The organism is Halomonas halophila (assembly GCF_030406665.1).
GTDB lineage: Bacteria > Pseudomonadota > Gammaproteobacteria > Pseudomonadales > Halomonadaceae > Halomonas > Halomonas halophila.
On sequence record NZ_CP129121.1, the window covers coordinates 900384 to 958054 of the forward strand.

Below are 57671 nucleotides of genomic sequence, written 5' to 3' on the forward strand. Positions count from 1 at the left end.
TGGCGGTTGAGCGGGTCACGCCGGCACGCTATCTGCTGCTGCTGGGCACCGCCGACGAGACCCTGGACGCCGCCGACGCCTTCGCGCTCTATCGCGGCGCCCGGACGATCCTCGAGCCCGGCGGCGATCACGGTTTCTCGACGCTGGCCGACTACCTGCCGGCGATCTTCGCCCAGGGCGGCCATGCCCTGGAAGCCGGGCGGGTGGCGCCCCGCGGCTGAGCGTGCGGATTCGAACATGCATAGGACACAGACGACGCCATGACCCAATACAGTGCCAGCTCGATCGAGGTGCTCGCCGGGCTCGAACCGGTGCGGAAGCGCCCCGGGATGTACACCGACACCGCGCGCCCCAACCATCTGGTGCAGGAGGTCATCGACAACAGCGTCGACGAGGCGCTGGCCGGCCACGCAAAGAAGATCGGCGTGCGGCTGTTCGAGGACGGCGGCGTCGAGGTCAGCGACGACGGGCGTGGCATGCCCATCGACATCCACCCGGAGCACGGCGTCTCCGGCATCGAGCTGATCATGACCAAGCTTCACGCCGGCGGAAAGTTCTCCAACTCGAGCTACCGCTTCTCGGGCGGCCTGCACGGGGTCGGCGTCTCGGTGGTCAACGCGCTCTCCAAGCGCCTCGAGGTCGAGGTGCTCAAGGGCGGGGAGCGCCACGGCATGGCCTTCGAGCACGGCGAGCTGGCCTCGCCGCTGGAGGTGATCGGCAGCGCCGCCAAGCGCGCTACCGGCACCATCCTGCGCTTCTGGCCGGAGGCCAGCTACTTCGACTCGCCGAAGCTGTCGCTGTCGCGGCTCAAGCACCTGCTGCGCGCCAAGGCGGTGCTGTGCCCGGGGCTCGAGGTCTCGCTGACCGAGGGCGACGGCACCCGGAGCGTGTGGCAGTTCGAGGACGGTCTGCGCGATTACCTGGCACAGGCCACCGACGGCTATGAGGTGCTGCCGGCCTCGCCCTTCGTCGGCCACTTCGCCGACGAGGAGCACGGCGTCGACTGGGCCGTGCAGTGGCTGCCGGAGGGCGGCGAGCCGCTGCTCGAGAGCTACGTCAACCTGATCCCCACGCCCCAGGGCGGCACCCACGTCAACGGCCTGCGGGCCGGGCTGCTCGAGGCGCTGCGCGAGTTCTGCGACTACCGAAGCCTGCTGCCGCGCGGCGTCAAGCTGACCGCCGAAGACCTCTGGGAGCGAGTCTCCTTCGTGCTCTCGGTGAAGATGCTCGACCCGCAGTTCGCCGGCCAGACCAAGGAGCGACTGTCGTCGCGCACCGTGGCGGGCTTCGTCTCCGGGGTGGTCAAGGACGCCTTCTCGCTGTGGCTCAACCACCACGTCGACCAGGCCGAGGCGCTGGCCGAGCTCGTCATCAGCGCCGCCCAGCGTCGTCAGAAGAGCGCCAAGAAGGTAGCGCGCAAGAAGGTCACCTCCGGCCCCGCGCTGCCCGGCAAGCTGGCCGACTGTTCCGGCCAGGATCCGGCGGCCAGCGAGCTGTTCCTGGTCGAGGGCGACTCGGCCGGCGGCAGCGCCAAGCAGGCCCGCGACCGCGATACCCAGGCCATCCTGCCGCTGCGCGGCAAGATCCTGAACACCTGGGAGGTGGAGTCCCACGACATCTACGGCTCCCAGGAAGTCCACGACATCGCCGTGGCGGTCGGCATGGACCCGGGCAGCGACGATCTGGGCAAGCTGCGCTATCACAAGATCTGCATCCTCGCCGACGCCGACTCCGACGGCCTGCACATCGCCACGCTGCTGTGTGCGCTGTTCGTGCGCCACTTCCCGGCGCTGGTCGATGCCGGCCACGTCTTCGTCGCCATGCCGCCGCTGTACCGCATCGACCTGGGCAAGGAGGTCTTCTACGCCCTGGACGAAAGCGAGAAGGCGGCGATCCTCAAGCGCCTCGAAGGCAAGCGCGGCACGCCCAACGTGCAGCGCTTCAAGGGCCTCGGCGAGATGAGCCCGCTGCAGCTGCGCGAGACCACCATGGCCGCCGATACCCGCCGGCTGGTGCAGCTGACCCGGGAGGAGGGCGACGGCACCCTCGAGATGATGGACATGCTGCTGGCCCGCAAACGCGCCTCCGACCGCAAGAGCTGGCTAGAAGATTACGGCAACCTCGCCGAGATCGAGGTGTGAGCTGGAAGCTTGAAGCCGGAAGCTGGAAGAAAGCCCGCAATGTTCCGGGGGCAACTTCCAGCTTCAAGCTTTCAGCTTCGAGCTTTTCCAGAACGTATCGTGCGGGCACGGCCCGCGAAGTTTCCATGATGGCAGATAGGGCCCCGAACCCATGACCATGGATATCCAGGTGGCGGAGGGCGACGTCGAGCGCCTGTCCCTCCGCGAGTACACCGAGAAGGCGTACCTCGACTACTCGATGTACGTCATCCTCGACCGGGCGTTGCCGCATATCGGCGACGGCATGAAGCCGGTCCAGCGGCGTATCGTCTACGCCATGCGCGAGCTGGCGCTGAACGCCAACGCCAAGTACAAGAAGTCGGCGCGCACCGTCGGCGACGTGCTCGGCAAGTTCCACCCCCACGGCGACAGCGCCTGCTACGAGGCCATGGTGCTGATGGCGCAGCCGTTCAGCTATCGCTATCCGCTGGTGGACGGCCAGGGCAACTGGGGCAGCCCCGACGACCCCAAGTCCTTCGCCGCCATGCGCTACACCGAGGCGCGGCTGTCCAAGTTCAGCGAGACGCTGCTCAGCGAGCTGGGGCAGGGCACCGTGGACTGGACCGCCAACTTCGACGGCACCATGCAGGAGCCGGTGGTGCTGCCCTCGCGGCTGCCCCACGTGCTGCTCAACGGCGGCACCGGTATCGCCGTGGGCATGGCCACCGATATCCCGCCGCACAACGTGGGCGAGGTGGTCGAGGCCACCTGCCACCTGCTGCGCCATCCCGAGGCCACCACCGTCGATCTGATGGAGCGCCTGCCGGGGCCGGACTTCCCCACTGCCGCCGAGGTCATCACCCCGCATCGCGAGCTGCGCAAGATCTACGAGAGCGGCCGCGGCTCGGTGAAGATGCGCGCCCGCTACGGCCTGGAGGAGGGCAGCGTGGTGATCTCCGCGCTGCCCTACCAGGTCAGCGGCGCCAAGGTGCTCGAGCAGATCGCCGCCCAGATGCAGGCCAAGAAGCTGCCCATGGTGGCCGACCTGCGCGACGAGTCGACCCACGAGGAGCCCACCCGGCTGGTCATCGAGCCGCGCTCAAACCGGGTCGACATCGAGGCGCTGATGGCGCACCTGTTCGCCACCACCGACCTCGAGAAGAACGTGCGCGTCAACATGAACGTGATCGGCCTCGACGGCCGGCCGCGGGTCATGCCGCTGCCCGACCTGCTCGGCGAGTGGCTGCGCTTCCGCCGCAGCACCGTGCGCCGGCGCCTCGAGCATCGCCTGGGCAAGGTCCAGGATCGCCTGCACATCCTCGAGGGCCTGCTCACGGCCTACCTCAACATCGACGAGGTGATCCGCATCATCCGCGAGGAGGACGAGCCCAAGGCCGCGCTGATCGAGGCCTTCGGGCTCAGCGAGCGCCAGGCCGAGGCGATCCTCGAGCTGCGCCTGCGCCACCTGGCCAAGCTCGAGGAGATGAAGATCCGCGGCGAGCAGGACGACCTCGAGGCCGAGCGCGCCCGCCTGGAGGAGCTGCTCGGCTCCGAGGCCGCGCTGACCGACCTGATCGAGGAAGAGCTGCGCCAGGCCGCCGCGGACTACGGCGACGCGCGTCGCTCGCCGCTGGTCGAGCGCGAGGAGGCCAAGGCGCTGTCCGAGGTCGAGCTGCTCGGCGCCGACCCGATCACCGTGGTGCTCTCCGAGAAGGGCTGGATCCGCGCCGCCAAGGGCCACGAGATCGATCCCGAGGGGCTCTCCTACAAGGCCGGCGACCGCTTCCACCTGGCCGCCCGCGGCAAGACCAACCAGCCGCTGGTGCTGCTCGACGACACCGGCCGCGCCTATACGTTGAGCGCCCACAACCTGCCCAGCGCGCGCAGCCAGGGCGAGCCGGTCACCGGCCGGGTCAACGTGGCCGCCGGCGCCCACATGGCCGGGGTGCTGCTGGCGCCACCGACCACCCGCTACCTGCTGGCCACCGACGGTGGTTACGGCTTCGTCGCCCACCTCGAGGCGCTGACCGCCAAGAACAAGGCCGGCAAGGCGGTGCTCAGCGTGCCCCAGGGCTGCAACGTGGTCGCGCCGCGGGCGGTGCCGGAAGGGGAAGGCGTCAGCGTGGCGGCGGTCTCCAACGAGGGGCGGCTGCTGGTGTTCCCGCTCGACCAGCTGCCGGAGATGGCCAAGGGCAAGGGCAACAAGATGCTCGACATCCCCGGCGCTCGGGCCGCGCGGCGCGAGGAGTTCCTGCGCGACCTGACGCTGCTGGCACCCGGCGATACCCTGGTGGTGCACGCCGGCAAGCGCAAGCTGACGCTCAAGGCCGACGATCTCGACTACTATCGAGGCGAGCGCGGCCGGCGCGGCAGCAAGCTGCCCCGGGGCCTGCAGAAGGTCGATCGACTCGAAAGCTTGAAGCAGGAAGCTTGAAGCGTGAAGAAAACCCGGCTCGGCGCTGGAAACCGGCACACTTCCGGCTTCCAGCTTCGAGCTTCTAGCTATCGGGGTTGCAATGACTAGACGACTACTCATCCGCGCCACCGGCGCCGCCCAGCCCGGTCAGCTGGCCGGCCTGGGCCGCGCCCTGGCCCAGAGCGGCGCGCGGCTGCTGGACATCAACCAGAGCGTGACCTTCGGCATCGTGTCGCTGGAGGCCCTGGTGGGGCTCGACCGCGACAGCGACCTGGAAGGCGCGCTGTCCGCCGCCGGCGATCGGCTGGGGCTCGACGTCCAGGCGATCCAGGTCGGCGCCGAGGACTATCACCGCTGGAGCGTGCAGGCCAGCCAGCCGCGGCTGATCCTGACTCTGCTGGCGCCTCATCTGCCGGCCGGCATCCTGGCCGAGGTCGGCGCGCTGACCGCCGAGCAGGGCCTGACCGTGGAGCTGATCCACCGGCTCTCCGGCCGTGAGCCGCTGGACGGCGGCGTGCCCGGCGAGCATGACGCCATCCAGGGCGCCTGCGTGGAGTGCTGGCTGCGCGGCGACAACGTCGATCTCGAGGCCCTGCGCGAGAAGGCGCTGGCGCTGGGCGCGGCCCACGGCGTCGACATCGCCCTGCAGGAAGATTCCATCTGGCGCCGCCATCGCCGGCTGGTGTGCTTCGACATGGATTCGACCCTGATCCAGGCCGAGGTGATCGACGAGCTGGCGCGCCGCCACGGCGTCTTTGAGGAGGTGGCCGAGGTCACCGAGCGGGCCATGCGCGGCGAGCTGGACTTCCAGCAGAGCTTCCGCGAGCGCATGAGCAAGCTCCGCGGCCTCGACGAGTCGGTACTGGCCGAGATCGCCGAGGCACTGCCGCTGATGGACGGGCTGGAGCGGCTGATGAGCCAGCTCAAGCGGCTCGGCTATCGCACCGCGATCCTCTCCGGCGGCTTCACCTACTTCGCTCACTACCTGCAGGAGCGCCTCGGCTTCGACGAAGTTCACGCCAACGAGCTGGTGATCGAGGACGGCAAGGTGACCGGCGAGGTGCGCGAGCCGATCGTCGACGCCGACCGCAAGGCCGAGCTGCTGTACCGGATCGCCGAGCGCGAGGGGCTCTCCATGGAGCAGACCATCGCCGTGGGCGACGGCGCCAACGATCTGAAGATGCTGGCCGCGGCCGGCCTCGGCATCGCCTTCCGTGCCAAGCCGCTGGTACGCCAGCAGGCCCGGCACTCGCTCTCGACCCTGGGGCTGGACGCGGTGCTCTACCTGATCGGCTACCGTCAGGGGGACCTGGAGGAGCGTTGAGGCGGTTTTCGCTGGCGTCGTCGGCTCAGTCGGGGTAGCGTCGAAGGAGGCTCACGACAATGACAAGGAATGCGCCATGCCTCAGCCCAGCTACACGCCGGAACTGCTAGACGAACTCAAGATGCTTGGTCTGTTCAATCCGAACAATCATCAGGAGGGCATCAAGGTGCACTCCAGCGCCGAGCCGGCGATGATCGAGGCCGCACGGCGTCTGCATCGCAAGGGCCTGGTGACACAGGACGATGGCGGCTATCTCACCGCCACCGGCCAGGAGGCCGCCGAGCATGCCCGCGACCTGCTGACCCTGCTCGGCACGGCAGATGCCACGACCTGAATGACGGCCCGTCGGCCGGCGAGAGTTGACAAGGCGTCCGCGGGCTGATTTTCTAGAGAGCATGAACATGACATCGTACAGCCTCGTCCTCGACCTACGACTACTAGCCCGCCGCTGAGCGCGCCGGGCGATGCCGTCTGCATCGCCCATCTGTCTAGGTCGAATTCGAGGTTGTCACATGTCCCGCACCGCTACCGTCATTCCCATGAACATTGCCCCTGTCTGTGTCGTACGCGCCGCCCGACCGGTCCGTGGGGTCGCGATGGTCATGACCGAACACTTCGACGACGCCCCGACTGCCTTACGGCAGTCGGGGCGTCGCCGTTTCTGAATCCGATAAACGCTCCGGGAGAACGCCGCCATGATGCTCGATAACCCCTCCGCCAAGTACCGTCCCTTCGTGGCCGTCGACCTGCCCGACCGCCAGTGGCCGAGCAAGCGCATCGAGACGCCGCCCCAGTGGTGCGCCGTCGACCTGCGCGACGGCAACCAGGCGCTGATCGATCCCATGGACCAGGAGCGCAAGCAGCGCTTGTTCGACCTGCTGGTGAAGATCGGCTTCAAGCAGATCGAGGTGGGCTTCCCCTCGGCCTCCCAGACCGACTTCGACTTCGTGCGTTCGCTGATCGAAGACGACAAGGTGCCGGAAGACGTCACCATCCAGGTGCTCACCCAGGCGCGCCCGCACCTGATCGATCGTACCTTCGAGGCGCTCAAGGGAGCGAGGAACGCTGTCGTCCACGTCTATAACGCCACCGATCCGGTGTTTCGCCGCGTGGTGTTCAACGTCAGCAAGCCCGAGTGCATCCAGATCGCGGTGGACGCCACCACCCGCATCCGCGAACACATGACGGCGGCCCCGGAGACCCACTGGACCTTCCAGTACTCGCCGGAGCTGTTCTCCACCACCGAGATGGACTTCGCGGTGGAGATCGTCGATGCCGTGGAGGCCACCTTCGGCGCCAGCGCCGACAAGCCGATGATCGTCAATCTGCCGGCCACCGTGGAGTGCGCCACGCCGAACAACTACGCCGACCAGGTGGAGTGGTTCTGCCGCCACGTCGCCAAGCGCGATCATCTGATCGTCAGCGTGCATCCGCACAACGACCGCGGCACCGGCGTGGCCGCCGCCGAGCTCGCGGTGATGGCCGGCGCCGACCGCGTCGAGGGCTGCCTGTTCGGCAACGGCGAGCGCACCGGCAACGTCGACCTCGTCACCCTGGCCATGAACCTCTACACCCAGGGCGTGCACCCGAACCTCGACTTCTCCAACATCACGCCGATCATGCGCGAGGTGGAGTACTGCAACCAGCTGCCCGTGCACCCGCGCCATCCCTATGTCGGCGATCTGGTGTTCACCGCCTTCTCCGGCTCCCACCAGGATGCGATCAAGAAGGGTATGGCCGAGCGTCGTGAGCACCCCGATGCCGTCTGGGCGGTGCCCTACCTGCCGATCGATCCGCTCGACGTGGGCCGCAGCTACGAGGCGGTGATCCGCGTCAACAGCCAGTCCGGCAAGGGCGGCGTCTCCTATCTGCTCGAGCAGGAGCACGGCATCGAGCTGCCGCGCCGCCTGTCGATCGAGTTCAGCCAGGTGGTGCAGGAAGTGGCCGATCGGCTGGGCAAGGAGATCACCTCCGAGATGATCTACCAGGCCTTCGTCGACGAGTACCTCGAGCAGCGCGAGCCCTTCGCCCTGATCAGCCATCGCATGTCCTCCGAGCCGGACAGCCCCACCGTGACCCTCGACGCGACCGTCGAGGAAGGCGGCGAGCGCCGCGTCATCCAGGGCCAGGGCAACGGTCCGCTGGCGGCCTTCGTCAAGGCGCTGGCCGGCGAGGGCCATGACGTCGAGATCATCGACTACCACGAGCACTCCCGCGGCCAGGGCGCCGATGCCGAGGCGATTGCCTACGTGGAGGTACGCGTCAACGGCGAGGCGGTGTTCGGCGTCGGCACCGACGAGAGCATCACCAGCGCCTCGATCAAGGGCGTACTGAGCGCGATCAACCGCAAGCACTCCACCGAGGAGCCGGCGGCCAACGTGACCGCCGAAACGCTGGCCTGATCGCCCCCGGCTCGCCGAGCCGGCATCGCGTCATCGCCCACCCCGTCGAGTTCGCTCGGCGGGGTTTTTTCGTGGCGTCCCCCGTCGGTGCGATCAGGCCGAGGCGCTCGCACCGGCCCGGCATTCGCTGGGCGTGAGGCCGAACTCGCGCTTGAAGGCGGTCGCGAAGTTGGGGGCGCGGGTATAGCCGGCCAGTGCGGCGGCCGCCTCGACGCTGGCACCCTCGCGGGTCAGGGCATCGCGGGCCAGCGTCAGGTGGTGGCGGCGCAGGAAGCGCCCGAGGGATTCGCCCTGCTGAGCGCGGAAGCGGCGCTGAAGGTTGCTCACGCTCATGCCCAGTCGCCGGGCCAGGTCGTCCTGGGTGGCACCCCGGGCCTGGCCGTCGTCGACCAGTGCCATCAGCCGTGCCAGGCGGCGGTCGACGGGGGCGCTGTGCGATGCCTCGAGCCGCTGAGGAAGCGGCGTCGGCGGGCGCGCCACGGCCAGCGCCTCGCCGGCCAGCGCCATGGCAAAGCCGCTCAGCTGCAGATGATGGGCGGCATCGTCTCGCGTCAGCCGTTCCGGCGTGAACAGCTGTGCCGCCAGGGCGAGCAGGCCCGGTGACGGTGTCCATTGGCTCAGGTGAGGCATGGCGCCTTGAAGCAGTCCCGAGTGGCCGTGACGTGCCAGCCAGTGCGGCGACAGGCCGAGGGTCAGGGTGCGCTCGAAGCCGCCGGCCTGTCCCAGGCGGGCGAAGGTCGTGGCCCGAGGCAGGGCGGCCACCAGGCCGGTCGCGTTCCCCCCGGGCCCCAGGAAGATCTCATGGGTGCCGTAGCGCACCCGGGCCGCGCCATCGATCACCAGGGCGATCTTGAGACCGGCCGGCAGTTCCGCCCGACTGGTAAGGCCGAAGCGGTCGCGGACCTCGGCCAGCCGCAGCCGCATGCCCGGCTGTAGCTCGGCGACGCGCATATGGCCGTCGAGCAGGGCGGTTCGCCGATCCCAGTTCGGGGCGTCGAGCCGCTGATGGCGCACCAGCGGCGCGGACAGGTCGCGTAGCTGCCTGGCGTCGATGCCGTGATTGAAGGCGGGTTCTCCCATGGGGTTTTCTCTCGTCGACAGGTGTCGCGGGCGTATCGCCGAGGTGTCGGTTCGCCGCGTTTGCAAAGCCATTCGCCCGAGGCGCAAAGGCGGTGGCCAGGAACCGCTGACATAATGCGCTTCCGTCGCTAGTGTAACGCATTCTCATTTATGGGTGGCGTGCGAGCGGCTCGAAGGTACGACAAGGGAACGCGACATGATCATACGAGAAGGCTACACCTTCCGCTCCACGGCGCTGCTGGGCGGCACGCTGGCCCTGATGGGGATTGCCCAGACCGCGCTGGCTCAGTCGATCGAGGATGCCGCGCGCCTCGACACCATCACGGTCGAGGGGAACCGGCTCTACGAGATGCTGCCCTCCGAGACGACCGGCGGCTACGGCATCGATGCCGCCACCGTGGGCACCAAGACGCCGGCCGCACTGCGCGATATACCGCAGTCGGTGAGCGTGGTGACGCGCGATGCCATCGAGGACCAGGGCTTCGCCACCCTGGACGAGCTGGGGCGGCGCACGCCGGGCATGCGGGTGCTCTCCAACGACAACGGCCGCTCGTCGATCTATGCCCGTGGCTACGAGTACGACGCCTACAGCATCGACGGCCTGCCGGCCCCGATGTCGAGCATCACCGGCTCGGTGCCGTCGCTGGCGGCCTTCGACCGGGTCGAGGTCATGCGCGGGCCGTCGGGGCTGTTCAACAGCACCAGCGAGATGGGCGGCATCGTCAACCTGGTGCGCAAGCGTCCGACCCGCGAGTTCCAGGGGCACGTCACCGGCAGCGCCGGCACCGATGATCGCCTGGGTGCCCAGGTCGATGTCGCGGGACCGATCGATGGCGCCGGGCGTATCCGCGGCCGGCTGGTCGTCGATCACACCGAACACGCCCGTTTCGTCGACCGCAACGACAACGATCAGGATGATCTCTATGCGGCGCTGGACATCGATCTCGACGAGGCGACCACCCTGGGACTCGGTTTCCTGCACAACCGCAAGGACATCGTGGTCGATAACGGCCAGCCGGTGGGCAGCGACGGCGAGCTGCTCTACGGCGATCGCTCGGCCTTCTACGGTGCCGACTGGAACGACTTCGAGAGTCGCTCCGACGATTGGATCGCCGAGCTGAGCCACCGCTTCGAGGGCGGCGGCGTCGGGCGCCTCGCCGCACGCTATTCCGACCGCCGGGCCGACTACAACTACGCCTTCGGCGGCAGCGCCCTCGATGCGAACGAGACGCTGGCCGTGGCGGGCATCGGCAGCGAGGTCGACCAGCAGGCGCTGTCGCTGGATGCCAGCTATAGCCAACCGTTCTCGGCATTCGGCAACGTCAGCGAGTTCGTGGTCGGCGCCGATCACAAGCGCTACGAGACCGATACCCGGTCTGGTCGATCGCGTAGCCTGGCCGGTGGGCGCGTGACCCTCGACGAGCTCAATGAGCTGGCCTTCGTCGACGTGCTCGATAGCGCGTGGACCCGCGGGCGGGGGTACAGCGACAGCGAGACCACGCTCGAGGAGAGCGGCGTCTACGGCAAGCTGACCCTGCGCCCCGTGGCATCGCTGGCGCTGATCGCCGGCGGCCGGCTGAGCCACTACGACGTCGACCTGACGGATCGCGTGGCGGACGACAGCCAGAGCCGCAGCGAGGGTGAGTTCACGCCCTATGCCGGCCTGGTCTACGACCTCGATGCCGACCACTCGCTGTATGCCAGCTACTCCCGGGTGTTCAAGCCGCAGACCTCCCATGATGCCGATGGCGACCTGCTCGAGCCGCGTGAGGGCGAACAGTTCGAAGTCGGCATCAAGGGCAGCTATCTCGGCGGTGCGCTGAACGCCAGGGTCAGCGCCTTCCGGCTAGAGGACGAGAATCGGGCGGCCACGCCGGACGATCCGGGCGCCGACTATGTCGTCGGGGTGGGCAAGATGCGCATCCAGGGCGCCGAGTTCGAGGTGACGGGCAGTCTGACCGAGCAGTGGGACCTGATCGCCGGCTACACCTATCTGGATACCGAGGTGAAGCAGGCGTCCACCAACCGTGACGACGGGGTCTTCCTGCTGATGCCGCACAGCGTCGTCAACCTGTGGACCCAGTACGGCTTCGAGGGTGGCGCGCTGGACGGCCTGAGCCTCGGCGGGGGCGTCACCGCGATGAGCGACTTCGCCTCCAGCAACGGCGTCGAGGCGCCGGGCCATGCGGTGGTCGACGCCATGGTCGGCTACGACTTCGGCGCCAACCTGAGCGGCCAGCTCAACGTCCACAACCTGCTGGACCGCGATTACTACCAGCGCGTGGGCGGGGTGAACACCTTCAACATGCCCGGGGCGCCCGCCAGCGTCGTCGCCTCGCTGCGCTATGACTTCTGAGTCGAGCCGGTCGGTGTTCGCCGCCGGGCACCACGGCATGCCGTGGTGCCCGGTCCACCTGCGAGCGGCTCTGAGGACGGGGCTGCTGGCGCTGTGCTGGGCGGTGGCCAGCATGGCCCAGGGAGCGATGCCGCCGGGCGTGACGCTGCCCGAGTCGCGTGAGTTCACCCTGGCCTCCGCCGACACCGGTGGCGACTACCTGATCCAGGTGGCGCTGCCCGACGCGTCGCCGCCGGCAGGAGGCTACCCGGTGCTCTATCTGCTCGACGGCAACGCGCGTCTGCCGCTGGTGCAGGCCGCGCGGGACACCCTGACCCGGCGCGGCCCCGAGGCGGATGGCAGCCCGTGGCTGATCGTCGCCATCGGCTACCCCGGAGTCGAGCGCTTCGCCCGCGAGCGACGCGCCGTCGACTACACGCCGACGGTGGCATGGCGTGCTGAGCGCGATGACGGGCACGGTGGCGCGGAGGCCTTCCTGGACTTCATCGAGACCCGGCTCAAGCCGGCCATCGCTGCGCGCTTCCCGGTCGATACCGAGCGCGAGGCGCTGTTTGGACACTCCTACGGCGGACTGCTGACGGTGCATGCGCTGATGACGCGACCGTCGAGCTTCGCGCGCTATATCGCCATCAGCCCGTCGCTGTGGTGGTACGGCGAGGCCCCGCTGGCGCATCTGGCGGCGCTCGGCGTGTCGGAACGCGAGGACGGCGAGGCGCCGCGGGTGATGATCGGCGTCGGCGGGGACGAGCAGACGCCGCGCGAGGGCGAACTCGGCACACCGCGGGCCGAGCGGCTGCGCGAGCGGGCCATGGTCGACAACGCCCGGCGTTTCGCCGACTGGCTGGCCGCGCATCGGCCGGGCTGGCGCGTCGGCTTCTCGGTGTTTCCGGGCGAGGATCATGGCAGCGTGATGTGGCCGGCGACCCGGGCGGCGCTGGCCTTCCTGCACTCGCCCTGATCGCCGTGGCCGCTGCCAGGCTTACAGCGGCGTCTTGCTGGCCTCGCCGGGCACCTCGCGGACCAGCGTCGGCATCAGGAAGCCGGGCAGATGCCGGCGCAGCTCGGCAACCAGCGCACGGGCCGCCTCGTCGGTCGCGTCGAAGTGGGCGGCGCCGGCCACCGGGTCCAGCACGTGCAGGTAGTAGGGCAGGATCCCGGCCTCGAACAGCCGCTCGGAGAGCGCGGCCAGCGAGGCGACGTCGTCGTTGACGCCTTGCAGCAGCACGCTCTGGTTGAGCAGGGTCACGCCCGCGGCCTGCAGCCGTCGACAGGCCTCGACCACCGCCTCGTCGATCTCCCGGGCGTGGTTGATGTGCAGCACCATGACCTTCTGCAGCCGCGTGCCGCCGAGCCAGTCGAGCAGGGCGTCGTCGATGCGGTCGGGGATCACCACCGGCAGCCGGGTGTGGATCCGCAGCCGCCGGAGGTGCGGGATGGCCTCCAGCCGTTCCACCAGCCAGGAAAGCTGGCGGTCGCTGGCCGCCAGCGGGTCGCCGCCGGAGAGAATGGCCTCGTGAATGGAGGCGTCGTCGCGCAGGTAGGAAAGCGTCTCCTCCCACTGGGCCCGCGAGGGCGCGTTCTCTTCGTAGGGGAAGTGGCGGCGGAAGCAGTAGCGGCAGTTCACCGCGCAGGCGGGACTCGCGATCAAGAGCACCCGGCCGGCGTACTTGTGGATCAGCCCGCGCCGTGGGCTATGGTCGGCCTCCTCGAGCGGGTCGGCCACATAGCCTGGCGCGGCCTCGGCCTCCTCGCCGAGCGGCAGCACCTGGCGCAGCAGCGGGTCGCTCGGGTCGCCGGGGCGGATGCGGGCGAGATAGGCTTCCGGCACCCGCACCTCGAACAGCGCATGGCCGGCCTCGGCGCCGGGCACCCACTCCGGGGCGAGGCCCAGGCGGCGGCACAGTTCGTGCGGGTCGCGGATCGCGCCGGCCAGCTGCGCCTGCCAGGCGCCGGGCGCAGGCGTGGCGGGCCGGCACTGCAAAGGAATCGGGCTTCGGGTTATCATGCGGGGCACACTTCGAGGCGAGCGAGGGCTTGTCCCTCGGCCACTGTCATTTGCTTGCTCGCGCCCGCGGCTTCGGCCGCCGGCGCGCTGGAATATGGAACGATCATCATGGCGAACTATTCTACCAACGAATTCAAGGGCGGTCTGAAGGTCATGCTGGATGGCGACCCCTGCGCCATCCTCGAGAACGACTACGTCAAGCCGGGCAAGGGCCAGGCCTTCAACCGCGTCAAGCTGCGCAACCTGATGACCGGCCGCGTCTGGGAACGCACCTTCAAGTCCGGCGAGTCACTGGAAGGCGCCGACGTGCTCGAGCTGGACATGGAGTACGTCTACACCGACGGCGACATGTGGCACTTCATGAAGACCGACGGCTCCTTCGAACAGTACGCCGTCGAGAAGAAGGCGCTGGGCGAGACCGACAAGTGGCTCAAGGAGCAGGTGGTCTACACCGTGACCCTGTGGAACGACAACGCCATCGCTGTGACCCCGCCGAACTTCATCGAGCTCGAGGTCACCGAGACCGACCCCGGCCTCAAGGGCGACACCGCCCAGGGCGGCTCCAAGCCGGCGACCCTGTCCTCCGGCGCCGTGGTGCGCGTGCCGCTGTTCATCAACCAGGGCGAAGTCTTGAAAGTCGATACGCGTACCGGCGAGTACGTCTCCCGCGCTTGATTTCGGGCTTCGCCCGGGCTCGAGCTCGAAGCTGGAAGAGCGGCGCTTCGCGCCTGGAAGCTGGAAGTAAAGCCGACTCGGCTTCGCCGGGAGCTTGAAGCGCGAAGAAGCACCCTTGACTCAAGGGTTGGGCGACAAGCTGTTTTCCAGCTTCCAGCTTCCAGCTTCCAGCTTCCAGCTTCCAGCTTCCAGCTTCCAGCTTCCAGCTTCCAGCTTCCAGCTTCCAGCTTCCAGCTCCGAAGGCCACGTGTGCATGCGTGGCCTTTGTCGTTTGTGGAGAAAGATCGATGACCATTGATTGGCGGCCCACGGCCGAGATCGCGACGCTGCGCGAGCGGGCGCGGCTGATGGCCGAGGTGCGGGCCTTCTTCGCCGAGCGGGGCGTGTGGGAGGTGGAGACGCCGGTGCTCGGCCACGGCGGCAGCACCGACGTGCACCTGGCGTCGCTGTCCTGCGAGGCCGTGACGCCGGCCGGCCGCGAGCGGCTGTGGCTGCAGACCTCGCCGGAATTCCACATGAAGCGGCTGCTGGCCGCCGGCAGCGGAGCGATCTTCCAGATCGCCCGCAGCTTCCGCGACGGCGAGGTGGGCGGGCGCCACAACCTCGAGTTCAGCATGCTGGAGTGGTACCGCCCTGGCCTCGACCTGGACGGCCTGATCGCCGAGACCGAGGCGCTGATCCGCCGGGTGCTGCCGTCCGATCCCGGCCCGCTGCGCCGCCGCCGCTACCGCGAGCTGTTTCGTGAACACCTCGGGCTCGATCCCTTCCGCGAACCGCTCGATGCCCTGCGCCGCCGGGCCGCCGAGACCGGCGGGCTCGACATGGCCGCGGCCTCGCGGGACGACTGCCTCGATCTGTTGATCAGCCTGGCCATCGAGCCGCAGCTGGGCCGCGATGGCATCGACGTGGTGGTGGACTATCCGGCCAGCCAGGCGGCGCTGGCGCGTCGACATCGCGACCCGGAGGACGGCGAGTGGGTCGCCTCGCGCTTCGAGGTCTACCGGCACGGCCTGGAGCTCGCCAACGGCTACGACGAGCTCACCGACGCCGCGGAGCAGCGCGCCCGCTTCGAGGAGGACAACGCCGCCCGTCGCGCCGCCGGCCTGCCCGAGGTCGACGTGGACGAACGCCTGCTGGCCGCGCTCGAGTCCGGCATGCCGGCGGGCAGCGGCGTGGCCCTGGGGCTCGATCGCCTGTTCCAGCTGGCGCTGGACCGGAACGGCGTGGCCGAGGTGATGGCCTTCGCCACGCCAAGGGCCTGAGCGGGCCGGAGTGGGTTTGAGAGCGTCGGAGAGGGTCTGAGAAAAACGGGCAAGATCTTGCCCGCTGGGCAACTTCTTGCTCGATCTGGGCAAGATATTGCCTAAACATATTTAGTCTGGCACGGTGTGATTTTTATAACACGCTGATTTGCATGAGATATGGAAATCCTGGCCCAGGAAGTGCTTCTTTAAGACGTCCATCGGACACCGTCATTCATCGTCAAGGAGCAGACACATGCCTACCCCGTGTTATATCAGCATCGAAGGCCAGACCCAGGGCAACATCACCGCCGGTGCCTTCACCCCCGAGTCCGTCGGCAACATCTACGTCGAAGGCCACGAAGACCAGATGCTGGTGCAGGAATTCAAGCACATCGTCACCGTGCCGACCGACCCGCAGTCCGGCCAGCCCGCCGGCCAGCGTGCCCACAAGCCGTTCATCTTCACCGTGGCCCTGAACAAGGCCGTGCCGCTGATGTACAACGCCCTGGCCTCCGGCGAGATGCTGCCGAACGTCGAGCTGAAGTGGTACCGCACCTCCGTCGAGGGCAAGCAGGAGCACTTCTTCACCACCTCGCTGACCGACGCCACCATCGTCGATATCAACCTGCGCATGCCCCATGCCCAGGATTCCAACAGCGCCGAGTTCACCCAGCTGATGGACGTGTCCCTGGCCTACCGCAAGATCGACTGGGAACACACCGTCGCCGGCACCTCCGGTTCCGACGACTGGCGCGCCCCGATCGAGGCCTGATCGCCTCGCGCCCCGCGGTGTCCCGTCCATGCTCGCGCCGGCGGGCACCGTCTTCGTCGCCAGGGCCTCGGCCCTGGCGGCGGCATGTTTCAGCGCTGGTCGCGCTCGTCCGTCAGGCAAGCCCTGAACCATGTCGCCGTTCGACCTTGTGTCGGCGTCGCACTCGCGTAACCTACCCCTTTCGCCGGCCCTTCGCGGCCGGTGACCCAAGGAACGGACACGGCCTCCAGGAGGGATGCCATGACCCAGGCCAATGGACTGCAGTTCACCCTGAGCCTCACGGGGGCCGAGGAAGCCGACCTGGCCGTCGTCGACTTCACCCATGAAGAGGCGCTCTCGGCGCCCTTCCACCTGCGGGTGCGCTTCGCCAGCCGCGTCGCCGACCTCTCGCCGGCATCGCTGCTCGACCGCCCGGCGAGCCTGACCGTATGGCAGGACGGCGTGGCCCAGCGCCGGGTCCACGGCATCGTGGCCGAATTCGGCCGCGGCGACCGCGGCCATCGCCGCAGCTTCTACGAGGTGGTGATTCGCCCCTCGCTGTGGCGACTCTCGCTGCGCCAGAACTCGCGCATCTACCAACGCGTCTCGCCGCTCACGATCCTCAACACCGTGTGCGAGGAGCGCGGCCTGACCGACGTGGCCTTCGCGGTGACCCGCGAGCCGGCCGAGCGCGAGTATTGCGTGCAGTATCGCGAGACCGACCTCGAGTTCCTCGAGCGCCTGGCCGCCGAGGAAGGGCTGTTCTATTTCCACGAGTTCGAGGACGCCGACCTCGGCGCCCATCGACTGGTGTTCGCCGACGATCCCCAGGTGCTCACCGGCCTCGGCGAGCGCAGCTATCACCACCGCGCCGGCGGCACGCCGCCCCAGCGCCATCTGCGGCGGCTGACCCAGACCGCCCGGGTGCGTCCGGCCCGGGCCCAGCTCAAGGACTATTCGTTCAAGCAGCCGGCCTATTCACAGTTACATCAGGCTCAGCTGCACGATCGGGAGGCCGCGGGGCTGGACGCCCACTCGCAGCGGACGGACTACGAACACTACGACTATCCGGGCCGCTACAAGGCCGACGCCTCGGGCCGGGCCTTCACCCGCCACCGGCTCGAGCACCTGCGCCACGACGCCCTGACCCTCGACGGCGAGAGCGATCTGCCGGAACTGGCTCCGGGCGCGCGCTTCACCCTGGCCGATCATGACGTCGGCGAGTTCAACCGCGGCTGGCAGGTCATCAAGGTGGTCCACCAGGGCGAGCAGCCCCAGGCCCTCGAGGAAGATGCCGTGCAGGCGCAAGGCCTGCGGGGGCGGGCAGGCTCAGAAGCCATGACGCGGTATCACAACACCCTGAGCCTGACCCCGGACGACGCCGCCTGGCGCCCCGCGCCGCGGCCCAAGCCGCGGGTCGACGGCCCCCAGGTGGCCTTCGTGGTCGGCCCCGAGGGCGAGGAGATCCATTGCGACGAGCATGGCCGCGTGCGCTGCCAGTTCCCCTGGGACCGCTATGCCGGGGCCGATACCGCCGGGGCGAGCGGCGAAGCCGCTGTAGAGAGTGCCAGCGCCTGGCTGCGCGTGAGCCAGGGCTGGGCCGGCGGCGGCTACGGCATGATGGCGATCCCGCGCATCGGCCACGAGGTGATCGTCTCCTTCCTCGAGGGCGACCCGGACCAGCCGCTGATCACCGGGCGCACCTATCACGCGGTGAATACGCCGCCGTATTCGCTGCCGGAACACAAGACGCGCACCGTGCTGCGAACCCAGACCCACCAGGGCGAGGGCTTCAACGAACTGCGCTTCGAGGACCAGCACGACCAGGAACAGATCTGGTGGCACGCCCAGAAGGATCTGGAACTGCTGACCGAGAATGACCGCACCGAGGAGATCCGTCGCGACAGCGATCTCGGGATCAAACGCGACCGCATCTCCGAGATCGACCGCGACGATCACCACACCGTGCACGGCGAGCGGCGCGAGAAGAGCGACGGCGCCCAGCACCTGACCGTCGACGGCAGCCTGCACCTCAGCGCCGGCCAGGCCTGGCTCACCGAGAGCGGCCGCGAGCTGCACATCAAGGCCGGCCAGAAGGCGGTGCTGGAGGCCGGCAGCGAGCTGACCCTGGCCGCCGGCGGCAGCTTCCTCAAGATCGACGGCGGCGGCATCACCATCGTCGGCCCCAGCATCAAGGTGAACGCCGGCGGTAGCCCCGGCAGCGGCACCGGGCAGGGCGCCCAGGCGCCGTTACGGCCCGGGCATGCCGAGCCGGAGGTGCATGAAGCGATCGCTCCCAGTCGGCGTGAAGCCACGCTGGCGACCACGTTGATACCGCCGAATGTATGCGAGGAGTGCTGGAAGAAGGCGCTCGCCGAGGGGCAGTTTCTGATTCCGGGAGACGAGACATGATGAGGGCGTTGAGGCCCGATACCTGGCGGAACGTCGAAGCCCCTGACAGTCACCGCTATGCCCTGATAGAGATGGGGGCGTTGCCCCGAGCGACGCGGACGGCACTGGTTGACGCCGCCGATGGACATTATTGGTCATTGATACGTGGCACTCAGCAGGAGCACTTGATCAGAGAAGGACCTTGGCTGATGGCGTTGCCCGATAGCGAGGGTGGGCAGCAAGGCTGGGATGGCATGGAATGCGGGCTGATGGCATGGCTGGAAAGCCTCCAATCCGGCGATTCGTTAGCTCGCCAGCTGGCCCCTGCCATGACCGTGATGTCACCTGAGGGGAAGCCCTGGCTAATGCGTTTCTATCTGCCCTCGATGATCCAAGCCCTCCACGAGGCGAATTCAAGGTCCTGGTATCGGGATCTCTTCAATGGCATCGAACGCTGGTGGTATCCCACATCGGAGGAGGGGTGGCAAGCCCTGGCTGGCCTGCCGGATGATGGCTCGAGGCACGATGTCTGGCGGCTCGACTGTGATGCCCATCTTTGGGATTCGCTCAAGGGGAACACCGAGGCCACGGCGTTGACCGCACAGCTCGTGAGCGAGATACCGGAACTGTTCGAGAACATCTGCCCATGTGATCGTCCGGGATGCGTTGCCAAGGCGCTGTTTGCTGCCGATGAAGCAAAGCTGTCACGCCCTGAGGATCGCAGGATCTATGTCTATCTCTGGTTGGAAAAAGGCAAAGCCTTCATGCAAAGCGATTCGATGAGGCAGTGCCTTGAACAGGCGGCATACGGTGATACAGCATTGCTTGAATGCCTTCAAACGCGAGAGGAATATTGACCATGCTGGTGCGCTGGGTATTTAGACGGATATTTCGGGACGTGCCCACCTGGATAAAGGTGGCAGTCGTGCTAGCAGTTCTCGCTTACGTCGGTTGGTATAACTTTATCCGAATGCCGACCGGTGGATCATTGGTAGGGCACAAGTATATAGAGCGTCCGATCTATAGTTATTGGGTTGACGATAATTGGGGGGGTAATGGTGGCGTTACCTGCTGTTGGTCCTTCTCAGGGGATACTGCCGAAGTAGTTTGGATCCTCAGCATGTCTAGAGCGCAACAAGAGCAAGGAATGGAGCAAGAACGTCATAGTGTGACGCAACCCATGCCGGAACGTACTCGAGAAGACCGATATCTGCACGTTTACTTTCTTCCAGGTAACCGGGTAGAGCTTGCATGGAGTCCAAGCTTAGGTTCTCCCTTGGAGGGTGAGCTTGAGCAGGAGTATCCTCAGGATGATTGATCAACAGACGCTAGAGCGGTGTCAGGCGATTAACGCTCGGGCAGATGATCAGAGTGCTCCATCCACAGGAGTCGACTGCCGATTAACTTTGGAAATGGGGTTCTTTTTCGACGGCATTGGACGTCACTTGGAGCAGGATGTTAAGGACGGTCGTGTAAGCAATATTGGCCGCTTGTTTCTGTCGCACCCATACGAAGATCAAAATACTCTCTCGACGCATTTTTTTAAATCCTATTTTTCTGGTTTAGGTACTTCCTATGAGACTACAGCCAGTGAAAGTTTAGAGGGGACGCTCCAGCGTGGCTCCAGCGAAGTGGCAGATAGCGTTGAAGGACATATCCGTGGTGGTGTGACGGGAGCTGTCAAGGAGGCCGTTTTTAATACTGATGGCGGCGCATGGTGGGAGGTGTTAGGTCGTTCATGGAGGGGCTCGTTGACCAAACCATGGGAATGGGTCAAGAGCCTCAAAGATGGCGCTATTCGTACTGGTGCCGAAGTCTTCGAACCGATTCGCGATAACCCCCTTCCCGCCAATATGATCATGAGTGGAGCGGCAACACGCCAGTCTGCCGCCATCGAGCAGTTTCGTAGCGCGGTAAGCGAGGCGGCCGCGAGTAGTGAGATGCCTCTAGAAAAGGTTCGGGTCTCGATCTTCGGGTTCGATTTCGGTGCCGCTATGGCGAAGGCCTTCGTTCGGGAGGTTCTGGAAGACGTCTGTGAGTCAGTGGACGACCGCTATGAGTTCGAAGGGGCCGAGGTGCAGGTCGTCTTTGCAGGACTCTTCGATTGCATCGACCGCACTCTCCCCTCGCTGGGCCCGCTGGATTCGTTTCATCCGTTGGCGCCCGTTCTCGACGATGGCGGGCCGCTCCATCCAGGCTGTCGTCGGGCATTGCATCTCATTGCCGCGCACGAGCAGCGTTTCTATCGTCGCTGTCGCCCGCTTGGCCCGTTGCAGAGCCACTGGCGAGAGATCCTCCAGCCCGGGATCAGTGAAAATATCGGCGGCGGCCTGAAGCCTGATGAGCAGAAAGTCAGCGCCGAGCTATCGCAGGCGGCGCTTCATCGTATGTATCGCAATGCTAAGCGATCAGGTGTGCCATTTCCTAGTTTGGAAGACTTGCAAGAGCAGGATGTTGTTACGTCGAGGCTGTTTGAGCTCAATGACCAAGTTGACGATTACTCACTAGTCGCTTTGCGACGCTATTATGAACGACTTTCCGATGGTGCGCTGAGCCCCAGCGAAGAAAATTTCCAGAAACATACCCTGTTTTATCTGGTTTGGCTGGCGCACCGCTATCGAGAGTACCAGGCGAATCGTCAAGCGTTAGAATCTCAGCTTGAAGAACTTCCCGATCGCACCGCGAGTGGAATACTCGGGGTGCCGGCAGCCTCTCTGACACGCTCTCCCGATGAATGGGAAAACATCGAAATAGAGGCTGAAGAGGCCAAGCAAGGGTTAGAGCAGCTGGAGGAGAAGTGGGGCTGGCTGGAGGATGTGGATCAGGAAGCTCAACAGATCCGTGCGCTTTACCAGTCGAGCGATGGCGCGACGCGGCGCCAAGCACGCGTGACGCTAAGTGGGGAGTATCGTATGGCGGAAACCTGGTGGAATTGGACACGGGAATCCGAACCGCCGGGGTTGCCTGAAGAAGTGTCGTTGCTGTTTGATTACGGTTTGCATGATATGCGACCCGAACAATCGCTGATGAACGACTTGCTGAGTATGTTTGAGAGCTATCACTTCTTCGCCTGGCGGCATCTGGATGCGCCTGAGCCTGAAGAAGACTCGAGTTTCGACTCACTCGTTGAGTTGATGCCCTAGAAATAAAAACATTACACATGGTGCGTTAACTATTCGCTGTGTTTCGAGACGGTAGCCAAGGGCTTCGCGGGAGCCAGCGCGGCCTTGGCCGCCGAGACCGGCCTCAGCGTCGATCAGAACGGCGTCTCTATCGTCGGCCTCGATCGCGCCACGCAGGCCGGGACGGCCGCCTCCTTCAAGGCCTTCGCCGGCGTCGGCATCACGGTGCAGTGCAGCGTGGCGCTGCGCTGGAAGCCGCCGCAGGACATTCTTCAGCGCCTGCCCAAGTACGCCGCCCTGGACGAGCTGGGCATGCTCCGCGAGCCGCTCGACGACTGGGGCGAGCTATCCAAGGCGACCCTGGCCGCCGAGGCCCTGGCTGGCATCGGCGCCGAGGCGGACTTCCAGATCGGTCTGATCGACGGCAAGTTCGTGCTCACCCTCAAGGCTCGGCTGGTGCTCAAGGGCGGCATCGGCGGCAAGTTCAGCGTCGAACTCGATCCCGACCGGTTGGACCCCTGGATGGGCATGCTGCACCAGGCGCTGGTGGATAACGACTACGAGGTCGTCGACTGGATCACGCCCGCCGCCTTCGACGGCTTCAGCAAGCTGTTCTTCATGCAGACGATGCTGATGGTGGACGTCGGCATGCTGGCGCTGCGAGGCATCGACTTCGTCAACGATCTGTATGCCGACTTCACCCGCTCGGATCGGGCCGGCCCGATTGCCTATGCCATCGTCGACACGGCCTCTAACCCAGAGAGAGAAAGTCAGCTGAAGGCCTGGGTGCAGCAGTTACCACCGGAAGCCTTGGGGCCCCTGCTGCATGTTCTAAGGGCTTCCCCGGGCTTCTTCGGCTATGACGTTGACGACCAAAGCTACGATCGTGGTCAAGCTATCGACCTGCAGCAAATTGCCATCGCCCAATGCCTAGATGTCGGGTCCCGTGTGATTGACTACCCGCTTGGTGAATAACTCCGGCCGCTTGGCCTGCCATTCCTTCATCGCTGCAATCGGTGATTGATGATGCAGCGCCTTCTGAGGGATGTGGTGATTGTACAGCCAAGCGTAGCGTTTGAGCGTCTGCTCCAGATCCTCGCCTGAGGTATAGCGCCGGGTCGCCAGCACGTCACTGATGCGGCCGTTGAACCGCTCCACCATACCGTTCGTCTGTGGCCTTCCCGGCTTGATCAGGCGATGTTCGATATCATGGGCCTGGCACTCCTGGTCGAAGGGGTGGCGGCCGCTGGGCTTGCGCTCACCTGCCCGTGTGAAGCGATCGGTGAACGACTTGCCGTTGTCAGTGAGTACCGTCTGGATCGTGAAGGGAGCTTTCTCCTCGACGCACCTCATGAACGCCTTGGCATCCTTGGCAGACTGGCTTCGCCTGATCTCCAGATAGACCCAGCGTGTGGCACGGTCGATGGCGACGTACAGGTAGCGCTTCTGCTCCTCATCAGGCATCTGAGGCAGGTGCTTGATGTCGATATGCACGTACCCGGGCTCGTAGTCCTTGAAGGGCTTGTGCCGGGGCTTCCCATCATCGCCAGCGTCCTGCCGAGCCAGTTCTGCCAGTGTCGGCACCTCGCGCCGCTGGAGCATGCGGTGTAGGCCTGAGCGGGACAGTCGAGGGTTCAGGAACTCACGTGCCACGACGAGCAGATCATCCAGACCGAGGCGCAGGAATTCACGAGCGGCGATCAGCACCTCCTCCTGCTCAGACGAGAGGGTGGCGAGTAGGTTGTGACGCGTGTGCGGTCGGTCATGGACATCGTTGCGGTACCGCCAGCGGCGGATGGTCGCGTGGGAGACACCATACTGGCGGGCCAGCTCGCTATCCGTGATGCTGGACGGTGCCGCCTGGATTTCAGCACGGATCTTCGGTGTCGTGGTGGCCTGCTTATGCAGCTTGATGTCCATGAACCTGCTCCCGAATGAATTGCTTTAGAAGCTCTCTGGCTGCCAGCAGAGGATAACTCCTATAGCTCATTTGATCATCCGGGACCCTACATCTAGAGTGCGGCGGCCATGGTTCACAGCTTTGCTGATCTTTCCATGGCTGGCACGCTCTCTGTCGGCCTTCGCCCTTGAGCCCGAGGCTCAGGCCGCCAAAGATGAGGGCACGCGTCTCTACAATATCCATCAATCGACGGCGGCCTTGCCCTATCTCGAGCAGGCCGCTGCTGTCAGCAATCTGTCATCCATATACCACCTGAGCAAAGCGGTTAGTCCCTTTCCACGCGGCCTGCCTTATGACGCGATGGACTGATCTCTCCAGGCCGTCGAGCATGATTATCCCTATGCCATGCTCTGCCTGTTCCAGGGGGGAGGCGCCTGCTTGGTCGGCAACGAATGCCCGGAGCTCTGGGGTGAGAAGCTCCTGATTGAACCGCAGGCCTTGGCCGACTCTGCGAGCCGTCGCACGTCCGACAGGTCGCATTGGCGTCCTGGCAGTACCTGAGCCCGGCCTTTCCCGCCTTTCCTGCCAGCGGCGCGACCTCTCGCCAGTCCATATGAAGTCACTCGCGGAGGCTCGATTGGGCCTCGCTACCCCGCCAGTGCGATGCCATCGGGGACCTTCCGTCGTCAGTCTCTATTCATGAAACTGATTCTCATTTTTTTGTCGATGTCCTACGGCTTCGACGGGCTATGTGCGTAATCGCATTGACCTAATGTAAGACATCTCTTACATGGCTGTAGGTCAAATCTGTCCTAATTTTGATTGTTGGTTTTTTGTCGAAAGATGGCGAATTTTAATGGATTTTTGGCGCAAAAATGCCGCTGAAACACTTTGAAACACGATGTGTCGCCACATGGCGTCACGCTGCAGAGCTGTGCCGTCGGGTGTTAGCGTCACGCACTTCCAAAAGGCGGTAGCCGGTTCATCAAGGCCGCTCGCCGAAATGAAATTTGCCCGCCACATCCCCGTTCATGCGATTCACATCGCCTGGAGGTGGAGGTGGAGGTGGTTCGTTGCGGTTCTAACACGTTCGAGTCGTCATTCGCAGGGAGAGGTTCGCCATGTCCAAGGAAGGCTCCGTTGCGCCGAAAGAGCGCATCAACATCAAGTACGTTCCCGCCACCGGGGATCAGCAGGCCGAGACCGAGCTGCCCCAGAAGCTGCTGGTGGTCGGCGACTTCAAGGGCGGCGCCGAGGAAACGCCCATCGAGGAGCGTGATGCCGTCTCGGTGGACAAGAACAACTTCCAGTCCGTGATGCGCGAGGCCGGCCTTGGGCTGCAGACCAGCGTGCCGAATCGCCTGGAAGAGGGCGCCGAGGAAGACGGCCGTGAGCTGGGCGTCGAGCTCGAGTTCAACTCGCTGCAGGACTTCTCGCCGGACAGCGTGGCGCGTCAGGTGCCCGAGCTGCGCAAGCTGGTCGAGCTGCGTGAGGCGCTGGTGGCGCTCAAGGGACCGCTGGGCAACGTGCCGGCCTTCCGCGAGCGCTTGCAGGCGCTGATCGAGAACCCGGAAGCCCGGGACCAGCTGTTGAGCGAGCTCCAGCTGCTCGACGACGAAGCCCCCTCGAAAGATTCCTGATTCCCCGCACGGAGGCGAGGTACGCACCATGACCGAATCGACCCAGACCCAGGCCCAGACTCAGTCCGCCGAGAGCACCGAAGACGTCTCCCTGCTCGACCAGGTGATGGCCCAGACCCGCATGGCGCCGGCCGACGAAGGCTACGACGTGGCCAAGCAGGGCGTGGCCGCTTTCATCGGCGAGCTGCTCAAGAGCGACGATGACCAGCAGGTCAACAAGTCGGTCGTCGATCGCATGATCGTCGAGCTGGACCGCAAGATCGGCCACCAGGTGGACGAGATCCTGCACGATCAGCAGTTCCAGCACCTGGAGTCGGCCTGGCGTGGCCTCAAGCTGCTGGTCGATCGCACCGACTTCCGCGAGAACATCAAGCTCAACGTGCTGCACGCCACCAAGGAAGAGCTGCTCGACGACTTCGAGTTCGCCCCGGAGATCAGCCAGAGCGGGCTCTACCAGCACGTCTACGCGGCCGAATACGGCCAGTTCGGCGGCGAGCCGGTGGCGGCGATGATCGGTCACTACGACTTCACGCCCTCCACGCCGGACATCAAGCTGCTGCAGTACACCGCCTCGGTGGGTGCCATGTCCCACGCGCCCTTCCTGTCCTCGGTGGCGCCGAGCTTCTTCGGCATCGACAGCTTCGAGGAGCTGCCCAACATCAAGGACTTCAAGGCGATCTTCGAGGGGCCCAAGTACGCCCGCTGGCGCAGCCTGCGCGAATCCGAGGACTCGCGCTACCTGGGCCTCACCGCGCCGCGCTTCCTGCTGCGCACGCCCTACGACCCGGTGGAGAACCCGGTCAAGTCGTTCCACTACGAGGAGTCGGTCAGCGAGAGCCACGACCACTACCTGTGGGGCAACACCGCCTATCTGCTCGCCGAGCGCCTGAACGACAGCTTCGCCAAGTACCGCTGGGCACCGAACATCATCGGCCCGCAGAGCGGCGGCGCGGTGGAGAACCTGCCGGTGCACACCTTCGAGGCCATGGGCCAGGTGCAGAGCAAGATTCCCACCGAGGTGCTGATCACCGACCGGCGCGAGTTCGAGATGGCCGAGGAAGGCTTCATCTCGCTGACCATGCGCAAGGGCAGCGACAACGCCGCCTTCTTCTCCGCCAACTCGGTGCAGAAGCCCAAGACTTTCCCCAACACCCCGGAAGGGCGCGAGGCCGAGACCAACTACAAGCTCGGCACCCAGCTGCCCTACGTGTTCATCGTCAATCGCCTGGCCCACTACATCAAGGTGCTGCAGCGCGAGCAGATCGGCTCCTGGAAGGAGCGCCAGGATCTCGAGCGCGAGCTCAACACCTGGATCCGCCAGTACGTCGCCGACCAGGAGAACCCGCCGGCCGACGTGCGCAGCCGCCGTCCGCTGCGCGCCGCCTCGGTGCAGGTCTCCGACGTCGAGGGCGATCCGGGCTGGTATCAGGTGTCGCTGGCGGTGCGTCCGCACTTCAAGTACATGGGTGCCAACTTCGAGCTGTCGCTGGTGGGACGCCTCGACAAGGACTGACGTCATGACCGCCTTCAGGGATCGAAGCGGACCTCTCGGCGCCCGACTGTTCGAGCGCCTGTCGACCCCGGCACGTCCCGTGCCGGAGGGCGACGCGGCGGTCGAGGCCACCCTGGCCTCGATCAAGCGCCATCTGGTCGACCTGCTCAACAGCCATCCGGGGCACAGTGAATGTGCCCCGGACCTGGGCCTGCTCGATTTCAACGACGCCACGCTCGGCGTGCTCGACCTCGAACTCAAGGTCGAGCGCGCCATCCGCGAGTGCATCGAGCGCTACGAGCCGCGCGTCCGCCGCGTCCAGGTCGAGACCCTGCCCAACGAGGGCAATCCGCTGCAGCTGCGCTTCCAGGTCCTGGCCATCCTCGATCTGGGGCGCGACACGACCCAGACCACCATCGACCTGCTGCTCAACGACAAGCGCTACCAGTGCCTGAACTGAGGCCGACATGCTGAACCGCTACTACCGGGACGAACTGGACTTCCTGAAGCGCCAGGGACGGGAATTCGCCGAAGGCAATCCCGGCCTCAGCCGCTTCCTGTCCGAGCAGAGCACCGACCCCGACGTCGAACGCCTGCTCGAGGGCTTCGCCTTCCTGTCCGGTCGGCTGCGCGAGAAGGTCGACGACGAGTTTCCCGAGCTGACCCACTCGCTGATCGGCATGCTGTGGCCCAACTACCTGCGCCCGGTGCCGAGCATGACGATGGTGCAGTTCACCCCGCACTGGCACGGCCTGAGCGCCGCCCAGCCGGTGCCCCGCGGTACCAGCCTGTCCAGCCGCGAGGTCGAGGGCACCGCTTGCGGCTTTCGCACCTGCCACGAGCTGACGCTCTATCCGCTGGCCCACGACGGCGTCGCGGCGCGTCACTCCCGCGAGGCCTCGGTGGTCGAGCTGGACCTGGCGGTGCACAGCGACCAGCCGCTCGACGCCCTGGGCGTGGGTGACCTGCGCCTGCACCTCGGCGGCAGCGGCTACACGGCGCGCACCCTCTACCTGTGGCTGAGCCACTACCTGGCCGGCATCGAGCTCGAGGTCGACGGCCAGCCGATGGCGCTGCCCACGCGGCTGATGGCGCCGGTGGGCTTCGCCGCCGAGGATGCCCTGCTGCCGTACCCACGCAACGTCTATCAGGGCTACCGCATCCTGCAGGAATATCTGTGCTTCCCCGAGGCCTTCCAGTTCTTCGACCTGCAGCGGCTCGGCGACTTCCTGCCGTCGCGCCCGGCCCAGCGCCTCAGGCTGCGCTTCACCTTCTCGCGCACCCTGCCGGCGGATGCCCGGGTCGGCGACGAGAGCCTGGCGCTGTACTGCACGCCGGCGATCAACCTGTTCGAGCATGACGCCGATCCGGTCGATCTCGGCGGCGAGCACAGCGCCTACCGCATCCGCCCCAGCAGCCGCTTTCCCGCCCATTACGAGGTGTTCAGCGTCGATGCGGTGGACGGCTGGCTCGAGAGCGAGACCGGCCGCATCCGCGGCGAGCCGCGCCGCTACGTGCCGTTCGAGAGCTTCGAGCATCAGATCGAGCGCGATCGCGGCCGCGAGGCCCGCTACTACCGGGTGCGGGTGCGCGACAGCCTGCGCGGCGACGGCTTTGATCACGACATTTCCTTCGTGCGCGGCGACGAGCAGGCTTGCCTGGGGCTGCGCGAGACCATCTCGCTGAGCCTCACCTGCAGCAACCGCGAGCTGCCCGAGCGGCTGACTGTGGGCGACGTCTGCGTGCCCACCGAGGACAGCCCGGCCTTCGCCGAGTTTCGCAACATCACCCGGCCGACCCCGGCCATGCGGCCGACCCTGGACGGCAGCCTGCTGTGGACGCTGATCTCCAACCTGTCGCTGAACTACCTGTCGCTGCTCGACCGCGACGCCCTGTGTTCGGTGCTTCGCGTCTACGACTTCCGCGCCCTGGTCGACCGCCAGGCCGAGCGCATCGCCCAGAAGCGCCTGGCCGGCATCGTCGACATCCAGACCCAGCCGGTGGACCGGCTGCATCGCGGCCTGCCGGTGCGCGGGCTGCGCTCCGAGATGACCCTGGACCAGGAGGCCTTCGGCGACGAGGGTAGCCTGTTCCTGTTCGCCAGCGTGCTGGCCCGGTTCTTCTCGCTGTACGCCAGCATCAACTCGTTCCACGAGCTGCACGTCATCAACCTTCATAACCGCGAGCGCTACGCATGGACCTTGCAGCCGGGCCAGCAGCCCCTGATGTAGCGCTCGCTCCCCTGGTCGACGGGGCCCGGCGCTACGACTTCTATCAGCTGGTGGAGCTGCTCCACCGGCATCACGGCGACGACCTCGAGGGCGACCGCGAAGCCGACCCGGCCGGCGAGCGCGTGCGCTTCCAGGCCTCGGCCTCGCTGGGCTTCCCGGGCAGCGACATCCTCTCGCTGACGCCGCGCCCGGCCGGCCACTACGACATGCGCGTCAGCTTCCTGGGGCTGCAGGGCGCCCAGTCGCCGCTGCCGGGCTACTACCTCGAGGCGATGGCCCACGCCGAGGCGCATCGCGAGGGCGCGGCCGGCGACTTCCTGAATCTGTTCAACCACCGGGTGCTGTCGCTGCTGCATCGCGGCTGGCGCAAGTATCGCCACCACGTGCGCTACCAGGACGGCGCGGCGGACGGCTTCTCGGCGGCGATCTTCGCCCTGGTCGGCCTGGCCGACGACCGTCTGCGCGGCGAGACGCCGATCAACTGGAGCAAGATGCTGGCCTACGCCGGCCTGCTGGCCGGTCGCTCGCGCTCGCCGGACGTGGTGGCGGGCATCGTCGGCCACTGCTTCGACCTCGACGGCGTCGAGGTCGAGAGCTGGGTGCATCGGCGGGTCGAGATTCCGCCCGACCAGCGCACCCGCACCGGCCTGGGGGCCTCGACCCTGGGCCAGGACATGATCGCCGGCAGCCGGGTCGACGATATCAGCGGCAAGTTCGCGCTGTGCCTGCACGGGCTCGACCTGGAACGTTTCCGCGACTTCCTGCCCGACGGCCGCGATCACCAGGCGCTGCGCACCCTGATGGAGTTCGTGCTGCGCGAGCCCCTGGCCTACGACCTGGAGCTCGAGCTCCTGGAAAGCGAAGTCAGACCCATGCGCCTGGGGGAGGGGGGCAGCTGCCAGCTGGGCTGGACCACCTTCGTGCAGCCCGAGGCCCACGCCACGGCCCGGCGCCGTCGGGTAAGCATTCAGATGACACGGTGAACCCATGAACGCGACGCTCTCCCAGCAGCAGGCCATCACCCTGGTGGTCACCAACAGCGAACGGCTCGAGGGCCGTTCCACCAGCAGTCATGTCTTCCCGGCGGCCGGCGGCACCCTGGGCAGCGCGACGGTCGACGACTGGCTGCTGCAGGACCACGCCGGCCGGGTGCGGCCCGGCCACGCCGAGATCCAGCGCCTGGACGGGCGCTTCTGCCTGATCGACCGCAGCGGCCAGACCTTCGTCAACCACGCCACCCTGCCGATCGGCCGCGAACGCCGGGTGGCGCTGCGCGACGGCGACGAGCTGCAGGTGGGCGAGTACCACCTGCGCGTGCACCTGGGCGACCGTCAGGCCGACGCCGCCGGCGTGCAGCCGCTGGCGACCCTGGTCGACGAGGAACACGAGACCCTCGAGGCCACCGAGATCCTGCCCGCCGAGGCCGCCGCGCCGCGGGCCCAGCACGATCCGCTCGAGGCGCTGGGCGAGGCCTCTCCCGCCCGGCGGCACCAGGACCCCATGGCCGCGCTGGCCGACGACCCCATGGTCGGCGCGGACGATCATCACCAACTGCTCGATGCCCTGGACGGGCAGGGCGGCGCGTCCGGCATGACGGCCGCGCCGAGTAACCGACGCTACGAGGAACCCGACATGGACGAACGGCTGTTGAACGATCTGGAACGCTCGGTCGGCGAGCAGCTCGAGGATCGCTGGCAGGAACCGGCGGCGGGGGAGGTCGGCCACGTCGGCGCCTCGCCGCTGCTGCAGACCCTCGGCGGCGAGCTGCGCTTCCGCGACAGCGCCGAGCAGCACGCCTTCCTCGAGGAGGCCGGGCGCACGCTCAAGGCCACGGTGGATGGCCTGCTGGCGCTGCACCAGGTCCATGACGGCAGCCGCTATCCGCTGCGCGACCGGCGCCTGCAGCCGATCGAGGACAACCCGCTGCGCCTCGGCCAGTCCTACGAGCAGACCCTGACCACCCTGTTCGCCGCCCAGCGCAGCCCCGTGCACCTCTCCGCACCGGCGGCGGTGGCCGAGTGCCTCGAGCACCAGCAGCAGCACCAGGCGGCGGTGGAAGAGGCCATCGGCACCGCGCTGCGCTCGATCCTCGACGCCTTCTCGCCGGATGCGCTGCTGCGCCGCTTCCAGGCCTACCGCGGCGCCGGTCGCCAGGGCGAGGACGAGGACGGCTGGGCCTGGGAGATGTATCGCCACTACTACCAGGAGCTCAACTCCGGTCGCCAGCAGGGCTTCGAGAAGCTGTTCTGGGAGGTCTTCGAGCAGGCCTACGACCAGTCGGTGCGCCGCCAGCAGCGGGAGGGGGCATGATCCCCCGCCCGGCCGGGATCGCGCCGCTGGCGCGGGGCCTGGCGCTGGCCGGTGCGCTGGCGATGCTGGCCGGCTGTGCCTCGACCTTCGAGGCCGCCGGCAAGACCTACGAGGTGATCAAGGATCCCTCGATCCCGGTCGGCTATCCGGAGGATCGCCCGTCGCGGGTCGACCTGAGCATGCTGGCGGCCGACGACATGAACCCCAATGTCGAGGGCGAGGGCACGCCGCTGCGCTTCCAGATCCTGCAGCTCAAGGACGACTCGATGCTGATGTCGGCGGACCATCGCCAGCTGCAGGAGGACCTCGAGGAGGCGCTCGGCACCAACTACCTGGCGCATGACGACTTCACCCTGCTGCCCGGCCAGTTCAAGTTCTACGAGCCGTTCGAGGTCGAGGAAGACACCCGCTACATCGGCATCATCGCCTTCTACGCCGACCCCAACCAGGCGCAGTGGAAGAAGGTCGTGAAGATCGACGCCCAGGGGCGCGACTACCACCTGCTGGTGCAACTGATGGAGCGCGAGGCCGCGCTGAGGAAGGAGACCTGATGGCCAGTCGCAATCCCGTGGTCTGGAGCGAGGGGCTGTTCATCAAGCCCCAGCATTTCCAGCAGCAGCAGCGCAGCCTCCAGGGGCTGGTCGATACCCGCCTGCGCGGCGTCGGCGGCTACCTGCATGGCTTCCTGACCCTCGAGCTCAACGCCGAGTACCTGAGCTTCGGGCGCATCGCCCTGAGCCGGGCCAGCGGCGTGATGCCGGACGGCACGCCCTTCCACCTGCCCGACGACGACCTGGAGCCGCCGGCGCTGGAGATCGACGACGCCTCGGTGGCCAACCAGGTGGTCTACCTGGGCGTGCCGCTGGCCACCGACGGCGTGGCCGAGGTGAGCTGGGAGGCCTCGTCGCTGGCCTCGCGCTATCGCGCCGAGCCGCGCGGCGTGCGCGACCTGCACTCGCGGGTCGGTGACATCGCCGACCTGGACCTGGCGCGGGTGGCGCCGCGGCTGCTGCTCGAGCAGGAAGACCGCAGCGCCTACGCCTGCCTGGCGGTGGCGCGCATCCTCGAGCGGCGCCCCGACGGCAGCTTGGTGCTCGACGAGAACTTCCTGCCGACCCTGCTCAACGTCCAGGCCGCGCCGGTGCTGCAGCGCTTCGTCGGCGAGATGGCCGGGCTGATGCGCGAGCGAGCGCGCAACCTGGCCCAGCGCCTGTCGACGCCGAACCAGTCCGGCGTCGCCGACGTCGCCGACTTCATGCTGCTGCAGTCGCTCAACCGCGCCCAGCCGCGCTTCCAGCACCTGGCCCGGCTCGGCCATCTGCATCCCGAGCGGCTCTACGCCGACATGCACGAGACCTGCTGCGAGCTGACCACCTTCACCGCCGAGTCGCGGCTGCCGCCGGAGTTTCCGGCCTACGACCACGACCGCCCGGAGGCCGCCTTCCGGCCGCTGATGCAGAGCCTGCGCCAGTCGCTGTCCACGGTACTCGAGCCGCGCGCCATGGCCATCCAGCTGCAGTCGCGCCGCTACGGGCTCAAGGTCGCCACCGTGGCCGACCGCAGCCTGCTCGAGGACGCCGACTTCATCCTCGCGGTGCGCGCGGATCTGCCGCCGGAGCGCTTGCGCAAGCTGTTCGTGCAGCAGACCAAGGTGGCCAGCGTCGAGCGCATCCGCGACCTCATCAGCCTGCAGCTGCCGGGCATTCCGCTCGAGCCGCTGCCGGTGGCGCCGCGCCAGCTGCCTTTCCATGCCGGCTACACCTACTTCCGCCTCGACCGTCAGAGCGAGGCCTGGAGCATGCTCAACGGGGCCAGCGGCTTCGCCTTCCACGTCGCCGGCGACTTCCCGGGGCTGGAAATGCAGTTCTGGGCGATCAGGAGCTAAGCCATGAACGATCTCGCTACCCGCGACGACGCGCGTCGCCACGAAGACAGCATCGACGTCCAGGGCCTCGAGCGGCTGATCCACAGCCATGCCAACCACCTGGACGCCGACGAGGACTACTGGTTCCGGCTGCGCGGCCACAGCCTCAACCCGCTGGTGGACGCCGCCAGCTCGCTGCTGGGCATGGTGGTGCGGGTTCGCCAGCTCGACCGGCTCGACGACATCGACCAGCTCTATCGCCAGGTGGTCGACGAGATCGCCGCCATCGAGGTCGAGCTCACCGAGCAGGGCTACGACCGGCCGACGCTGCTGGCCTATCGCTACGTGCTGTGCTCGTTCATCGACGAGGCGGTGATGAGCACCGGCTGGGGCCAGCAGAGCCAGTGGGCCGGCCACTCGCTGCTGGCGCGCTTCCACAACGAGACCTGGGGCGGCGAGAAGGTCTTCTCGATCCTCTCGCGGCTGCGCCAGGAGCCGCGCCGCTATCGCGACCTGCTGGCCTTCATCTACCTGTGCCTGTGCCTGGGTTTCGAGGGCCGCTACAAGGTCATGCCCCACGGCCGCGAGGAATACGAGCAGATCCTGCGCGAGCTGGGCGACCAGCTGGTGGCCCTCGACGAGCCCGGCGAGGACAGCCTGACCCGCCCGCTGGACAACGTGCTCGCCGCGGCGCGCCGCCAGGGCGACGGCCTGCCGCTGTGGGGCATCTTCGCGCTCTTCGCCCTGGCCATGGCGCTGGTCTACGTCGGCTTCTCGTGGACGCTGGGCGAGCAGGCCGACCAGGTCGGGCTGCTGCTGGAACGCATCATCGACTAGCCGCCGGGCGGCTCGAACCACCGCTTGCTTACGACATCGAGGGAGACACCATGCTCAGGGTAGAGCTACCGGCACTGATCGGCCGACTCAACGCCATCGCCCGCCAGGCACTGGAAGGGGCCGCGACGCTGTGCGCCGAGCAGCAGGCGCCGGAAGTGGGCGTGTCCCACCTGCTGCTGGCCGGCCTCGACCAGCCGCTGTGCGACCTGCGGGTGCTGCTCGAGGCCGAGGACATCGAGCCCGAGGCGCTGCGCCGTGCGCTCACCGAGGACGCGCGTCCTCCGCGCGACCTGGAGGTGGCCACGCCGAGCTTCTCGCCGCTGCTGGTCGAGCTGCTGCAGGACGCCTGGCTCCTGGCCAGCACCGAGTTCGGGCACCGCGAGCTGCGCACCGGGGTGATCTTCACCGCCCTGCTGCATCACGCCGGGCGCTATCTCGGCCCCCGCGGCGAGCGCCTGCTGGCCGGCATCAACCGCGAACGGCTGCGGCGCGACTTCGCCCGCCTGACCCGCGAGTCCGCCGAGGCCGCCAGTGCCGCCGAGGACGAGAGCGAGCGGCCGGCCCCGGCCCGAAGCGCAAGCGGCGACGACAGTGCGCTGGCGCGCTTCGCCACCTCGCTCACCGAGCAGGCGCGCCGCGGCGAGCTCGACCCGGTGCTGTGCCGCGACCCCGAGATCGACCAGATGCTCGACATCCTCGGTCGCCGGCGCAAGAACAACCCGATCGTGGTGGGCGAGGCCGGCGTCGGCAAGAGCGCCGTGGTCGAGGGCCTGGCGGCGCGTATCGTCGAGGGCCGCGTGCCCGCGGCGCTTTCCGGCGTGGAACTGATGTCGCTCGACCTCGGCGCGCTGCAGGCCGGGGCCTCGGTCAAGGGCGAGTTCGAGAAGCGCCTCAAGGCGGTGATCGAGGAGGTCAAGGACGCGGCCGTGCCGACGCTGCTGTTCATCGACGAGGCCCACACCCTCATCGGCGCCGGCAACGCCGAGGGCGGCGCCGACGCCGCCAACCTGCTCAAGCCGGCGCTGGCCCGCGGCGAGCTGCGCACCATCGCCGCCACCACCTGGCGCGAGTACAAGAAGCACATCGAGAAGGACCCGGCGCTGTCGCGGCGCTTCCAGCCGGTGGCCCTGGGCGAGCCGGACGTGGAGCAGGCGCTGATGATCCTGCGCGGCCTGCGCGACGTCTACGAGTCGACCCACGGCGTGCTGATCGGCGACAGCGGCCTGCGCGCCGCCGCCGAGCTCTCGGCCCGCTACCTGGCCGGCCGCCAGCTGCCGGACAAGGCCATCGACGTGCTCGACACCGCCGGCACTCGGCTGGCCCAGGCCCTGGACACGCCGCCGCGACGCCTCAGCCACCTGATGAGCGAGCAGCTGGCTGCCCGGCGCGAGCACGACCAGCTCGAGCGCGAGGCGCTGCTCGGCCGTCATCCCGACACCGCCCATCGCGACGCCCTGGCCGAGCGGCTGGCGCGGCTGGACGAGGAGCGTGAGACCCTGGAGGCCGCCTGGCGCGAACAGCGCGAGTGCGTCGACGCCATCCTGACCCTGCATCGCGAGCTGCTCGACGGCTCGGAAGACGACGCCAGCGATGGAGAGAGTCACGAGACGGAAGGCGAGAACGAGAGCGCCGACCAGGCACGCGCTCGCCGCACCGCCGCGCTGGCCGAGCACGAGGCCCGCCTCGAGGCGCTGCAGCGCGAGTTCTCGCTGGTCAATCCCAGCGTCGAGGAGGCCCAGATCGCCCAGGTGATCGGCGACTGGACCGGGGTGCCGGTGGAGCGCATGACCCGCGACGAGCTGGCGCGCCTCACCGAGCTGCCCGAGGAGCTGGGTCGGCTGATCAAGGGCCAGGACCTGGCCGTCGAGCGCCTTCACCGCCACCTGCTCACCGCCCGCGCCGACCTGCGTCGCCCCGGGCGTCCGCTGGGCGCCTTCCTGCTGGTCGGCCCCAGCGGCGTGGGCAAGACCGAGACCGTGGTGCAGATCGCCGAGAGCCTCTACGGCGGCCGCCAGTTCCTGACCACCATCAACATGTCCGAGTATCAGGAGAAGCACACCGTCTCGCGGCTGATCGGTTCGCCGCCCGGCTACGTGGGCTTCGGCGAGGGCGGCCTGTTGACCGAGGCGATCCGCCAGCGGCCCTACTCGGTGGTGCTGCTCGACGAGGTCGAGAAGGCCCACCCGGACGTGCTCAACCTGTTCTATCAGGCCTTCGACAAGGGCGAGCTGGCCGACGGGGAAGGGCGCGCCATCGACTGCCGCAACGTGCTGTTCTTCATGACCTCGAACCTCGGCTATGACGCCATCGTGCGCCACGCCGACGACCGCGCGGCGATGGACGAAGCGCTCTACCCGGTGCTGGCCGACTTCTTCAAGCCGGCGCTGCTGGCGCGCATGGAGGTGGTGCCTTACCTGCCGCTGTCGCGGGATATCCTCCACGACATCGTCGGCGCCAAGCTCGAGACCCTGGCCGGGCGCATCCGCGACCGCCATCGCCAGGCCGAGGTGGAGCTGGCACCGGCGCTGGCCGAGGCCATCTGCGAGCGCGCCACGCGCAGCGAGAACGGCGCGCGGATGCTCGAGTCCGTGATCGACGGCGAGCTGTTGCCGCCGGTGTCCCGGGCGCTGCTCGAGCGCATGGCGCGTCGCGAGCCGGTGAGCCGCGTCGCGCTGGGCGTGGACGAGCACGGCTTCACCGCGGAGGTCGGCTGAGGTGAGCGATCACGGCGTGCTCGATGCGGCACCTGCCGAGGCCCCGGCGCTGGCCGGCATGGCCGAGGCGCTGCGGCTGGTCGAGGGCCACTCGCCCGACGAGCTGCGCCGGCGCGGGCTCGCGCTGCTGCGCGAGCGGCTGGGGCTGGCCTGGGCACGCTGCCTGTTCCTCGACGCCAGCGGCCGCTGGCTGGGCGAGGACGGCGACGACGCCTGGCTGGCCTGCGACGACTTTCGCCATCCCTATGCCCATGCCATCCGCCGCGGCGAGGCGATGGAGCTGGGGCTCGGCGAGGCGCGGCTGCGGCTCGATCATCCCGCCTTCCAGGCGGCCACCGAGGGGCTGCCGGCGGCCTGGCGGCTGTCGGTGCGCCCGCTTCGCGCGCGGGACGGCAAGCGCGAGTGGCTCGGCGTGCTGGCCCTGGCGGGCCCCGCCGAGCGCCTCGCGCCGTTGGCCGAGTGTGACGACTTCCTGGCCTTCGAGGCGCTGCTGTGTCGCCTGTGGGCCTGGCTGGCTCGCCAGCGCGACGAGCGCCGCCACCAGGCGCGCCTGCGCGACTCGCTGGCCGAGGCCAACGACGGCGCCCGGCGCCGCACCCTCAGCGAGCGCCTGGCCCAGCGGATTCTCGGCGACTCGCCGGCCATCGGCGCGCTGCGCGACCAGCTGGTGCGTGCCGCCGAGACCCATCTGGCGGTGCTGCTGCAGGGCGAGACCGGCACCGGCAAGGAGCTGGTGGCGCGCGGCGTGCACGAGGTCTCGGCGCGCAGCGACGGGCCCTTCATGGCGATCAACTGCGCGGCGATCCCCGAGAGCCTGCTCGAGGCCGAGCTGTTCGGCCACGTGAAGGGCGCTTTCTCGGGCGCCGAGCGCAGCCGCGAAGGGCTGTTCGGCCAGGCCGACGGCGGCACCCTGTTCCTCGACGAGATCGGCGACATGCCGCTGGCGCTGCAGGCCAAGCTGCTGCGCGTGCTCGAATCGGGGCGCTATCGCCCGCTCGGTGGCGACGACGAGCGGAAGGTCGATCTGCGCCTGGTAGCGGCGACGCACCAGCCGCTGCATCGGCGCATCCGCGAGGGTGCCTTCCGCGCCGACCTCTACTACCGCCTCGGCCAGTTCCCGCTCACGCTGCCGGCGCTGCGCGAGCGCCGCGAGGACATTCCGGCCCTGGCCCGGGCCTTCGTCGACGACTTCTGCCGGCGCGAGGGCCGCGAGGACATCGGCCTGGGGCGCGCGGTGCTGCGTGCCCTCGAGGCGCGCGACTTCCCCGGCAACGTGCGCGAGCTCAGGAACCTGATCGACTACGCCTGCGCCATGACCCGCGACGGCGAGGACATCGCCCCCGAGGCGTTGCCCGACGAGGCGCCCTCGGCGCCGGTCGACGACGCGGCCACCGACGCCACCCCGGCGCCGGCAGCCGAGCAGGACGACGTCTTCGACCTGCGCCGGGCGCTGCGCGACTACGAGGCGACGCTGATCCGCCAGCGCCTGGCGCGCTTCGACGGCAACCGCACCCTGGCCGCCGAGAGCCTGGGCCTGCCCAAGCGGACCTTGGCGCATAAGTGCCGACAGCTGCAACTGGATAGCCCATGAACGTGAACGATCGATTTCCCGCTCGGCCCGCTTGGTGGCACCGGCTGGCCGGTCTGGCCCTGCTGCTGGCCGCCGGACTGGCGCCTGCCGCGGGCCAGGCCCGGAGCGATGTCGAGGACAGCGCCCCGGCGTCGCGCCTGCAGGCCGCCGAGGCCTGCGCCGAACGGCCCTCGCGGCTGGGCCGGCTCGAGTGCTACGACGACCTGTTCCGCGACCGCCCCGCGGCGGTGGCGGACGCCTCGCGCTCGCCGCTGTGGCGCGCCGTGGCCGCCCAGGAGGCGGAGCGCGACGCCGATGACGTCGGCGTGATGACCCGTGAGACCGCCGACACCGTGCTGATGAGCGCCCCGGCGCTGGGCACGGTGCCGCCGCGCCCGCTGCTGGTGATCAGCTGCGACGACGCCATCACCCGCTTCCAGCTGCACCTCCACGAGCCGCTCGAGGGCTCGCGGGCGTCGCTCAGGCTGGAAGGCGAGGGCGTCGCCCTCGACCAGACCTGGCGGGTGCTCGACGGCGGCCACGTGATCAGTGGCGGGCGCGGGCTGCCGGCCATCGGCACCCTGAAGCGCCTGCTGGGCGGCGAAGACCTGCGGCTGTCGAGCGACACGGCGGTCATCGACGGGCTGCGCTTCGATCTCGATGGCTGGCGCACGGCGATCGCGCCGCTGCGCGCCATGTGCCGCTGGTAAGGGGGAAACGACATGCGCATTACCCAGCCCCATCAGCTCGAACCGCTGCTCGCGCCCCTCGCCGAGGGCGTCGGCGAGCCGGTGGCCGATCACGAGGACTTCGACTGGCTCGACGAGCAGATGATGAAGGTCGGTTCGCTGCAGCACGGCGAGGTCGACTGGAGCGGCGCCGAGACCCGCGCCGCGCGGCTGCTGTCCGAGACCGGCAAGGACCTCAAGGTGCTCGGCCACCTGCTGCACTGCCTGCAGCACGATGGCGATCCGGCGCGCTTCGCGCTGTCGCTGGAGCTGCTGGCCGGTGCGCTGGACGCCTGGTGGGAGGCCGCCTATCCCTTCGCCGGCCCGCGCGGCAAGCGGGCCCGGCCCAAGCTGTTCCAGCAGTTCACCCAGCGCGCGCTATCGCTGGCCGGCGGCCTGGAGTTTCTCGGCGCCGCCGAGGATCACGCCGCCTGCCGTGCGGCGCTGGACCGGCTGCGCGAGCGGGCCGCCGGCCATGAGCTGCCGGACGAGGCGCTGGCGGATCTCTCGCGGCTGCTCGATCAGGCCACGCCCAGCGCCGAGGCGCCGTCGGCGTCCGGCGCCTCGGCGGCGCCCGCGGGCGGTGGCGAACCGAGCCGCGCGGCGGCGCCGGCCACCGAGGCCGAGCCCGCCGCGCCGAAGGCCCCGGAGGCGCGGCTCGAATCCGGCAACGATCGCGGCAACCGCCAGGCGCTGCTCAAGATGGCCGACTTCCTCAACGAGCAGTCGCCGGGCGAGGCGCTCGGCTATCGGCTGCGCCGCCACGCGGTGTGGCACGCCATCCAGGGCCTGCCGATGACCCGCGACGGCCAGCGCACCGAGCTGGCGCCGGTCTCCGCCGACCGGGTTGCCGAGTACCGCGAGGCCGCCGCGGGCCGGCCGACGCCGGAGGACTGGCGGCGCATCGAGAACAGCCTGGCGCTCAGCCCCTACTGGCTCGAGGGACATCGTCTGAGCGCGGAGGTGGCGCGGCGGCTCGAGCAGCCGCGCTGCGCCGAGGCGATCCGCGACGAGACGGCGCGCTTCGTCGACCGCCTGCCAGGCATCGAGGCGCTGACCTTCAGCGACGGCTCCGCCTTCCTCGACGGCGAGACGCAGACCTGGCTGACGGACGTGGCCGGCCCCGGGGCGCCGGCGGCCATGGGCGGGGGCGATCCCTGGCAGGCCGGCCTCGAGACGGCCCGCGAGCGGCTCGCCGAGGAGGGGCTGGCGCCGGCGCTCGCGGTGCTAGACGAGGGCCTCGCGGCGGCGGCGTCGCCCCGCGAGGGCGTCTACTGGCGCCTGGCCAGCGCCGACCTGCTGAGGGAGGCCGGCCTCGCCGCGCTGGCCCGGCAGCACTATCAGGCATTGCAGGACTCCGTGGCGAACCTCGCGCTGGAAGGCTGGGAGCCGGCGCTGCCGGCCCGCCTGGCGGCGGCACTCGAGGCATGACACACGGCGATCCGACGGAATCGACAGGGACGAGGGAGCAAGGCTCATGTGGAAACAACTGAAGGCCGGGCTGAGCCGCTGGATGCCGGGCATGTCCCGGGCCGACAGCCAGCTCAACCAGGCGCAAGGACACGCCAACAAGGCCAAGGGCCTGAAGCGGCTCGGTGCCTGGCTGTGGGCGCTGCTGGTGGTCGCGCTGCTGGTGGCGATCTGGTGGCTGGGGCCGCAGTGGGAGGTGTTCGACAGTCGCCCGCTGGGCCCCTGGCTCAATCGCCTGCTGGCCAGCCTGGCGCTGCTGGGCCTGGTGGCGGTGGTGTGGGGCATCCGTCTGGCGCGGCGCCTGCGCGCCCTGGACGAGGAGCGCCGCCACGAGTCGCAGCGTCAGCAGGACCCGGTGCTCGGCCAGGTCGAGCGTCAGGAGGAGAGCCTGGACGCTACCCTGCATGAGCTCACCGACAGCCTCGGCGGCGGCGCCAACGCCCGCTACAAGCTGCCCTGGTACCTGGTGATGGGCGTCGAGAACGCCGGCAAGACCAGCCTGATCAACCGCTCGGGGCAGAACTTCGCCCTGACCCACGTGATGAAGGCGTCCGGCCAGGGCAAGCGCGGCCGGCTGGGCTTCGACTGGTGGATCGGCGACAAGGCGGTGCTGATCGACCCGGACGGCGAACTGCTGACCCAGGGCGCGCTGCAGGGCGGCGAGCCGGCCGAGCTCGAGAGCCGGCTGTGGGATCACTTCGTCGACTGGCTGGAGCGTCATCGCTCGCGGCGTCCGCTGGACGGCGTGGTGCTGGTGCTCGACCTGGCGCGGCTCAGCGACGCCGAGGTGGCGGTGCGCAAGGCCTACGCCTCGCTGCTGCGTGCCCGGTTGCGCGAGCTGATGGAGCGCCACGGCAGCCGCCTGCCGGTCTACGTCACCTTCAGCAAGATGGATCTGCTGCACGGCTTCGACGACTTCTTCCGTCACTACTCCCGGGCCGCCCGTCGCGCCCCGCTCGGCTTCACCTTCTCCGCCGCGTCCCTCGACAAGCCGGGCCGTTGGGAAGAAGAGTTCGCCGAAGCCTATGACGGCATGCTCGAGCGGCTGAACCAGACGCTGCCGACCCTGCTGGCCGAATGCCGCGATCGCGACGAGCGCGAGGCGGTGTTCCGCTTCGTGCGCCAGCTGGCCGGCCTGCGCGACGTGCTGCTCGGCTTCATCGGCGAGGCGCTGTCCAGCGACCGCTTCTCCACCGCGGCCATGGTGCGCGGCGCCTATTTCACCTCGGTCTATCAGCAGGGCGTGCCGGAGGATCCCTTCGTCGACGCCGCCGCGCGGCGCTACGGCATGAGCGACGGCGTGCAGCCGGCCCACCGGGCCACCAGCTCGGCGCTGTTCTTCACCGAGGAGCTGTTCGACCGTATCATCTATCCGGAGTCGGGGCTCGCCGGCGACAACGCCCGGGCGGCGCGGCGCCGCCATCGCATTCGCCGTGCCAGCGCGCTGGCCTGCCTGTTCGGCGGGGCGGCCCTGGTCGGTGGCTGGTACCACTTCTATGACAAGAACGCCCAGGCGCTGGCCGCGGTGGAGGACAAGGCCGAGGCCTTCCTCGCCGTGCGCCCGAGCCACTGGCAGAGCGACGATCCCACCGGCCGGGCGCTGCTCGAGCCGCTGGATCGCCTGCTCGGTGCCACCCAGGAGTTCGGCGACTACCGCTCGCGGCCCTGGCTGCTGGCCGACATGGGCCTCTACCAGGGGCACGCGCTGGGCGTGGAGGTCGACAACGCCTACCTGCGCCTGCTCGAGCAGCAGTTCCTGCCGGCGCTGATGATCGGCATCATGGACGACATGAACCGCGCGCCGGACGGCAGTAACGACAAGCTGGCGCTGCTGCGCATCCTGCGCATGATGTCCGACGCCAGCGGCCGCCAGTCCCAGCGCGTGCACGACTTCATGGCCGACCGCTGGCAGGCGGCCTTCCCCGGCCAGGGCGACGTCCAACGCCGCCTGCTGGCGCACCTCGACTACGCCCTGGCCTACACCGACCTGGCGGGCCACGCCGAGGCCGGCATGCCCGGCGCCCGCGACGCCATGGCGCCGCTCGAGGGCAGCATCGAGGCGGCCCAGCAGGAGCTCGCCCGCCAGCCCATGGCCGAGCGCGTGTACGCCTCGCTCAAGGCCGGCATCTCCCAGGGCAGCGCCGCGCCGCTGGACCTGCGCTCGAGCGTCGGTTCGGCCTTCAGCCTGGTGTTCATGGCCCGCAACGACGAGGCCGAGCGGGTGCGCATCCCCGGCCTGCTGACCCGCAACGGCTTCGAGGGCTACTTCCTCGAGCGGCTGGATCAGGCCACCGAGCTGGCGCTGATCGATACCTGGGTGCTCGGCCAGCGCGACGACATCGACTTCAGCGAGGCCGACCGCCGGCGCCTGCAGGAGGCGCTGCGCGAGCGCTACGCCAGCGACTATCACGTCACCTGGCGCGAGGCCCTGGCCGATATCCGCCTGGTGCCGCTGCCCGACCTTCACCAGGCGGTGGTGGTGGCCGACGGCCTGCTCGGCGCCAGCCGTCCGCTGGATCGCCTGCTGGGCGAGGTGTCGCAGCAGACCCGCCTCTATCCGGAGCTGCCGGCGGACGACGAGGCCGCCCGCCAGGCCCTGCAGCAGTCGCCGCGCTATCGTCTGGCCAGCGAGATCGCGCGCCACTTCGCCGAACTCAACGCGCTCACCGAGTCGCGCGGTGACAACCCCTCCAACCTCGACGAGATCAAGGACGCCGTCGGCGAGCTGCGCGACTATCTGCGTCAGGTCGACGAGGCCGGCGACCGCGGCCAGCAGGCCTTCCTGCTGGCCCGTGACCGCCTCTCGCTGCAGGGTGGCGATCCGATCGCGGCGCTGCAGCGCATCGCCGAGGACACCCCGGCGCCGGTGGGCGGCATGCTCGAGAGCCTGGCCGACCAGAGCTGGCAGCTGCTGATGGAAAGCGCGATTCGCCACCTGGAGAGCCAGTGGATGGACGAGGTCGTGGTGCCCTTCCAGCAGCGCCTGGCCGGTCGCTACCCGCTGGCACCCCAGGCGTCCCGCGAGGTGTCGCTGGCCGACTTCGAGGAGTTCTTCGCCCCGGACGGCACCCTGGATGCCTTCTACCAGCAGAACCTCAAGCCGTTCATCGAGGGCGCGCCGGAGGCCCTGCGCAACGCCGAGGGCGACTCGCTGCTGCGCCAGGGCGTGCTCGACGCCGTGCAGCGCGCCGAGCGCATCCGCGAGGCCTACCTTAACCGCGACGGCGTGCTCGACGTGCCCTTCAGCCTGGAGCCGCTGAGCCTCAGCGCCGACAAGCGCCGCGGCGTGATCAGCGTCGACGGCCAGCTGATCGACTACGCCCACGGCGCCAGCCGCCGGGTGCCGATGATCTGGCCCAACGGCCTGCGCGACAGCAACGAGAGCCGCGTCACCCTGGTGCCGAGCCAGGTCAATCGCTCGCCGCGCACGCTGCGCCGCGACGGCCCCTGGGCCTGGTTCCGCCTGCTCGACGAGGCCCAGCTGACCGGCGCCGGCGAGCGCGAGCTGGAGCTCAGCTTCCGGGTCGACGGCGGCAGCATGCGCTACCGCCTGGTCGCCGACGGGCCGCGCAATCCCTTCACCCGGTCGCTGGTGGCGGGCTTCCGCCTGCCCAGGGCGCTCTACGCCGACGGAGGGCAGGACGATGCTGACGACGCTTAAGCGCTGGCTGGGCGCGTCGCCGAACCGGCCCGCCGCGGCGCCCGCCGTCGATCCCGCGCCGCCTGAGGCGGCGCCAGGGCTGGTGGAGGCCACCGTGGAGGACATCCCGCTGCTGCTCGAGGCCGCACGGCGCGCCGAGGAGCAGGGGCTTTCCCCCTGGGTGCTGCGCGACGAGAGCCGCCTCGAGACCCTGCGTCGCTCGCTGGAGTTCGTGGTCCATCGCGGCCTCTGGCTGCAGCGTGAGGGCGACCGGGTGGCGCACTGGCAGGGCCGGCTGCTGGCGCTTCGCCACGGCGACGGCCCGCTGCTCGGCATGCTGCTGGTGTGTCGGCGCGACGACGAGTCGGCCTGGCAGCTGCGCTTCTTCTTCATCGCGCCGGAGTGGCAGGGCCGCGGCCACGGCGCCCGGCTGCTGCTGGCCGCCCGGCGCGAGCTGATGGGCACGCCGCTGCAGACCCGGCTGCCGTTGCAGGGCGCCGCCCCGGCCAGCCTGGTGGCGGCGGGATTCCGGCGCATGCACGTGGACGCCGGCGGCGTGGCCAGCTTCGAGGCCCCGGTAGAGTGGAACGATCAACGCGAACGCACGCGCGGCGCCTGAGCGGCGGCGCGCTTCGCAAGGAGGACGCATGGGACGCAAGTTCGTATTGCTGGGGGATCTCGGCACCGACCACGAGGGCTTTCCGCCCACGCCGGTGATCGCCGGCAGCCCGACGACGATGATCGACGGCAAGCCGGTGGCGCGCCTGGGCGATCCGCTGGAGCCCCACGACAAGCCCAATCACGGCCCCCACCCGCGCGCCATCGCCGCCGGCTCGGGCAGCATCCTGGTCGACGGCAAGCCGGTGGCGCTCACCGATCACGCCGTGGACTGCGGCGGCGTGGTGATCGGCACCGCCAGCGGGGAGGGCAGCTGACATGGCCGACCGTAGCGGACTGCAGTTCACCCTGAGCCTCACGGGGGCCGAGGACGCCGATCTGGCCGTCGTCGACTTCACCCATGAAGAGGCGCTCTCGGCGCCCTTCCACCTGCGGGTGAGCTTCGCCAGCCGCGCCGCCGACCTCTCGCCCGAGGCGCTGCTCGACCGCCCGGCGAGTCTGACCGTGTGGCAGGACGGCGTGGCCCAGCGCCGGGTCCACGGCATCGTGGCCGAGTTCGGCCGCGGCGACCGCGGCCATCGCCGCAGCTTCTACGAGGTGGTGATCCGCCCCTCGCTGTGGCGGCTCTCGCTGCGCCAGAACTCGCGCATCTTCCAGCGTGTCTCGCCGCTGACCATTCTCAACACCCTGTGCGAGGAGCGTGGCCTGACCGACGTGGCCTTCGCGGTGACCCGCGAGCCCGCCGAGCGCGAGTACTGCGTGCAGTACCGCGAGACCGACCTCGAATTCCTCGAGCGCCTGGCCGCCGAGGAAGGGCTGTTCTATTTCCACGAATTTGAGGATGCCGATCTTGGCGCCCATCGTCTGGTGTTCGCCGACGATCCCCAGGTGCTCACCGGCCTCGGCGAGCGCCGCTATCATCACCGTGCCGGCGGCACGCCGCCCCAGCGCCATCTGCGGCGGCTGACCCAGACCGCCCGGGTGCGCCCGGCCCGGGCCCAGCTCAAGGACTATTCGTTCAAGCAGCCGGCCTATGCGCAGCTTCATGACCAGCAGGGCAAAGGGTTAGAGCAGCACAGCCAGCGCGAGGACTACGAGCACTACGACTACCCGGGCCGCTACAAGGCCGATGCCTCGGGCCGTGCCTTCACCCGCCACCGGCTCGAGCACCTGCGCCACGACGCCCTGACCCTGGACGGCGAGAGCGACCTGCCCGAACTCACCCCGGGTGCGCGCTTCACCCTGGCCGACCACGACGTCGGCGAGTTCAACCGCGGCTGGCAGGTCGTCAAGGTGGTCCACCAGGGCGAGCAGCCCCAGGCGCTGGGCGAGGATGCCGTGCAGGCCGACGGCATGACGCGGTATCACAACACCCTGAGCCTGACCCCGGACGATGCCGCCTGGCGCCCCGCGCCGCGGCCCAAGCCGCGGGTCGACGGCCCCCAGGTGGCCTTCGTGGTCGGCCCCGAGGGTGAGGAGATCCACTGCGACGAGCACGGTCGGGTGCGCTGCCAGTTCCCCTGGGACCGCTACGCCGAGCCCAATGAAACCGCCAGCGCCTGGCTGCGCGTGAGCCAGGGCTGGGCCGGCGGCGGCTACGGCATGATGGCGATTCCGCGCATCGGCCACGAGGTGATCGTGTCCTTCCTCGAGGGCGACCCGGATCAGCCGCTGGTCACCGGACGCACCTACCACGCGGTCAATACGCCGCCGTATTCGCTGCCGGAGCACAAGACGCGCACCGTGCTGCGCACCCAGACCCACCAGGGCGAGGGCTTCAACGAGCTGCGCTTCGAGGACCAGCACGATCAGGAACAGATCTGGGTGCACGCCCAGAAGGACCTGGAACTGCTGACCGAGAACGACCGCACCGAGGAGATCCGCCGCGACAGCCACCTCAAGGTCAAGCGCGATCGCGTCACTGAGATCGACCGCGACGACCACCACACCGTGCACGGCGAGCGGCGCACCCAGGTCGACGGCGACGATCATCTCACCGTGGGCCAGACCCGCCACGAGAAGATCGGCCGCGCCCAGCTGGTCGAGGCCGGCAGCGAGGTGCACCACAAGGCCGGCATGAAGGTGGTGGTCGAGGCCGGCGCCGAGATCACCCTCAAGGCCGGCGGCAGCTTCGTGAAGCTCGACCCCTCTGGGGTGACCATCGTCGGCCCGAGCGTGAAGATCAACTCCGGCGGCAGCCCCGGCAGTGGCACCGGGCAGAGCGCCCAGGCGCCGATCCTGCCGGGGGAGGCGACGGAGGAGAGCCATACGATCGTGGCGCCGATTCGCCACCGGGCCCAGCTCACCTCGATGCTCAAGGCACCGCCCAGCTGCGAGATCTGCGAGGCGGCCGGCGAGCAGGGGCAAGGCTAGATGATACGGTCGGATCGCATCACGCATGTACTGGTGGATGGAGTGCGCTACCCGGATGCGCTCAGGCGGCTCTATGCGCGAGACGATCTGGCCGAGATCGAGCCGCTCTACCTGATGACGCGTTTCAAGGATCTTGCCGAGCAGGGGCCGATTCTGGTGGCGCCGCGGGGTCGGGGCTTCGTCGACGAGATCCTGGCCGAGGGCGACGGCGAGCTAACCCGCGCCATGTCGCTGCTGACCGCTTCGGCGACCACCGAGGCCCTGGGCGACCATCTGCTTCGATTCGTCGAGGCGGAGATCGACGGCATCTCCCGGCTGGTGAGGTTCGCCGACCCGTTGGTGCTGCGGCACTGGCTGGCGAGCTTCGGCGACATCGTGCCGGCCGAGGTCATGGGCCCCATCCACGCCTGGCGAGTGGCACACTGGGCCCCGGCCTGGGGCGCGACGGCCGCGCCGCAATGGCGAGTCTTCGAAGCGAGCGAGTCTTCAGTGCTGGAGGCAGGGCGGGGGACGCCTGTGCCCGCTATGATGGGCGCGCCGCAGCAAGAGGCGCTGGAGGCGGTGGCGCGCTGGCAGTTCAAGGAGCGACTATCGGCGTATTTCAGCCGCCATCTCGGCGAGGCCTGGGCGGAGGTGCCGCTCGACCGGCGCGGCGATTGGCTGGACGCCCGTCTGGATGATGCCCAGGCCTGGGGGGCGCAGACCGAACGCCAGTTCGCCATCTGGTGCGAGCTCGCCCTGCGCCGGGGGGAGACGTTCATGACGGCGAGCGATGGCCTCTACGCGCGCTGGGTGGCGGGCGACGCGTCTCGGGGCGAGCTTCCCCGCCAGCAGCAACTCTATGCACTCGATGACTGGAGCCGCTCGGAGGCGGCGGATCAGCAGAACGGAAACCGGACCACAAGGATGTCATCCCATGACTGATCGACACGCCCAGCAGGACGCGCGCGATGCCGAATTCGGCGAGACCCCGTTAGGCTCGGCGAGTATGTGCCCGCTGTATCGCGAGGGGGCCATCTTCCCGGTGCGCTATGCCATCGATGAAACGTCGAGCGAGTCCGAGGACATCCAGGGGCCGCACCCGCTGGCCGAAGGATGGGACGATCACGGCTATCCGGCCCTGCAGACGCGCAGCTACTGCCTGCGTCAGCTGCGTGACGGCTGGCTGTACGTCTGGGATGAGGTGGACCGCACCTTCCACGAGTACCGCATCGAAGGGCATCGGTTCACGCGCATCGTCTGGCCCGAGAACATCAACGACACCCGCCCCGACGTGCGCGAGGGGGATGGTGGTGGCGAGAGCAAGCCGTACCTGCTGTACCCCTGCCGCAGCCGTATCTGGCTGGCCTATTCCTCGGTGCAATGGACCTGGCGCATCTGCGAGCACCTGCGCTCTAACGTGGACTCCCGAGAGCGCTTCATGCGCAAGCTCGACGTGCGCTCGGCCGTCGAGGCACCCGGCAGCGTTGCCCATGTGGGGCCGCTGACGGAGCTTGGCCAGCACGTGGCCGATGTGACGCCGCAGGGGGCGGCTCGCGATTTCGAATCCGCCACGGTGATGACGAGAGCGCTCACCGAGGAAGAACAGGAAGGATCCGAGGAGTCGGCTTATACCACCCTGGCATTCAAGCCCGAGATCAGCCAGGACGCGGTGCTGGCCCAGGTGCCCGACAAGGATGAGGCCCTGTTCGTGGCGCTGGATGACGATCTTGGCATTGCTAACGACCTGACCATGCAGCTGCTGGGTGTGGAAATGGCTCGCGAGCAGTTCGAGGACGAGCATGGGCATCGCCTCAATACTGCGCTGATGGTGCAACGGCTGTGCGGTATCGATGAGAGCGATCTTCCCGAAGCCGTGCGTGACGATCCCGAGCAACAGCGCCGGGCTATCGAATTGCTGGACCAGCATTATCGCCTTAAACAGAGCGACGAACTGTCGACGGCGGTTAACCGGGGTAGCCCTTTCGATTCGGCGATCCGCGCGAATGCCAATGCCAACAATCGTCAGGCTCAGCTGGAAGCTTACGAAGCCGAGCTGGCCGAGCTTGGGATCGAACCTCGCGACGATGACGACTTTCGGGAGTGGAAGGCCAAGGCGATCTGGCGCAACGATGTGGATTACGAAGGAGCATTGGCCTTCATCGATGAGCGGCAGCCAGAACTCGAGCGCCTGCAGCTGCATTGCCGTCGCAATCGCGAGGACCTGACCACTTGGCTGGATCGCCTGCCGACATCGGCCCAGGCGCTGTGCTTCGATGGCTGCAATGTGTTGCAGACTCGGGCACTCATCGAGTTCACACGGATGGTGAGCGAGGCACTCGGTGCCAGTGAGGAAGGACAACAGTGGATGACCGAGCGGGCGCAGCAGCGCGACAACTTGGTGGGGCTGGCGCTGTTCAATTTCTCGCCCGAACTGGAACAGGCCCTCACCCAAGTGGCACATGACTTTATCGAGACCGAAGAGTCGGACGGCCCATCGGTATCGGACGCCGCAAACGTGGCTTCTCGGGCAAACGAGACAAAGGGCGTGCTTGATCTCAAAAGCGTTCGTGACAGTAGCGCCTTCCAAGCCCTGGCGCCGCATGTCCAGGAGTTCCTGGATACTCTGGTCACGGCCGTGCAAGGACCGGCCAAGCTCGCTTGGGAAGGGCTAGCCTACCAAGTGTTACCTGCGGTGGGCGCGGGCGCTTCAGTCAGTGCCGAGCGTCTTGCTCAGGGGCTCTCTCAGACCATGCAAGCGGCTTTCGTGCATCCCGATAACGCCGCCAAAAACACCCAACTGGTCCGGGATGGAGACTTCGAGGCTCGCCACCGTCGTTGGCGGGGCAATGTCGTGCGCCGTCAAAACAGCATTCGTGGCCTGAGAATAGCGCTAGCACGTCCAGCTGCGCCACATGACCGTGCTGCGCAGTTGAAGGATCTCAATGGCCAGCAGCAGGAGCTCGATGAGCTGATGACCCGTGAGCCGAAGCAGTTCGTCGCTCATCAGGCAGGAAGCTCCGGTGGGCCGAGCGAAACTCTAGGCTTTGATGAGTTGCGTGAACAGAATCGGCTCAAGCTTCAGGAAGGTGCCGCCGCTGCCCAGGCTCGAATGCGGGGGTGGATGAATCGCTATGGTGGTGGGCTACCGCTGTTGATCGCCGGGCTGAATCTGCTGAACGTCGGCAACACCCTCGCCACCATTGAGCGCGACGGCATGGATAGTAATACCCGGCAATCCCTGATCAGCGGCTTGGGTTACACGACCAACGCGGTAATGGCGCTATGGGTGGTGCCGTACTGGAACAAGCATGCTGAACGTGTGGGGGCATTAAGCAAAGGAACCTTTGAGTTAGCTAAAAAAGGCATTCGTGAATGGCGCCAGTTAAAAAATTGGTCCTTTGTCCGAACAGCCGCCAAACTGACCACCCGTGTGGCCGGCATGGCGGTGTTTGGGGCAATTGGGGCGTTAACAGAAGCGTTGCAAATTTGGGGTCAGCTTGGTTCTACAACCAGTACCGAAGAGAGCTTAGCGCTGCGAGCAAAATTCACGAGTACTGTCGCGATGGGGCTTTTATCAGGCGCACAGTTTGTTGGAGCCCTGTTGGGCAGGTGGATCGCTTTCGCCTGGATCATGGCACCTTGGACAGTCTGGGTCTTCGCCATCGCCGGGGTGGTGTATCTTTTCTCCTCCTTTATCGCGGGACATTATCACCGCGAGGGTATGCGTCTTTGGCTCTACCGGAGTGGTTGGGGGAATTCCCCTCAGTGGTCAGATGATGACGAAGGTCAAGCTGACGAATGGCGCGCCCTGTTGGAAACCCTCTACCAACCATCAGCCCGCCTGGAGCCGGTAACCACCCTTGGTTACCGCGGGCGGGCACCGGTTCAGGTCCATCAAGGGTACTGGCTCAAGATTGCGCTGCCCTCGATGCTGTTGGGGGAAAAGCTCAAGCTCTCTCATAATGCGAGCCGAGGCTTCTGGGCGCCGGCTTCAAGTTTCGAGGATCGAACTGAGCGTTTGCCCGATGAACTGCCGGGATTGGCGGACTACGATCCGCAGGAGACCCGTGTCTGGCAGGCCTGGCTGCCTGCCGATGTACAAGCCCCGGAGGCGGAATTTTCGTTGTCGATTGATTATCCGGCGACGCTACTGAGCTCCCCTAATGGCGCTGACTTTGTATTTTATAAGCCAGAGGCAGATGCGGGTGGTTTTACCCTGGAGCCGGCGGAGAATGCCATTGGTCGCCAAGCGATGGGCCGAATGTTCAATCTGACGGTCCCGGCTTGAAGTTATTCGAGATATTGACGGCTAGTATGTAAGTATTTTGATTCAGTATCTTTAAAAAGGTGTTCGTATGATGTGGTTCATTCAGCCAGAGAAAAATTACGTTCCTGAGATGCCTTGGGAGCGTGCCGCGGAGTCAGAGGTGATGAGCTGGCAAATTCGGGTGCGTGACTATAATACTTTGGTGGCGAATATAGCGTTTCTTATTATTATGCTGTTTTCTGGTAGTGTCTGGTTTTTTTCTGCTTATTCTTTTCTGGGGAAGGACGAGTATATGCCGACAGTTTGCGTAGCGATGTTTTTTTTGATGACTCCTGTGTTTATGGGCATGACCCATCAGACCTCTATTATCGTCTATCGATTGACGGATAACGGCTATGAAAAGATATCGTGGAAACCCCAGATTGATTCGGTGAAGCCGGTGATGAAGTGGACGGCAATTGTCTCTGGTATTGCCGTTCTAGTGGCTACCTTCTTCAATCCCTACTTTATTCTTGGTGCCGTAGGGCCGGCCGGCTTTGGTTTGATTGCGCTGGCCATGGGGAACTCTGGTGGCTACCAAAAAATGGCTCGTGACGAAGAATATGCCAGTTATTCGTGGGACGAAGTGGAAGAAGTCGTTTTTTGGGATAAGCGACGCCTCATTGGTTTGCGAATGAGTTATGAAAATGATGAGGGTGAGTCGTATTCCATTTATCATAAAATTTATTGCAAAAAGGGCGAGGTTAAAAGATGTCTGGAGTTTGTCCGTAAGAAAGCTTCTTCAGTAAATTATGTTGAAAGAAAGCTGAACGTTTATGGGTCTTTTGCGACATGATTCAAAACGCTATTTTCGAAGGGCTGAGCCTGAGTCAATACATCAGGTTATATGAAATAGGTTGCAAGGCAGAGTTGCCATGCCCATACATTCTTGTCATGTAAAGCGCGTTGTCTTCTGTCTTCTACGCCGGCCGTAGCGTGGCTTATGGTCGAGCCGGTCGGAGGCGCTGGAACAAGCAAGGAGGCAGGACATGATCGATGCCGCGCAGCCGGAAGAACAGCAAGGGTACGAGGACACGGCCTTCTCGGCTGAGAGAATCCCCCGGCAGGCACCGCCGCCACCCAAGGGAACCCTCGGCAAGCTAGGTGACGCCTTCGATATAGCGCGCCTGCCTTGGGGACATTATATTGGCGTTAATCCGTCAGAGTATGAATATGAGTATTCGGAAGCTTGGTATCGCAACTATAAGTACATGGGTGAGTCAGATTTTTACGACCATACAATGATTAATGAGATGCGCTGGTCGCAGTTCATCGATGAGAAAATCAGTCTTATCTATCGCTTTTTTCGTTTTTGGTTCGTTTTCTGGACCCATCTTTTTAGTTTTATTGGTCCAGGAGGAAAAAAGGGGGGGGTGGCTTTTTAGTGGCGTCACGGCGGTTGGAACCATCTTGTTTCTTTTTGCCGCGGATACCATCTTGGCAGCGCTAACACCGCTAGCGATCGTGGTGGGGGCTTGTGGGGTATGTACTGTGCTAAGAAGACTTTTCGAAACTCAGAGTATTCGTTTCTATAAGAGTAACCAGAATTGGTCGGACGATGTCGCTTTTTGCCGCCGCTCCGGCCTGGTCAAGAGCTTTCAGGGCAACTTTCCCTTCTATGAATTCGATGCCTTCATCGAGATGGCGGCGGATATGAAGGGCAACCAGCGCCATACCCTCAAGGTGCGCCATCGCTACCCGCAGTTCAGCAAGGACAAGCGTAACGGCCTGCCATTGGAATTCACCTTTCCCACCGATACCGGCAGCATCGCCGAGCGCTACGCCATGTGGGACATGCTGAGCCGCTTCATGGACGTCAGCCAGCCGCTGCCGGACATTCCCCGGCTGGAGCCGTTCCGCCATCTCGATCCGACCACCCGGGCCTTCGACGAGGCCGGCAAGCGTGGCCGCCCGGCCACCTACTGGCGTGACCTCTATGCCAGGGTGGACGAGAAGGAACTGAATCGCCTGCGGGACGAGCATCACGAGAAGGTGAACGCCGCCCCCTGGGGTAGCCGCCCCGATCTGATGGCCCATTCGGTGCCGGGTTATGAAGACAGCTACACCGCCGAGCCCGAAGACGTGAATGCCTACGCGCACGCGCCTACCAAGAACGTGCGTTTCGTGGAGCGTCCCGCGGCGGCCTCTTCGGATGACGCTTCCGATCAGCACGATACCCAGCGCTGAATCTCTCGAGTCTCGGTGCTGACGGCATTACCGAGAGATTGGTTATTCGCATGGCAAGGACGCCGTGCCCCTCAATTTCCGCCAGGGAAGGTGCGCTGTCGCTTGCCCCGGCGGTAGCGTTCTTCAAGGCTCACGCATGTCTGCCAAAGAAACTGAAATTCCCAGACCCGATATGGCTCAGCCTCACCGCGCCGGAGATATCACTCCTTTCCCGGCAGGCAAGATCATCTACCTTTCCCCTGTGCCCTTGCCCACGGGAGCGGCACCCGTCGACTTCAATCAGGCTGTCGGCGAGGTCAACGATTCTTATCTGGACTTGGGCGGTAGCCTGCCCACGCCGTTTACCTGGCAGTTTACCCTAGGGATTCCTTTTATCAGTTATTTGATGCTGGCGTTCTTGATACCTTTGGCATTAGGGGTTGCAGGGTGGATAAGTGGTAAAAGTTTGGATATGTTTTTTTTAATTTCAGGGCTTGTGTTTGATGAGATATTTGCGACGATGTCCGTGATATGTTTTTTTATATTAGTCATGGCGCTGTTTATAAAATGCCAATACCACTTCAAATTTCGCAATGATGTTCCCACACGCTTCCACCGGCAGCGTCGTGAAGTGGCCTTTTCGCCGGGCGGCGGCAAGCCGCCGATCGTCGTGCCGTGGGAAAGCGTGGCGGCCTGGTTCACCGAGGCACAGGGCGCGATCCAGTACGGCGTGCAGCGCCAGTATGCCCTGGGGCTCGGCTTTATCGATCCCGAGACGGGGAAGCAGCATTTTGTCGAGCTTCAGCAGCCGGGCCGGCCGCTGGCGATGGGGCTGTGGGAGTCGGTGCGGGCCTATATGGAATACGAGGTGCATACCCGCGAGGAGATTCAGGATCCGAACGGCCTGCATCGCCCCGAAGATCCGCCCTACGAGGGCGTGCATACCTTCCATCACGCTCGCCGTCGACTGCATCGTCGCCATCGGGATGGCGAGATCGGCCTGTTCAAGGTTTCCATGTGGTACCTGTGGCACATCATCGATCTGTGGACGATTCCCTTCCATCTCGCCGAGTGGGAAATCCGCGCCATCCAGAAGGCCGGGCGCAAGACCCTGCCGGCGAGTCTGGAGGAATGGTCGCAGCCGATTCCCAAGGAGGAATGGGCCCAGCCCAGCGAGGTACTCGAGCGCCTCTCGGCGGAGGTTCGCAAGCGTCACGCCCAGCAGCCCAACCGGCCGATCACCGCCATCTTCGCCGAGGTCTACGCCGAGGAGACGACGCTCCCGGCCTGACGGGAGCGATCGGGGTTGCCGGATGCAGCGATCTGCACGATCGATGCCGCAAGGCCGTTACAATGGCGCCCACATTTATTTCTTGGAAAGCGCATCATGAAAGATTCGGGTATCAAGGTCGCCACCTATGTCTGCCCGGCATGCAAGGAACGGGTCGGCCTGCGGCATCGCCATGCGCTGCGCCTGCTGCGCAACGAGACGGCCGAGTGCCCCAAGTGCCGGGCCGACGATCTCGTGGCGGGGGAGTCACGCGAGACGCTGTCCAGCCATCTTCGCCAGATGGAAGAGGCGGCGAAGCAGTATTCTCGTATCGTGCTGGTGACGGTGCCGATCATCCTGGCCACCCTGGCGCTGCACTTCTTCGGCAAGATCCCGACGCCGGTCTTTGCGGGGATCTTCATCGTCGCCATGGGCGTTCAAATCCTGGGCAAGCCGAGGAAGGCCGTGCGCTCGCCGGTCGAGATCGCGCTGGAGCGCTCGAGCTGAGCCGCTGGCGATCGTGACGTGACATGATCGGCCGCTAACGACAGGGCCCACTCATCCGAGTGGGCCCTGTTCGTTGGTGGCTCGATGGTGAAGCAGGGAGCCGGGCGGTTGGTGTCAGTCGAACTTGCCGAGCCGCTGGCCCATCCTGACCGTCTGTTCCGCGTCCAGGCCGTTGAAATCGACCGGCTCGGCGAAGGTCATCACCACGGTGGAGCCGAGCTTGAAGCGGCCCATCTCCTCGCCCTTCTCGAGATGCACCGGGGTGTCGAAGCGGATGCGCTGCACGCCGCCACGGGGCAGGGGCGTGATTTGCCCGGCCCACACGGTCTCGATGGCGGCGACGATCATGGCGCCGACCAGCACCAGCGCCATGGGACCGTGCTCGGTGTCGAAGTGGCACACCAGGCGCTCGTTGCGGGCGAAGAGGTTGGGCACGTGGTGGGTGGTGGCGGCGTTGACCGAGAACAGTCGGCCCGGCACGTAGACCATCTCCCTGAGCGTGCCGGCCACCGGCATGTGCACGCGATGGTAGTCGCTGGGCGAGAGATAGACGGTGGCGAAGCTGCCGTCGCGATAGCGCCCGGCGGCTTCCAGGTCGCCGCCCAGCAGGTCGGCGGCGGTGAAATCGTGGCCCTTGGCCTGGATCAGCCGGCCGTGCTCGAGGCGCCCGAACTGCGAGAGGGTGCCGTCGGCCGGCGAGACCAGCCCCTCGCCGATGGGGCGGGCGCCGTCCTTCAGCGGCCGCGTGAAGAACTCGTTGAAGCTCGGATAGGCGCTCGGGTCCGGCTGGTGGGCCTCGCCCATGTCCACCTTGAACTGGCGGATAAAGGCGCGAATGGCGAGGTCCTTGACCCAGGACACCCGGCAGTCGGCGAGCCGGCCGATCAGCCGCGAGAGCAGGTGGTGGGGCAGGGGATACTGGATCAGGGCGAACAGCTTGGCTGGGGTCACGAGGAGAGCATTCCGGTTATGCGGTGAATCGGAGTTCGGCGATGTCGATGAGATCAATGATATGACCGGTTAGCTTGAAGCTGGAAGAGCGGCGCTTCGCGCCTGGAAGCCGGAAGAAAACCTTTGGCCGCTTGATGGCCGGGTTCATGCTTTTTTTCCAGCTTCCAGCTTCCAGCTTCCAGCTTATTTCTCGATCGGCGTGTCGTCGCGGTTGCCCCATTCCTTCCAGGAGCCGGGATAGGCGCGCATCTTCCCGAAGCCGAGCGCCTTGCCCACCAGCCAGGTGAGGCCGCTGCGGTGGTGGGTCTGGCAGTGAGTGACCACTTCCATATCCGGCGTCAGGCCCAGCGTCTCGAGCTCGGTGATGAGCTCCGCGTAGTCGCGGATGCGCAGGTCGCGCGCCTTGTCCATGGCGTCGAGCCAGTCCAGGTTCACCGCGCCGGGGATGTGGCCGAGGCGCTTGTTGTCGCCCTTTTCGCCGTCGTACTCGGCGCGGGTGCGGGCGTCCCAGATCGCGAAGCCCTTCTCGCCCAGGCGCTCGGTCAGCTCGACGCGGTCGATGGCCACCTCGGGATGGAGGATCTCGGCCCGATAGTCGCTGGGCGCGGGGGCGGTCGTCTCGGTGGAGGTCGGCAGCCCGGCGGCGCGCCAGGCGTGGATGCCGCCGTTGAGATAGGAGTAGCGGGTGTGGCCGATCAGCTCCAGGGTCCACAGCAGCCGGCCGGCCCAGCCGCCGCCCTCGTCGTCGTAGGCCACCACGTGGGTGTCCCGGGTCAGCCCCAGCGAGGAGAACAGCGCCGACAGCGCCTCGGCGTCCGGCGCCTCGTTGGGCACGTCGCCCTCGCCGCGGAGCAGCCGCTTGGGGTCCAGATAGACGGCTCCGGGCACGTGGCCCTGCTCATGGCTTTCGGCCTTCAGCGGCACGTCGATGATCAGCAGCGAAGGGGCGTCCAGCTGCGCTTCGAGCTGCTCGGGCTCGATGATCAGCGGCAGCAGGTTGTCTTCTGAACTCATGGGGCTCTCCTTGATCTTTCTGGCCTTAACGTCCTGGCTCGGGCGTGCCGTTGTGCTCTCAGCTCTCTTCGAGACTATCGACGATACGGCGGTAGCTGGCAAAGCGGTCGGCGTGAATCTCGCCGCTCTCGACAGCGGCCAGCAGCGCGCAGCCCGGCTCCTTGCGGTGGCGGCAGTCGCGGAAGCGGCAGCGGCCGAGGTG

Annotated in this window: 47 protein-coding genes (2 of these 47 cut by a window edge); 40 read left to right on the forward strand and 7 right to left on the reverse strand. The window is 67.0% G+C overall.

From position 1 onward, the window contains the following. From QWG60_RS04110 to leuA, 6 genes are all read left to right on the forward strand, one after another. Nucleotides 1-221, forward strand: partial view of a YqiA/YcfP family alpha/beta fold hydrolase gene (locus QWG60_RS04110; protein ID WP_146909054.1) — the 3' end only. 406 nt of this gene lie to the left of the window's left edge; 221 of the gene's 627 nt are visible here — the last part of the coding sequence; the start codon falls outside the window, past its left edge; it ends in the stop codon at nucleotides 219-221. A 39-nt stretch (nucleotides 222-260) separates the two neighbouring features. Then, complete coding sequence (parE, locus tag QWG60_RS04115) at nucleotides 261-2141, forward strand: DNA topoisomerase IV subunit B (RefSeq protein ID WP_146909056.1); 1881 nt, start codon at nucleotides 261-263, stop codon at nucleotides 2139-2141. 151 nt (nucleotides 2142-2292) lie between these two features. Then, nucleotides 2293-4554, forward strand: a complete 2262-nt coding sequence (gene parC / locus QWG60_RS04120) for a DNA topoisomerase IV subunit A (protein WP_046079183.1) — start codon at nucleotides 2293-2295, stop codon at nucleotides 4552-4554. A gap of 82 nt (nucleotides 4555-4636) precedes the next feature. After that, complete coding sequence (gene serB / locus QWG60_RS04125; RefSeq protein WP_146909058.1) at nucleotides 4637-5860, forward strand: phosphoserine phosphatase SerB; 1224 nt, start codon at nucleotides 4637-4639, stop codon at nucleotides 5858-5860. 76 nt (nucleotides 5861-5936) lie between these two features. Beyond that, complete coding sequence (locus tag QWG60_RS04130; RefSeq protein WP_046079181.1) at nucleotides 5937-6194, forward strand: TIGR02647 family protein; 258 nt, start codon at nucleotides 5937-5939, stop codon at nucleotides 6192-6194. A gap of 361 nt (nucleotides 6195-6555) precedes the next feature. Then, the gene (gene leuA, locus QWG60_RS04135; RefSeq protein WP_046079180.1) at nucleotides 6556-8262 is read left to right on the forward strand and encodes a 2-isopropylmalate synthase; all 1707 of its coding nucleotides are present in this window, start codon (nucleotides 6556-6558) and stop codon (nucleotides 8260-8262) included. A gap of 93 nt (nucleotides 8263-8355) precedes the next feature. On the opposite strand, the gene QWG60_RS04140 is transcribed toward leuA, so the two are convergent. Beyond that, complete coding sequence (locus QWG60_RS04140; protein ID WP_146909060.1) at nucleotides 8356-9342, reverse strand: helix-turn-helix transcriptional regulator; 987 nt, start codon at nucleotides 9340-9342, stop codon at nucleotides 8356-8358. 196 nt (nucleotides 9343-9538) lie between these two features. Between QWG60_RS04140 and QWG60_RS04145 the strand changes: the two genes are divergently transcribed. Both QWG60_RS04145 and QWG60_RS04150 read left to right on the forward strand, forming a co-directional pair. Continuing rightward, on the forward strand, nucleotides 9539-11698 hold the full coding sequence (locus QWG60_RS04145; RefSeq protein ID WP_146909063.1) for a TonB-dependent siderophore receptor: 2160 nt from the start codon (nucleotides 9539-9541) through the stop codon (nucleotides 11696-11698). Nucleotides 11699-11711: 13 nt separating this feature from the next. After that, nucleotides 11712-12656: an alpha/beta hydrolase gene (locus tag QWG60_RS04150; protein WP_186810077.1), complete on the forward strand. Its 945-nt coding sequence runs from the start codon at nucleotides 11712-11714 to the stop codon at nucleotides 12654-12656. 21 nt (nucleotides 12657-12677) lie between these two features. Here QWG60_RS04150 and epmB read toward each other — a convergent pair whose 3' ends face one another. Further along, the gene (epmB, locus tag QWG60_RS04155; RefSeq protein WP_146909066.1) at nucleotides 12678-13703 is read right to left on the reverse strand and encodes an EF-P beta-lysylation protein EpmB; all 1026 of its coding nucleotides are present in this window, start codon (nucleotides 13701-13703) and stop codon (nucleotides 12678-12680) included. A 108-nt stretch (nucleotides 13704-13811) separates the two neighbouring features. Here epmB and efp point away from each other — a divergent pair, with 108 nt between their 5' ends. From efp to QWG60_RS04190, 7 genes are all read left to right on the forward strand, one after another. Then, nucleotides 13812-14378 carry an elongation factor P gene (gene efp, locus QWG60_RS04160; protein ID WP_046079178.1) on the forward strand — a complete coding sequence of 189 codons (567 nt, stop codon included), beginning with the start codon at nucleotides 13812-13814 and terminating at the stop codon, nucleotides 14376-14378. Nucleotides 14379-14665: 287 nt separating this feature from the next. After that, nucleotides 14666-15640 carry an EF-P lysine aminoacylase EpmA gene (epmA, locus tag QWG60_RS04165; protein ID WP_146910399.1) on the forward strand — a complete coding sequence of 325 codons (975 nt, stop codon included), beginning with the start codon at nucleotides 14666-14668 and terminating at the stop codon, nucleotides 15638-15640. Nucleotides 15641-15875: 235 nt separating this feature from the next. Beyond that, entirely contained in the window at nucleotides 15876-16394 is a 519-nt protein-coding gene (locus QWG60_RS04170) for an Hcp family type VI secretion system effector (RefSeq protein WP_046079176.1), read from the forward strand. Between the two features lie 240 nt (nucleotides 16395-16634). After that, a complete protein-coding gene (locus tag QWG60_RS04175; protein ID WP_290130919.1) occupies nucleotides 16635-18785 on the forward strand; it encodes a type VI secretion system Vgr family protein in 2151 nt (716 codons plus the stop codon). Next, a complete protein-coding gene (locus tag QWG60_RS04180; RefSeq protein WP_186810102.1) occupies nucleotides 18782-19621 on the forward strand; it encodes a DUF4123 domain-containing protein in 840 nt (279 codons plus the stop codon). The genes QWG60_RS04175 and QWG60_RS04180 overlap by 4 nt, the downstream gene beginning before the upstream one ends. Nucleotides 19622-20074: 453 nt before the next feature. Next, nucleotides 20075-21907, forward strand: coding sequence for a phospholipase effector Tle1 domain-containing protein (locus tag QWG60_RS04185; RefSeq protein WP_146910388.1), 1833 nt, complete (start codon nucleotides 20075-20077; stop codon nucleotides 21905-21907). A gap of 84 nt (nucleotides 21908-21991) precedes the next feature. Then, nucleotides 21992-22861 (forward strand): hypothetical protein, encoded by an 870-nt coding sequence (locus tag QWG60_RS04190; RefSeq protein ID WP_290130920.1) that lies wholly within the window; start codon nucleotides 21992-21994, stop codon nucleotides 22859-22861. Here the strand turns inward: QWG60_RS04190 and QWG60_RS04195 are convergent. Further along, a complete protein-coding gene (locus tag QWG60_RS04195; RefSeq protein WP_290130921.1) occupies nucleotides 22817-23806 on the reverse strand; it encodes an IS481 family transposase in 990 nt (329 codons plus the stop codon). The genes QWG60_RS04190 and QWG60_RS04195 overlap by 45 nt on opposite strands. Before the next feature lie 121 nt (nucleotides 23807-23927). Here QWG60_RS04195 and QWG60_RS04200 point away from each other — a divergent pair, with 121 nt between their 5' ends. The 25 genes from QWG60_RS04200 to QWG60_RS04320 all read left to right on the forward strand — a co-directional run bounded on the left by QWG60_RS04200 (nucleotide 23928) and on the right by QWG60_RS04320 (nucleotide 55504). Continuing rightward, a complete protein-coding gene (locus tag QWG60_RS04200; RefSeq protein ID WP_152662859.1) occupies nucleotides 23928-24155 on the forward strand; it encodes a hypothetical protein in 228 nt (75 codons plus the stop codon). 752 nt (nucleotides 24156-24907) lie between these two features. Then, nucleotides 24908-25426, forward strand: coding sequence for a type VI secretion system contractile sheath small subunit (gene tssB / locus QWG60_RS04205; RefSeq protein ID WP_035594079.1), 519 nt, complete (start codon nucleotides 24908-24910; stop codon nucleotides 25424-25426). Nucleotides 25427-25454: 28 nt separating this feature from the next. Continuing rightward, nucleotides 25455-26939, forward strand: a complete 1485-nt coding sequence (gene tssC / locus QWG60_RS04210) for a type VI secretion system contractile sheath large subunit (RefSeq protein WP_146910233.1) — start codon at nucleotides 25455-25457, stop codon at nucleotides 26937-26939. Nucleotides 26940-26943: 4 nt separating this feature from the next. After that, the gene (gene tssE, locus QWG60_RS04215) at nucleotides 26944-27378 is read left to right on the forward strand and encodes a type VI secretion system baseplate subunit TssE (protein WP_035594083.1); all 435 of its coding nucleotides are present in this window, start codon (nucleotides 26944-26946) and stop codon (nucleotides 27376-27378) included. A gap of 7 nt (nucleotides 27379-27385) precedes the next feature. Then, nucleotides 27386-29149 carry a type VI secretion system baseplate subunit TssF gene (gene tssF / locus QWG60_RS04220; protein ID WP_046079169.1) on the forward strand — a complete coding sequence of 588 codons (1764 nt, stop codon included), beginning with the start codon at nucleotides 27386-27388 and terminating at the stop codon, nucleotides 29147-29149. Beyond that, the gene (gene tssG, locus QWG60_RS04225; RefSeq protein ID WP_146910235.1) at nucleotides 29113-30132 is read left to right on the forward strand and encodes a type VI secretion system baseplate subunit TssG; all 1020 of its coding nucleotides are present in this window, start codon (nucleotides 29113-29115) and stop codon (nucleotides 30130-30132) included. The genes tssF and tssG overlap by 37 nt, the downstream gene beginning before the upstream one ends. Before the next feature lie 4 nt (nucleotides 30133-30136). Then, nucleotides 30137-31459 (forward strand): type VI secretion system-associated FHA domain protein TagH, encoded by a 1323-nt coding sequence (gene tagH, locus QWG60_RS04230; protein ID WP_146910237.1) that lies wholly within the window; start codon nucleotides 30137-30139, stop codon nucleotides 31457-31459. After that, nucleotides 31456-32010 (forward strand): type VI secretion system lipoprotein TssJ, encoded by a 555-nt coding sequence (gene tssJ, locus QWG60_RS04235; RefSeq protein WP_046079167.1) that lies wholly within the window; start codon nucleotides 31456-31458, stop codon nucleotides 32008-32010. Before tagH ends, tssJ begins: the two co-directional genes overlap by 4 nt. Further along, nucleotides 32010-33344 (forward strand): type VI secretion system baseplate subunit TssK, encoded by a 1335-nt coding sequence (gene tssK / locus QWG60_RS04240; RefSeq protein WP_046079166.1) that lies wholly within the window; start codon nucleotides 32010-32012, stop codon nucleotides 33342-33344. Before tssJ ends, tssK begins: the two co-directional genes overlap by 1 nt. Nucleotides 33345-33347: 3 nt before the next feature. Further along, on the forward strand, nucleotides 33348-34160 hold the full coding sequence (gene icmH, locus QWG60_RS04245; RefSeq protein WP_146910239.1) for a type IVB secretion system protein IcmH/DotU: 813 nt from the start codon (nucleotides 33348-33350) through the stop codon (nucleotides 34158-34160). Between the two features lie 50 nt (nucleotides 34161-34210). Then, entirely contained in the window at nucleotides 34211-36874 is a 2664-nt protein-coding gene (gene tssH, locus QWG60_RS04250) for a type VI secretion system ATPase TssH (RefSeq protein WP_146910242.1), read from the forward strand. 1 nt (nucleotide 36875) lies between these two features. Beyond that, nucleotides 36876-38465 (forward strand): sigma-54 interaction domain-containing protein, encoded by a 1590-nt coding sequence (locus QWG60_RS04255; RefSeq protein ID WP_246124761.1) that lies wholly within the window; start codon nucleotides 36876-36878, stop codon nucleotides 38463-38465. Further along, entirely contained in the window at nucleotides 38462-39154 is a 693-nt protein-coding gene (vasI, locus tag QWG60_RS04260) for a type VI secretion system-associated protein VasI (protein WP_082090890.1), read from the forward strand. The genes QWG60_RS04255 and vasI overlap by 4 nt, the downstream gene beginning before the upstream one ends. A 12-nt stretch (nucleotides 39155-39166) precedes the next feature. Further along, complete coding sequence (tssA, locus tag QWG60_RS04265) at nucleotides 39167-40603, forward strand: type VI secretion system protein TssA (RefSeq protein ID WP_146910244.1); 1437 nt, start codon at nucleotides 39167-39169, stop codon at nucleotides 40601-40603. 46 nt (nucleotides 40604-40649) lie between these two features. Then, nucleotides 40650-44303, forward strand: coding sequence for a type VI secretion system membrane subunit TssM (gene tssM, locus QWG60_RS04270; protein WP_146910246.1), 3654 nt, complete (start codon nucleotides 40650-40652; stop codon nucleotides 44301-44303). Then, on the forward strand, nucleotides 44287-44901 hold the full coding sequence (locus QWG60_RS04275; protein WP_146910249.1) for a GNAT family N-acetyltransferase: 615 nt from the start codon (nucleotides 44287-44289) through the stop codon (nucleotides 44899-44901). The genes tssM and QWG60_RS04275 overlap by 17 nt, the downstream gene beginning before the upstream one ends. 28 nt (nucleotides 44902-44929) lie before the next feature. Then, nucleotides 44930-45217: a type VI secretion system PAAR protein gene (locus QWG60_RS04280; protein ID WP_046079160.1), complete on the forward strand. Its 288-nt coding sequence runs from the start codon at nucleotides 44930-44932 to the stop codon at nucleotides 45215-45217. Between the two features lies 1 nt (nucleotide 45218). Then, nucleotides 45219-47273 carry a type VI secretion system Vgr family protein gene (locus QWG60_RS04285; RefSeq protein WP_290130922.1) on the forward strand — a complete coding sequence of 685 codons (2055 nt, stop codon included), beginning with the start codon at nucleotides 45219-45221 and terminating at the stop codon, nucleotides 47271-47273. Continuing rightward, on the forward strand, nucleotides 47274-48197 hold the full coding sequence (locus QWG60_RS04290) for a DUF4123 domain-containing protein (RefSeq protein ID WP_146909684.1): 924 nt from the start codon (nucleotides 47274-47276) through the stop codon (nucleotides 48195-48197). It begins immediately after the preceding gene. Beyond that, the gene (locus QWG60_RS04295; protein WP_146909682.1) at nucleotides 48190-51543 is read left to right on the forward strand and encodes a T6SS effector BTH_I2691 family protein; all 3354 of its coding nucleotides are present in this window, start codon (nucleotides 48190-48192) and stop codon (nucleotides 51541-51543) included. The genes QWG60_RS04290 and QWG60_RS04295 overlap by 8 nt, the downstream gene beginning before the upstream one ends. A gap of 70 nt (nucleotides 51544-51613) precedes the next feature. After that, on the forward strand, nucleotides 51614-52357 hold the full coding sequence (locus tag QWG60_RS04300) for a hypothetical protein (protein ID WP_290130923.1): 744 nt from the start codon (nucleotides 51614-51616) through the stop codon (nucleotides 52355-52357). 193 nt (nucleotides 52358-52550) lie between these two features. Further along, on the forward strand, nucleotides 52551-52946 hold the full coding sequence (locus QWG60_RS04305; protein WP_146909678.1) for a hypothetical protein: 396 nt from the start codon (nucleotides 52551-52553) through the stop codon (nucleotides 52944-52946). Nucleotides 52947-53214: 268 nt separating this feature from the next. Beyond that, a complete protein-coding gene (locus QWG60_RS04310) occupies nucleotides 53215-53748 on the forward strand; it encodes a hypothetical protein (RefSeq protein WP_146909676.1) in 534 nt (177 codons plus the stop codon). 136 nt (nucleotides 53749-53884) lie between these two features. Continuing rightward, nucleotides 53885-55018, forward strand: a complete 1134-nt coding sequence (locus QWG60_RS04315; RefSeq protein ID WP_246124720.1) for a hypothetical protein — start codon at nucleotides 53885-53887, stop codon at nucleotides 55016-55018. 96 nt (nucleotides 55019-55114) lie between these two features. Then, on the forward strand, nucleotides 55115-55504 hold the full coding sequence (locus QWG60_RS04320; RefSeq protein ID WP_146909674.1) for a hypothetical protein: 390 nt from the start codon (nucleotides 55115-55117) through the stop codon (nucleotides 55502-55504). 114 nt (nucleotides 55505-55618) lie between these two features. On the opposite strand, the gene asd is transcribed toward QWG60_RS04320, so the two are convergent. The 4 genes in view from asd to rsgA are tightly spaced (at most 58 nt apart) and all read right to left on the reverse strand, a layout consistent with a single transcriptional unit that may run on beyond the window. Next, entirely contained in the window at nucleotides 55619-56455 is an 837-nt protein-coding gene (asd, locus tag QWG60_RS04325; RefSeq protein ID WP_146909672.1) for an archaetidylserine decarboxylase, read from the reverse strand. Nucleotides 56456-56471: 16 nt separating this feature from the next. Further along, the gene (locus QWG60_RS04330) at nucleotides 56472-56603 is read right to left on the reverse strand and encodes a hypothetical protein (RefSeq protein ID WP_281288400.1); all 132 of its coding nucleotides are present in this window, start codon (nucleotides 56601-56603) and stop codon (nucleotides 56472-56474) included. Nucleotides 56604-56638: 35 nt separating this feature from the next. Next, nucleotides 56639-57469, reverse strand: coding sequence for a sulfurtransferase (locus tag QWG60_RS04335; RefSeq protein ID WP_146909670.1), 831 nt, complete (start codon nucleotides 57467-57469; stop codon nucleotides 56639-56641). Nucleotides 57470-57527: 58 nt separating this feature from the next. Next, on the reverse strand, nucleotides 57528-57671 hold the 3' end of the coding sequence (gene rsgA, locus QWG60_RS04340) for a small ribosomal subunit biogenesis GTPase RsgA (RefSeq protein ID WP_146909668.1). It continues 891 nt past the right edge of the window; the window shows 144 of its 1035 coding nt (coding positions 892-1035); its start codon lies beyond the right edge, outside the window; it ends in the stop codon at nucleotides 57528-57530.

Excerpts from the sequence above, each read along its gene's own strand:
- QWG60_RS04335 (WP_146909670.1), bottom strand. The coding sequence starts at position 57,469 with ATGAGTTCAGAAGACAACCTGCTGCCGCTGATCATCGAGCCCGAGCAG.
- tagH (WP_146910237.1), top strand. The coding sequence starts at position 30,137 with ATGAACGCGACGCTCTCCCAGCAGCAGGCCATCACCCTGGTGGTCACC.
- epmA (WP_146910399.1), top strand. The coding sequence starts at position 14,666 with ATGACCATTGATTGGCGGCCCACGGCCGAGATCGCGACGCTGCGCGAG.
- tssF (WP_046079169.1), top strand. The coding sequence starts at position 27,386 with ATGCTGAACCGCTACTACCGGGACGAACTGGACTTCCTGAAGCGCCAG.
- QWG60_RS04300 (WP_290130923.1), top strand. The coding sequence starts at position 51,614 with ATGTGGTTCATTCAGCCAGAGAAAAATTACGTTCCTGAGATGCCTTGG.
- QWG60_RS04175 (WP_290130919.1), top strand. The coding sequence starts at position 16,635 with ATGACCCAGGCCAATGGACTGCAGTTCACCCTGAGCCTCACGGGGGCC.
- QWG60_RS04295 (WP_146909682.1), top strand. The coding sequence starts at position 48,190 with ATGACTGATCGACACGCCCAGCAGGACGCGCGCGATGCCGAATTCGGC.
- tssH (WP_146910242.1), top strand. The coding sequence starts at position 34,211 with ATGCTCAGGGTAGAGCTACCGGCACTGATCGGCCGACTCAACGCCATC.
- QWG60_RS04130 (WP_046079181.1), top strand. The coding sequence starts at position 5,937 with ATGCCTCAGCCCAGCTACACGCCGGAACTGCTAGACGAACTCAAGATG.
- efp (WP_046079178.1), top strand. The coding sequence starts at position 13,812 with ATGGCGAACTATTCTACCAACGAATTCAAGGGCGGTCTGAAGGTCATG.
- QWG60_RS04285 (WP_290130922.1), top strand. The coding sequence starts at position 45,219 with ATGGCCGACCGTAGCGGACTGCAGTTCACCCTGAGCCTCACGGGGGCC.
- QWG60_RS04170 (WP_046079176.1), top strand. The coding sequence starts at position 15,876 with ATGCCTACCCCGTGTTATATCAGCATCGAAGGCCAGACCCAGGGCAAC.
- tssM (WP_146910246.1), top strand. The coding sequence starts at position 40,650 with ATGTGGAAACAACTGAAGGCCGGGCTGAGCCGCTGGATGCCGGGCATG.
- serB (WP_146909058.1), top strand. The coding sequence starts at position 4,637 with ATGACTAGACGACTACTCATCCGCGCCACCGGCGCCGCCCAGCCCGGT.
- QWG60_RS04310 (WP_146909676.1), top strand. The coding sequence starts at position 53,215 with ATGAAGGGCAACCAGCGCCATACCCTCAAGGTGCGCCATCGCTACCCG.
- tssE (WP_035594083.1), top strand. The coding sequence starts at position 26,944 with ATGACCGCCTTCAGGGATCGAAGCGGACCTCTCGGCGCCCGACTGTTC.
- tssJ (WP_046079167.1), top strand. The coding sequence starts at position 31,456 with ATGATCCCCCGCCCGGCCGGGATCGCGCCGCTGGCGCGGGGCCTGGCG.
- tssC (WP_146910233.1), top strand. The coding sequence starts at position 25,455 with ATGACCGAATCGACCCAGACCCAGGCCCAGACTCAGTCCGCCGAGAGC.
- leuA (WP_046079180.1), top strand. The coding sequence starts at position 6,556 with ATGATGCTCGATAACCCCTCCGCCAAGTACCGTCCCTTCGTGGCCGTC.
- tssK (WP_046079166.1), top strand. The coding sequence starts at position 32,010 with ATGGCCAGTCGCAATCCCGTGGTCTGGAGCGAGGGGCTGTTCATCAAG.
- QWG60_RS04185 (WP_146910388.1), top strand. The coding sequence starts at position 20,075 with ATGATTGATCAACAGACGCTAGAGCGGTGTCAGGCGATTAACGCTCGG.
- tssG (WP_146910235.1), top strand. The coding sequence starts at position 29,113 with ATGGACCTTGCAGCCGGGCCAGCAGCCCCTGATGTAGCGCTCGCTCCC.
- QWG60_RS04145 (WP_146909063.1), top strand. The coding sequence starts at position 9,539 with ATGATCATACGAGAAGGCTACACCTTCCGCTCCACGGCGCTGCTGGGC.
- QWG60_RS04275 (WP_146910249.1), top strand. The coding sequence starts at position 44,287 with ATGCTGACGACGCTTAAGCGCTGGCTGGGCGCGTCGCCGAACCGGCCC.
- QWG60_RS04180 (WP_186810102.1), top strand. The coding sequence starts at position 18,782 with ATGATGAGGGCGTTGAGGCCCGATACCTGGCGGAACGTCGAAGCCCCT.
- QWG60_RS04195 (WP_290130921.1), bottom strand. The coding sequence starts at position 23,806 with ATGGACATCAAGCTGCATAAGCAGGCCACCACGACACCGAAGATCCGT.
- vasI (WP_082090890.1), top strand. The coding sequence starts at position 38,462 with ATGAACGTGAACGATCGATTTCCCGCTCGGCCCGCTTGGTGGCACCGG.
- QWG60_RS04315 (WP_246124720.1), top strand. The coding sequence starts at position 53,885 with ATGTCTGCCAAAGAAACTGAAATTCCCAGACCCGATATGGCTCAGCCT.
- tssB (WP_035594079.1), top strand. The coding sequence starts at position 24,908 with ATGTCCAAGGAAGGCTCCGTTGCGCCGAAAGAGCGCATCAACATCAAG.
- tssA (WP_146910244.1), top strand. The coding sequence starts at position 39,167 with ATGCGCATTACCCAGCCCCATCAGCTCGAACCGCTGCTCGCGCCCCTC.
- QWG60_RS04290 (WP_146909684.1), top strand. The coding sequence starts at position 47,274 with ATGATACGGTCGGATCGCATCACGCATGTACTGGTGGATGGAGTGCGC.
- QWG60_RS04140 (WP_146909060.1), bottom strand. The coding sequence starts at position 9,342 with ATGGGAGAACCCGCCTTCAATCACGGCATCGACGCCAGGCAGCTACGC.
- QWG60_RS04280 (WP_046079160.1), top strand. The coding sequence starts at position 44,930 with ATGGGACGCAAGTTCGTATTGCTGGGGGATCTCGGCACCGACCACGAG.
- QWG60_RS04305 (WP_146909678.1), top strand. The coding sequence starts at position 52,551 with ATGATCGATGCCGCGCAGCCGGAAGAACAGCAAGGGTACGAGGACACG.
- epmB (WP_146909066.1), bottom strand. The coding sequence starts at position 13,703 with ATGATAACCCGAAGCCCGATTCCTTTGCAGTGCCGGCCCGCCACGCCT.
- QWG60_RS04320 (WP_146909674.1), top strand. The coding sequence starts at position 55,115 with ATGAAAGATTCGGGTATCAAGGTCGCCACCTATGTCTGCCCGGCATGC.
- parE (WP_146909056.1), top strand. The coding sequence starts at position 261 with ATGACCCAATACAGTGCCAGCTCGATCGAGGTGCTCGCCGGGCTCGAA.
- icmH (WP_146910239.1), top strand. The coding sequence starts at position 33,348 with ATGAACGATCTCGCTACCCGCGACGACGCGCGTCGCCACGAAGACAGC.
- parC (WP_046079183.1), top strand. The coding sequence starts at position 2,293 with ATGACCATGGATATCCAGGTGGCGGAGGGCGACGTCGAGCGCCTGTCC.
- QWG60_RS04330 (WP_281288400.1), bottom strand. The coding sequence starts at position 56,603 with ATGAACCCGGCCATCAAGCGGCCAAAGGTTTTCTTCCGGCTTCCAGGC.